This is a genomic window from Nocardioides marmoraquaticus (assembly GCF_054777915.1).
Genome location: NZ_BAAHAA010000023.1, coordinates 1 through 56,430, shown reverse-complemented (window position 1 = coordinate 56,430; position 56,430 = coordinate 1). Strand labels below are relative to the sequence as shown.

The 56,430-nt window shown below is 73.1% G+C and carries 51 protein-coding genes (1 of these 51 only partly in view); 37 read left to right on the top strand and 14 right to left on the bottom strand.

All coding sequences use genetic code 11. The annotated features are described in order from the left end of the window. Window positions 1–442, top strand: partial view of a cupin domain-containing protein gene (locus ACYU8I_RS15525; protein WP_460842499.1) — the 3' portion only. The gene continues 722 nt to the left of window position 1, outside the view; 442 of the gene's 1,164 nt are visible here — the last part of the coding sequence; its start codon lies beyond the left edge, outside the window; the stop codon is at window positions 440–442. Here the strand turns inward: ACYU8I_RS15525 and ACYU8I_RS15520 are convergent. From ACYU8I_RS15520 to ACYU8I_RS15510, 3 genes are read right to left on the bottom strand one after another with little or no spacing between them, the layout of a single operon-like run. Next, on the bottom strand, window positions 439–3,081 hold the full coding sequence (locus ACYU8I_RS15520; RefSeq protein WP_460842497.1) for an FtsX-like permease family protein: 2,643 nt from the start codon (window positions 3,079–3,081) through the stop codon (window positions 439–441). The genes ACYU8I_RS15525 and ACYU8I_RS15520 overlap by 4 nt on opposite strands. Next, a complete protein-coding gene (locus ACYU8I_RS15515) occupies window positions 3,081–3,848 on the bottom strand; it encodes an ABC transporter ATP-binding protein (protein ID WP_460842495.1) in 768 nt (255 codons plus the stop codon). Before ACYU8I_RS15515 ends, ACYU8I_RS15520 begins: the two co-directional genes overlap by 1 nt. Continuing rightward, window positions 3,845–4,465, bottom strand: coding sequence for a PadR family transcriptional regulator (locus ACYU8I_RS15510; RefSeq protein ID WP_460842494.1), 621 nt, complete (start codon window positions 4,463–4,465; stop codon window positions 3,845–3,847). Before ACYU8I_RS15510 ends, ACYU8I_RS15515 begins: the two co-directional genes overlap by 4 nt. Window positions 4,466–4,606: 141 nt before the next feature. On the opposite strand from ACYU8I_RS15510, the gene ACYU8I_RS15505 reads away from it, so the two are divergent. Both ACYU8I_RS15505 and ACYU8I_RS15500 read left to right on the top strand, forming a co-directional pair. Next, complete coding sequence (locus ACYU8I_RS15505) at window positions 4,607–6,004, top strand: L-lactate MFS transporter (RefSeq protein ID WP_460842492.1); 1,398 nt, start codon at window positions 4,607–4,609, stop codon at window positions 6,002–6,004. Further along, the gene (locus tag ACYU8I_RS15500) at window positions 6,001–6,150 is read left to right on the top strand and encodes an MFS transporter small subunit (protein WP_460842491.1); all 150 of its coding nucleotides are present in this window, start codon (window positions 6,001–6,003) and stop codon (window positions 6,148–6,150) included. Before ACYU8I_RS15505 ends, ACYU8I_RS15500 begins: the two co-directional genes overlap by 4 nt. Before the next feature lie 24 nt (window positions 6,151–6,174). Here ACYU8I_RS15500 and ACYU8I_RS15495 read toward each other — a convergent pair whose 3' ends face one another. Then, window positions 6,175–8,301, bottom strand: a complete 2,127-nt coding sequence (locus ACYU8I_RS15495; RefSeq protein WP_460842489.1) for an ATP-binding protein — start codon at window positions 8,299–8,301, stop codon at window positions 6,175–6,177. A gap of 106 nt (window positions 8,302–8,407) precedes the next feature. On the opposite strand from ACYU8I_RS15495, the gene ACYU8I_RS15490 reads away from it, so the two are divergent. The 6 genes from ACYU8I_RS15490 to ACYU8I_RS15465 all read left to right on the top strand — a co-directional run bounded on the left by ACYU8I_RS15490 (window position 8,408) and on the right by ACYU8I_RS15465 (window position 15,025). After that, window positions 8,408–8,626 (top strand): SCO4848 family membrane protein, encoded by a 219-nt coding sequence (locus tag ACYU8I_RS15490; RefSeq protein WP_460842487.1) that lies wholly within the window; start codon window positions 8,408–8,410, stop codon window positions 8,624–8,626. Between the two features lie 302 nt (window positions 8,627–8,928). Continuing rightward, window positions 8,929–9,912, top strand: a complete 984-nt coding sequence (locus ACYU8I_RS15485) for an ABC transporter permease (RefSeq protein ID WP_460842485.1) — start codon at window positions 8,929–8,931, stop codon at window positions 9,910–9,912. 95 nt (window positions 9,913–10,007) lie between these two features. Further along, window positions 10,008–11,774, top strand: coding sequence for an ABC transporter substrate-binding protein (locus ACYU8I_RS15480; protein ID WP_460842484.1), 1,767 nt, complete (start codon window positions 10,008–10,010; stop codon window positions 11,772–11,774). A gap of 136 nt (window positions 11,775–11,910) precedes the next feature. Beyond that, window positions 11,911–12,924, top strand: coding sequence for an ABC transporter permease (locus ACYU8I_RS15475; RefSeq protein WP_460842482.1), 1,014 nt, complete (start codon window positions 11,911–11,913; stop codon window positions 12,922–12,924). Between the two features lie 5 nt (window positions 12,925–12,929). Then, complete coding sequence (locus ACYU8I_RS15470) at window positions 12,930–14,003, top strand: ABC transporter ATP-binding protein (protein ID WP_460842519.1); 1,074 nt, start codon at window positions 12,930–12,932, stop codon at window positions 14,001–14,003. Continuing rightward, window positions 14,000–15,025, top strand: coding sequence for an ABC transporter ATP-binding protein (locus ACYU8I_RS15465; RefSeq protein ID WP_460842480.1), 1,026 nt, complete (start codon window positions 14,000–14,002; stop codon window positions 15,023–15,025). The genes ACYU8I_RS15470 and ACYU8I_RS15465 overlap by 4 nt, the downstream gene beginning before the upstream one ends. An 88-nt stretch (window positions 15,026–15,113) precedes the next feature. Here ACYU8I_RS15465 and ACYU8I_RS15460 read toward each other — a convergent pair whose 3' ends face one another. Continuing rightward, window positions 15,114–16,070, bottom strand: coding sequence for a type IV toxin-antitoxin system AbiEi family antitoxin domain-containing protein (locus ACYU8I_RS15460; RefSeq protein ID WP_460842478.1), 957 nt, complete (start codon window positions 16,068–16,070; stop codon window positions 15,114–15,116). 235 nt (window positions 16,071–16,305) lie between these two features. Here ACYU8I_RS15460 and ACYU8I_RS15455 point away from each other — a divergent pair, with 235 nt between their 5' ends. Continuing rightward, on the top strand, window positions 16,306–16,833 hold the full coding sequence (locus ACYU8I_RS15455) for a hypothetical protein (protein ID WP_460842476.1): 528 nt from the start codon (window positions 16,306–16,308) through the stop codon (window positions 16,831–16,833). A 76-nt stretch (window positions 16,834–16,909) separates the two neighbouring features. Here the strand turns inward: ACYU8I_RS15455 and ACYU8I_RS15450 are convergent, their stop codons facing one another. Next, the gene (locus ACYU8I_RS15450; protein ID WP_460842474.1) at window positions 16,910–17,758 is read right to left on the bottom strand and encodes an aldo/keto reductase; all 849 of its coding nucleotides are present in this window, start codon (window positions 17,756–17,758) and stop codon (window positions 16,910–16,912) included. Window positions 17,759–17,794: 36 nt separating this feature from the next. Beyond that, window positions 17,795–19,237, bottom strand: coding sequence for a glucose-6-phosphate dehydrogenase (gene zwf / locus ACYU8I_RS15445; RefSeq protein ID WP_460842472.1), 1,443 nt, complete (start codon window positions 19,235–19,237; stop codon window positions 17,795–17,797). 263 nt (window positions 19,238–19,500) lie between these two features. Here zwf and dnaK point away from each other — a divergent pair, with 263 nt between their 5' ends. The 6 genes from dnaK to ACYU8I_RS15415 all read left to right on the top strand — a co-directional run bounded on the left by dnaK (window position 19,501) and on the right by ACYU8I_RS15415 (window position 26,284). Continuing rightward, window positions 19,501–21,378, top strand: coding sequence for a molecular chaperone DnaK (gene dnaK, locus ACYU8I_RS15440; RefSeq protein WP_460842470.1), 1,878 nt, complete (start codon window positions 19,501–19,503; stop codon window positions 21,376–21,378). After that, on the top strand, window positions 21,375–22,046 hold the full coding sequence (gene grpE / locus ACYU8I_RS15435) for a nucleotide exchange factor GrpE (protein WP_460842468.1): 672 nt from the start codon (window positions 21,375–21,377) through the stop codon (window positions 22,044–22,046). The genes dnaK and grpE overlap by 4 nt, the downstream gene beginning before the upstream one ends. 97 nt (window positions 22,047–22,143) lie before the next feature. Beyond that, on the top strand, window positions 22,144–23,301 hold the full coding sequence (gene dnaJ / locus ACYU8I_RS15430; RefSeq protein WP_460842466.1) for a molecular chaperone DnaJ: 1,158 nt from the start codon (window positions 22,144–22,146) through the stop codon (window positions 23,299–23,301). After that, the gene (locus tag ACYU8I_RS15425; RefSeq protein ID WP_460842463.1) at window positions 23,301–23,723 is read left to right on the top strand and encodes a heat shock protein transcriptional repressor HspR; all 423 of its coding nucleotides are present in this window, start codon (window positions 23,301–23,303) and stop codon (window positions 23,721–23,723) included. Before dnaJ ends, ACYU8I_RS15425 begins: the two co-directional genes overlap by 1 nt. Window positions 23,724–24,062: 339 nt before the next feature. Then, entirely contained in the window at window positions 24,063–25,376 is a 1,314-nt protein-coding gene (locus tag ACYU8I_RS15420) for a hypothetical protein (protein ID WP_460842461.1), read from the top strand. Continuing rightward, on the top strand, window positions 25,373–26,284 hold the full coding sequence (locus ACYU8I_RS15415; protein WP_460842459.1) for an Abi-alpha family protein: 912 nt from the start codon (window positions 25,373–25,375) through the stop codon (window positions 26,282–26,284). The genes ACYU8I_RS15420 and ACYU8I_RS15415 overlap by 4 nt, the downstream gene beginning before the upstream one ends. Before the next feature lie 15 nt (window positions 26,285–26,299). Here the strand turns inward: ACYU8I_RS15415 and ACYU8I_RS15410 are convergent, their stop codons facing one another. Next, window positions 26,300–27,070 carry a response regulator transcription factor gene (locus ACYU8I_RS15410; protein WP_460842458.1) on the bottom strand — a complete coding sequence of 257 codons (771 nt, stop codon included), beginning with the start codon at window positions 27,068–27,070 and terminating at the stop codon, window positions 26,300–26,302. Between the two features lie 266 nt (window positions 27,071–27,336). Here ACYU8I_RS15410 and clpB point away from each other — a divergent pair, with 266 nt between their 5' ends. Continuing rightward, window positions 27,337–29,934, top strand: coding sequence for an ATP-dependent chaperone ClpB (gene clpB, locus ACYU8I_RS15405; protein WP_460842455.1), 2,598 nt, complete (start codon window positions 27,337–27,339; stop codon window positions 29,932–29,934). Between the two features lie 138 nt (window positions 29,935–30,072). Here the strand turns inward: clpB and ACYU8I_RS15400 are convergent, their stop codons facing one another. Together ACYU8I_RS15400 and ACYU8I_RS15395 are read right to left on the bottom strand one after the other, a co-directional pair. Next, window positions 30,073–30,891 (bottom strand): YidC/Oxa1 family membrane protein insertase, encoded by an 819-nt coding sequence (locus ACYU8I_RS15400; protein ID WP_460842454.1) that lies wholly within the window; start codon window positions 30,889–30,891, stop codon window positions 30,073–30,075. 42 nt (window positions 30,892–30,933) lie between these two features. Then, window positions 30,934–31,233 carry a hypothetical protein gene (locus tag ACYU8I_RS15395; protein WP_460842452.1) on the bottom strand — a complete coding sequence of 100 codons (300 nt, stop codon included), beginning with the start codon at window positions 31,231–31,233 and terminating at the stop codon, window positions 30,934–30,936. Window positions 31,234–31,289: 56 nt separating this feature from the next. On the opposite strand from ACYU8I_RS15395, the gene ACYU8I_RS15390 reads away from it, so the two are divergent. Then, window positions 31,290–32,414, top strand: coding sequence for a hypothetical protein (locus ACYU8I_RS15390; protein ID WP_460842450.1), 1,125 nt, complete (start codon window positions 31,290–31,292; stop codon window positions 32,412–32,414). A 121-nt stretch (window positions 32,415–32,535) separates the two neighbouring features. On the opposite strand, the gene ACYU8I_RS15385 is transcribed toward ACYU8I_RS15390, so the two are convergent. Beyond that, a complete protein-coding gene (locus ACYU8I_RS15385) occupies window positions 32,536–33,720 on the bottom strand; it encodes a pyridoxal phosphate-dependent aminotransferase (protein ID WP_460842447.1) in 1,185 nt (394 codons plus the stop codon). Window positions 33,721–33,836: 116 nt separating this feature from the next. Here ACYU8I_RS15385 and ACYU8I_RS15380 point away from each other — a divergent pair, with 116 nt between their 5' ends. The 5 genes from ACYU8I_RS15380 (at window position 33,837) to ACYU8I_RS15360 (ending at window position 37,686) form a co-directional block, all read left to right on the top strand. Beyond that, window positions 33,837–34,547 (top strand): class E sortase, encoded by a 711-nt coding sequence (locus tag ACYU8I_RS15380; protein ID WP_460842444.1) that lies wholly within the window; start codon window positions 33,837–33,839, stop codon window positions 34,545–34,547. Window positions 34,548–34,599: 52 nt separating this feature from the next. Next, window positions 34,600–35,160, top strand: coding sequence for an orotate phosphoribosyltransferase (pyrE, locus tag ACYU8I_RS15375; protein WP_460842442.1), 561 nt, complete (start codon window positions 34,600–34,602; stop codon window positions 35,158–35,160). Beyond that, complete coding sequence (locus ACYU8I_RS15370; protein WP_460842439.1) at window positions 35,157–35,822, top strand: DedA family protein; 666 nt, start codon at window positions 35,157–35,159, stop codon at window positions 35,820–35,822. Before pyrE ends, ACYU8I_RS15370 begins: the two co-directional genes overlap by 4 nt. Before the next feature lie 275 nt (window positions 35,823–36,097). Then, window positions 36,098–36,736 carry a TrmH family RNA methyltransferase gene (locus ACYU8I_RS15365; RefSeq protein WP_460842517.1) on the top strand — a complete coding sequence of 213 codons (639 nt, stop codon included), beginning with the start codon at window positions 36,098–36,100 and terminating at the stop codon, window positions 36,734–36,736. 2 nt (window positions 36,737–36,738) lie between these two features. Next, a complete protein-coding gene (locus tag ACYU8I_RS15360; RefSeq protein WP_460842436.1) occupies window positions 36,739–37,686 on the top strand; it encodes a hypothetical protein in 948 nt (315 codons plus the stop codon). On the opposite strand, the gene ACYU8I_RS15355 is transcribed toward ACYU8I_RS15360, so the two are convergent. After that, window positions 37,683–38,033: a hypothetical protein gene (locus ACYU8I_RS15355; RefSeq protein ID WP_460842433.1), complete on the bottom strand. Its 351-nt coding sequence runs from the start codon at window positions 38,031–38,033 to the stop codon at window positions 37,683–37,685. The two genes, ACYU8I_RS15360 and ACYU8I_RS15355, sit on opposite strands and share 4 nt — an antisense overlap. Before the next feature lie 66 nt (window positions 38,034–38,099). Between ACYU8I_RS15355 and fbaA the strand changes: the two genes are divergently transcribed. From fbaA to ACYU8I_RS15330, 5 genes are all read left to right on the top strand, one after another. Further along, window positions 38,100–39,131: a class II fructose-bisphosphate aldolase gene (fbaA, locus tag ACYU8I_RS15350; protein ID WP_460842431.1), complete on the top strand. Its 1,032-nt coding sequence runs from the start codon at window positions 38,100–38,102 to the stop codon at window positions 39,129–39,131. Window positions 39,132–39,201: 70 nt separating this feature from the next. Continuing rightward, a complete protein-coding gene (locus ACYU8I_RS15345; RefSeq protein WP_460842429.1) occupies window positions 39,202–39,879 on the top strand; it encodes a response regulator transcription factor in 678 nt (225 codons plus the stop codon). Then, window positions 39,872–41,173: a sensor histidine kinase gene (locus tag ACYU8I_RS15340; RefSeq protein ID WP_460842427.1), complete on the top strand. Its 1,302-nt coding sequence runs from the start codon at window positions 39,872–39,874 to the stop codon at window positions 41,171–41,173. The genes ACYU8I_RS15345 and ACYU8I_RS15340 overlap by 8 nt, the downstream gene beginning before the upstream one ends. 103 nt (window positions 41,174–41,276) lie before the next feature. Further along, complete coding sequence (locus tag ACYU8I_RS15335) at window positions 41,277–41,825, top strand: PepSY domain-containing protein (RefSeq protein ID WP_460842424.1); 549 nt, start codon at window positions 41,277–41,279, stop codon at window positions 41,823–41,825. A gap of 130 nt (window positions 41,826–41,955) precedes the next feature. Then, window positions 41,956–42,378, top strand: coding sequence for a DUF3151 domain-containing protein (locus ACYU8I_RS15330; protein ID WP_460842422.1), 423 nt, complete (start codon window positions 41,956–41,958; stop codon window positions 42,376–42,378). Here the strand turns inward: ACYU8I_RS15330 and ACYU8I_RS15325 are convergent. Further along, window positions 42,367–43,278, bottom strand: a complete 912-nt coding sequence (locus ACYU8I_RS15325) for a diacylglycerol/lipid kinase family protein (RefSeq protein ID WP_460842420.1) — start codon at window positions 43,276–43,278, stop codon at window positions 42,367–42,369. The genes ACYU8I_RS15330 and ACYU8I_RS15325 overlap by 12 nt on opposite strands. Before the next feature lie 205 nt (window positions 43,279–43,483). Between ACYU8I_RS15325 and ACYU8I_RS15320 the strand changes: the two genes are divergently transcribed. From ACYU8I_RS15320 to ACYU8I_RS15285, 8 genes are all read left to right on the top strand, one after another. Beyond that, entirely contained in the window at window positions 43,484–44,764 is a 1,281-nt protein-coding gene (locus tag ACYU8I_RS15320) for an adenylosuccinate synthase (protein WP_460842417.1), read from the top strand. Window positions 44,765–45,241: 477 nt separating this feature from the next. Further along, complete coding sequence (purD, locus tag ACYU8I_RS15315) at window positions 45,242–46,468, top strand: phosphoribosylamine--glycine ligase (RefSeq protein ID WP_460842415.1); 1,227 nt, start codon at window positions 45,242–45,244, stop codon at window positions 46,466–46,468. A gap of 85 nt (window positions 46,469–46,553) precedes the next feature. Next, window positions 46,554–47,972, top strand: a complete 1,419-nt coding sequence (gene purB / locus ACYU8I_RS15310) for an adenylosuccinate lyase (protein WP_460842514.1) — start codon at window positions 46,554–46,556, stop codon at window positions 47,970–47,972. A 152-nt stretch (window positions 47,973–48,124) separates the two neighbouring features. After that, the gene (locus tag ACYU8I_RS15305; RefSeq protein ID WP_460842413.1) at window positions 48,125–49,699 is read left to right on the top strand and encodes a M28 family metallopeptidase; all 1,575 of its coding nucleotides are present in this window, start codon (window positions 48,125–48,127) and stop codon (window positions 49,697–49,699) included. 155 nt (window positions 49,700–49,854) lie between these two features. Next, entirely contained in the window at window positions 49,855–49,995 is a 141-nt protein-coding gene (locus ACYU8I_RS15300) for a hypothetical protein (RefSeq protein WP_460842411.1), read from the top strand. A 124-nt stretch (window positions 49,996–50,119) separates the two neighbouring features. Beyond that, complete coding sequence (locus tag ACYU8I_RS15295; protein ID WP_460842409.1) at window positions 50,120–51,028, top strand: phosphoribosylaminoimidazolesuccinocarboxamide synthase; 909 nt, start codon at window positions 50,120–50,122, stop codon at window positions 51,026–51,028. Continuing rightward, on the top strand, window positions 51,028–51,459 hold the full coding sequence (locus tag ACYU8I_RS15290) for an SRPBCC family protein (RefSeq protein ID WP_460842408.1): 432 nt from the start codon (window positions 51,028–51,030) through the stop codon (window positions 51,457–51,459). Before ACYU8I_RS15295 ends, ACYU8I_RS15290 begins: the two co-directional genes overlap by 1 nt. After that, window positions 51,459–51,650: a hypothetical protein gene (locus ACYU8I_RS15285; protein ID WP_460842406.1), complete on the top strand. Its 192-nt coding sequence runs from the start codon at window positions 51,459–51,461 to the stop codon at window positions 51,648–51,650. Before ACYU8I_RS15290 ends, ACYU8I_RS15285 begins: the two co-directional genes overlap by 1 nt. A gap of 50 nt (window positions 51,651–51,700) precedes the next feature. On the opposite strand, the gene eccCa is transcribed toward ACYU8I_RS15285, so the two are convergent. Then, complete coding sequence (gene eccCa, locus ACYU8I_RS15280) at window positions 51,701–55,696, bottom strand: type VII secretion protein EccCa (RefSeq protein WP_460842512.1); 3,996 nt, start codon at window positions 55,694–55,696, stop codon at window positions 51,701–51,703. A gap of 222 nt (window positions 55,697–55,918) precedes the next feature. Here eccCa and ACYU8I_RS15275 point away from each other — a divergent pair. Next, window positions 55,919–56,430, top strand: a 512-nt coding sequence (locus ACYU8I_RS15275) for a hypothetical protein (protein ID WP_460842404.1), incomplete at its 3' end; no start/stop codon positions are given.

Genomic DNA, 56,430 nt, shown 5'->3' with positions numbered 1-56,430 from the left:
CCTCGACCGGCCCGAGCTGCTCCGTGACGGCCTCGCCCAGCGGCTCGAGGAGCTCGCCGCCGCGCTGCGCTCCACCGACGCCGACGACGTGGTCGCCGCCCACCAGGCCGACTTCGTCACCGGACGGCAGGCCCCGCTGCGCGGCGCGCTGGTCGACCGCATGTCGCTCGACGAGATCACGGTCGCGACGTCGCTGCGCCGCCGTCCCGGCAAGCCCTGCGTCGTGCGCCGCGGCACCGGCGACGAGTCCGACCGGCTCCACCTCCACCTCGGTGACCGCCGCGTCTCGGTGCCCGCCCGCATCGAGCCCGCGGTCACGACGCTGCGGGCGCTGCTGGCCGAGGGCGACCTGACCCCGTCGCAGCTCGGTCTCGACGACGCCTCCGCCGTCGTGCTCGCCCGCCGGCTCGTGCGGGAGGGCCTGCTGGAGGTCGTGCGCTAGGCGGCTCGGGCCACGAGCGGCAACCGGGCCCGCGAGGTCACGAGCACGACCGCCGCGGTCAGCAGCGGCAGCACGACGACGAGCCCGCCGAGCAGCAGCCACGGCACGTCGAGGTAGGGACCGGTCGGCGCCGGGCCGTAGTCGGTCGAGGTCAGTGGCACCGCGATCGCGAAGCCCGGGATCGCGCCGACCACCGCACCGAGCACCGCCCCCACGAGCCCCACCACGAGCGCGTACGACGCCGCGATGCTGCGGCGGGTGCGGGGCGAGGCCCCGACCGCGGCCAGCGTCGCGAGGTCGGGCCGGGCGTCGGAGAGCGCGAGCGAGGTCGCGGTGAGGGTGCCGCCGAGGACCAGCACCGCACCGAGCGCGAAGAGCACGGCGAGCAGCACCACGACCTCGTCGTCGTCCTGGTAGCCACGCTCGACGAACACCCCGCCGTACTCCGAGGCGGCCGACATCGCCTCCGCCAGTGTCTCCTCCTGAGCCGGGCTGATGTCGGTGCCGGTCATCAGCACCCCGACCGTGCGCGCCGGCTGGCCGAGCTCGGCGGCGACCTCGGGGGTCAGCACGGCCTGGGCACCCGCGGGGCCGGCCGTGCCGAGGTAGGTGGCCGGGAAGGTCGCCTCCGCGACCGGTCGGGCCTCACCGGTCGCGTCGTCGATGCGGTCGAGGCGCAGGGTGGCCTCGTCGCCGCCGGGTGCGTCGCGGCGCGGCACCTCGTCGGCGAAGACGATCGAGCGTCCGGCGGCGAGGCTGCGCCGGATCTCGTCGCGCTGGGCGTCGTCGAGGCCAGGGACGGCGTCGATCGCGGCGGCCCCGACGAGGACGTCGCTGCCGAGCCCCGAGCCGTAGGAGGAGAGCAGCGGTGCGGTCCCGTCCGGGCCGGTCACCTCCGCGTAGCCGTTGGGGTCGGTGAAGCCGCGCACGTCGGTGAGGGTGGCCCCGGGGACGACGCGTCCCGCCAGGGCACGCACGGCGTCCCAGTCGGTGCGCTGCAGGTCGCGGACGTCGAACGCCCCGACGGTCAGCACGCCCGCGCCGGCCGCCAGCGAGGGCAGGTAGGTCGCCTCGTTCTCCCGGGCGTCGCTCGAGGCGCCGATGCCGAGGGCGACGACGGCGGCGACCGTCGCCGCGACCGCGGCCACGGCGGGAGCCGTGCGGGTGCGCTGGCGTGCTGCGTCGCGCACCGCGTAGCGCAGGACCAGCGGCAGCCGGCCCGCCAGGCGACCGAGCCACGAGAGCACCAGCGGCACGAGCAGCACCATGCCGACGACCGAGACGGCGCCGGCCACCGCGATGACCGCCTCGCGGCCGGGCTCGAGCGCGCCCACCAGGGCGGCGGCGACACCGAGACCGAGCAGGACGGCGCCGATGACCGGCGAACGACGCGAGGGTCTCGGCTCGCCGCGCCGGCCGGCGAGCACGGCGACGACGTCCTGGCGCGACGCGAGCACGGCCGGGGCCAGCGCCACGAGCAGCGCGGCCACGAGGCCGAGGGCGGCGACGCCGCCGAGCAGCAGCCACGGCACGTCGAACGGCCCGAACCAGGTGCCGCTGAAGCGCTGCAGCACCGGCAGCAGCGCGACCGCGGTCACGAGCCCGGCGACCGCGCCGGCTGCGGCGGCCACCCCGCCGAGCACCACGGCGGTCGCGAGCACGACACGACGAGCCTGGCGCGGGGTGCCGCCGGAGGCGACCAGCAGGGCCAGCGTGCGGGACTGCCGTCGGGCGCCGACGGCGAAGGCCGGCCCGGCCAGGAGGGTCACCTCGAGCACGACCATGGCGACGACGAGAGCCAGCACGGCCATGGTCGTCGGGTCGCTCTCGCCGGTGGACCGCGCCTCCGGCGGCAGCTCGGCCTGGGACGGCGGGTCGAGCAGGACGGCCCGCGAGGTCACCACGGCGCCGGCGTCGTTGAGGCGGCGTACGTCGGACCACGTGACGGGGTCGCCCCCGACCAACCAGGTGCGGCTCGGGCTCGGCTCGAGGCCGGTCGAGCCGAGGGGACCGGCGACGACCGGCGCGCTCCGCAGGGTGGTGGACTCCGCCACCCCCACGACGACGGGGGTGGGGCGGCCCTCGTCCGGGACCCGGAGCCGGTCGCCGACGGCGTACCCCTCGTCGAGGACGGCCTGGTTGACGACTATCTCGTCGGCGCTGGTCGGCCAGCGGCCGGAGACCAGGCGGAACAGGCCCTGCGTGAGGGGGTCCTCGAGATCGGTCTCGGTGGCCTCGGCCGAGGTGACGCCGTCGTCGGTGACCAGGCGCACGGCACCGGACTCGACGCGTGTCGTCGGACGGTCGCCGCCCAGCAGCCGCTCGACCTGCGACGCGCGCAGGGCGGGGCTCGACCCGTCGCCCTCGCTGCCCCAGCCCGCCTGGCTGGTGTCGGCGCCCTGCCAGACCTGGGTGACGCCGGGCTCAGAGACGACCTCGGCCTGGGCTGCACCGATGCGGCGGTCGACGTCCTCCGCGCCGCGCACGTCGGAGGTGCTGAGCACGACGGCGGCCGCGGTGACGGCCAGCACGGGCAGGCCGATCATGACGAGCACCAGCAGGCTGCGGCCCCGGGCCCGCAGTGCGTCGCGGCGCGCGAGGCGCAGGGGCAGCGACCAACCGACCAGCCGGCCGCGCATCACACGCCCTGCTCGAGCAGCTGCGCGGCCGCCATGGGCTGCGACTCGTCGACCACGACCCCGTCACGCAGGAACACGACGCGGTCGGCCCAGGCGGCGTGCCGGGCCTCGTGGGTCACCATCACGCCGGCGGCGCCGGCGTCGCAGCGGGCGCGCAGCATGCGCAGCACCTCCTCGCCGGTCTCGGTGTCGAGCGCGCCGGTCGGCTCGTCGGCCAGCACCAGCCGACGCTCGCCCACGACGGCGCGGGCGATGGCGACCCGCTGCTGCTGCCCACCCGACATCTGGTCGGGGTAGCGGTCGGCCAGCTGCTCGATGCCGACCTCGCCGAGCGCGCGCAGGGCCGCCCCCCGCGCCGCCCTGGCGCGCACGCCGTCGAGCTCGAGGGGCAGGGCGACGTTCTCCGCCGCCGTCAGGGCGGGCACGAGGTTGAAGTCCTGGAAGACGTAGCCCACCGACGTGCGGCGCAGCCGCGCCCGGCCGGCGGGGCCGATCTCGCCCAGGTCGTGGCCCTCCACGAGCACGCGTCCCGACGTCGGGGTGTCGAGGCCGCCGGCCAGGGTCAGCAGCGTCGACTTGCCGGACCCCGAGGGGCCCATGACGGCGACGAGCTCGCCCGGGAAGACGGCCAGCGAGACCCCGCTCAGGGCGTGCACCTCGGTCTCGTCGTGGCCGTGGACCCGCGAGACCTCGTCGATCGCGAGCACGGCGGTCGGGGCGGCGCCGAGCAGACCGCCGGGCAGCCCGCCGCTGGAGTCGGCGCTCATCGGGTGCCGCCCCTCGCGGCGCTCGCGGCCGGTCCGGGCTCGGCGACGGCGGCGGGGACGGCGACGGGGTCGGTCGCCGCGGTCCGCTGCGTCGCGGCGCGGCGCACCCGTGTCTCGCAGTGGTCGAGCCAGCGGATCTCGGCCTCGGCGTCGAAGACCAGCGCGTCGAGGACGAGCGTCCAGGCGAGGTCGACGGTGGGTGCGGCCGTGCCCGGGGCGTCGCGCTTGAGCCGGGTGTACTGCTGCAGCGCGGTCATGGTGGCCGTGCGCTGGCGCTGGATGATGGCGCCCACGTCGACGCCCGGCACCGTGACGGCGAGCGCCAGCTTGATGGCGAGCTCGTCGCGCGGCGGCTGCGTGCGGGCGACGGGGGTGGCGAACCAGCCGGCCAGCTCGTCGTGCCCTGCCGGGGTGAGCGCGTAGACGAGGTGGCCCTCGTCGTCCTCGCCCCGACCGGCGACGAGCCCGTCGCGCTCGAGTCGGGTGAGGGTGCTGTAGACCTGCCCGACGTTGAGCGGCCAGGTGCCGCCCGTGCGCCGCTCGAACTCGGTGCGGAGCTGGTAGCCGTACTTCGGCCCCTCCTCCAGCAGCGCCAGCAGCGAGTGCCTCACCGACATGGGGTCCTCCTCGGTCGGGTGGATACCGGGTATGCATATCACGTATGCATACCCGGTATCCACCCGACGTCCGCGGACCGGTGTGTTAACAGTCACTCACCGCCGGGTACCAGGGGACAGCCCACACGAGAGGTCCGGCCCATGGCACTCGCATTCCTCGACAAGAGCCGCAGCGTCGCGCCCGCCGGCTACAGCCGGTGGCTCATCCCGCCGGCCGCGCTGTGCGTGCACCTGTCGATCGGACAGGTCTACGCGTTCTCGGTCTTCAAGACTCCGCTGCAGGGTCGCTTCGACACCTCGGCCACCGCGATCGCGATCATCTTCTCGATCGCCATCGTCATGCTCGGACTCTCCGCGGCGGTGCTGGGCACCTGGGTCGAGCGCAGCGGCCCGCGCAAGGCCATGTTCGCCGCCGCGTTGTGCTGGGGCACCGGCTTCCTCGTCGGGGCCCTCGGCATCGCCGTCGGCAGCCTGTGGCTGCTCTACCTCGGCTACGGGGTCATCGGCGGCATCGGCCTCGGCATCGGCTACATCTCGCCGGTCTCGACCCTGATCAAGTGGTTCCCCGACCGCCCGGGCCTCGCCACCGGCATGGCCATCATGGGCTTCGGAGGTGGCGCGCTGATCGCCTCGCCCGCCTCCACCGCGCTGCTCGGGCTGTACGGCGGCTCGGCCGACACCACCGACGCGGCGCCGCTCGCCAGCACCTTCCTCACCCTCGGGCTGGTCTACCTCGTCTTCATGCTGGTCGGCTCCGCGCTGATCCGGGTGGCGCCCGGCCACGAGGACGACGAGACCGCCGAGCACCAGCCGGGACGCAACGGCGCCCTGGTCCGAGCCAGCGAGGCCATCAAGACCCGGCAGTTCTGGGCGCTGTGGGTGATCTTGTTCTGCAACGTCACCGCCGGCATCGGCATCCTCGAGCAGGCCGCGCCGATGATCCAGGACTTCTTCCGCGGCGAGGGCGGCGAGTCGTCCGTCAGCCCGGGCGCCGCCGCCGGCTTCGTCGGCATGCTGAGCCTGGCCAACATGGCGGGCCGGTTCGTGTGGTCGAGCACGTCCGACAAGATCGGCCGCAAGCCGACGTACATGATGTACCTCGGGGTCGGTGCCGTCCTCTACCTGCTGATGGCCACCCTGGGCCAGTCCTCGGTCGCGCTCTTCGTGCTGCTGGCCATGGTCATCCTCAGCTACTACGGCGGCGGCTTCGCGACCATCCCGGCCTACCTCAAGGACATGTTCGGCACCCTCGAGGTCGGCGCCATCCACGGCCGGCTGCTCACCGCGTGGGCGGCCGCCGGCGTTGCCGGGCCGCTCATCGTCAACGGCTTCCTCGACGCCGCCGGCGAGCCCGGCCAGCTCGTGGCCAGCGACTACTACCCGGCGCTGCTGACGATGGTCGGGCTGCTCGTCGTCGGCTTCGTCGCCAACCTGACCGTCACCCCCGTCGCCAGCGAGCACGTCGACCACGACGCCGCCCGACGCTCCGGCATCGAGGAGCCGACCCGCGACGCCGCGACCTCCGGAGGAGCCCGATGAGCGAGCACACCGACACCACGCCCGACACCCTGACCCACTCCACGACCAGCCCGCTCCTCATCGTGCTGGCGTGGGTGCTCGTGGGCGTGCCGCTCGCCTACGGCCTGTGGCAGACCCTCGTGAAGGCGGCACAGCTCTTCGGCTGAGCGCCGACGCGGACGCCGGAGGGGTCAGACGGGTTCGGGGGTGGCGGCGACGTCACCTGCGACGTCACCTGCGACGTCACCTGCGAGGGACCGGGCGAGCTCCGCCGGTCCGGGCCCGACAGCGACGGGGACCGGGACCTGCGACGGGGCGACCGTGGTGGTCGGCCGGGGGAGGGTGAAGGTGATCAGGGTGCCGCCCTCGGGACCGGCGTCGCGGGCCCCGATGACGCCGCCGTGGCGCTGCACGGCGCGGGCGCAGATCGCCAGGCCGAGCCCGGTGCCGGGGTAGCCGCCGGTGCGCGACGAGCGCACGAAGCCCTCGAAGACCTTCGCCTGCTCCTCGCGGGGGATGCCGATGCCGTTGTCGGCGACCTCGACCTGCAGCCGGTCACCGACCACGCGGCTGGAGATGCGCACCCGCGGCACCACGCCGGGGGCGACGTACTTCAGCGCGTTGCCGACGAGGTTGACCAGCAGCTGCCGCACGAGCACGACGTCGACCTCGACGGCGTCGTCGCCGTGGGCGTACCGGATCTCGCAGCCCTCCCCGGTGATGGTGGGCAGCTGGGCGCGGGCCTGGTCCCAGAGGTCGGCGAGCGTGGTGGGCTGCACGTCGAGGGCGCCGGTGCCGGCCTGGGCGTAGGCGAGCAGGTCGTCGACGAGGTCCTGCGCGCGCTCGGCCGAGCCCTGCATCCGCATCAGGGTCGCGCGGGCGGGGGCGACGTCGCCGCCGAGGTGGTCGAGCTGGTCGTCGAGGATCTCGGCCCAGCCCCGGATGCCGGCGACGGGGCCCTTGAGGTCGTGGGCCATGACCCCGGCGAAGCCCTTGAGCTCGCCGAGGCGGGCGCGCTCCTCGGTGACGTCGGAGAGCACCAGCACGGCGAGGCGCTCGCCGGACGCGGTGTCCATGGGGGCGGCGCTGACCGAGAGCACGGCGGTGGCGCCCGTCTCGTCGTCGACCCGGACGAGGTCGGTCTGCTCCACGGTCTCGCCCCGCAGCGCGCGGAGCGCCGGGCGGTCCTCGGGTGCGATGGGGGTGCCGTCGAGGCTGCGGCTACCGTCCTGCTCGGAGCTCGCGTCGAGCTGCAGCCGCTCCGCCTGCACGCCGAGCTGGCGGTGGGCGGCCGGGTTGGAGAGGACGGCTCGACCGGTGCCGTCGACGACGAGCAGGCCGTCGTGCATGGTGCGGGTCACGGTGGCGAGGAGGTCGGCACGCTCCTGGGCGGCGGCCTCGGAGGCCATGGCCCGGGCCAGCAGGGCCCGCCGGTCCGAGGCGGACGTCGCCAGCAGCATCGCCAGCACGCAGCACAGCAGCAGGAAGACCTGCACGGTCGTCGCGCGCACCGCGAGGTCGGCCTCGAACGAGAACGGGCCGCGGCCGTCGAGGGTGAGCCCGACCACGACGAACCCCTGGACCGCCGCCGCACCCAGGGCGGTCGTGGGGGCGAAGCGCAGCCCCAGCCACACCACGCACGGCATCACCACGAAAGCGACCGGGACGTGTGCCTGAGGGGCGAAGACGGCGAGCGTGACGCCGAGGGTGACCGTCAGGGCCGCCGCGAGCTCGAGACGGCCGCCGGGCGCCCGGTCGTCAGCGGAGGCGGGTGACCTGCGCGTCGAGGCCATGCTGGCCAGCAGGGCCACGACGAGGAAGACGCCCGTGCCGTTGCGGATGGTCCAGCTAAGCGGGATCCACCACGACCAGGGGCTGCCGGCGTCGAGGACGCCGAGCGAGCCCACCGCGGCTCCGAGCACCCCCGCGACGACCGCGGCCACGCTCAGGCCCACGAGGTCGCGCGGGGCCCGAGGGGCGTAGCGGGCGATGCCCTCGACCTCGCGGTGCCGCGTCGTACGACGCAGGAGCTCGGCCGCCACGGTGGTCTGGCCGAGCTGCGCCGCGCTCCACCACGCGGCCTCGGGCAGGCCGATCTCCACCACGATGAGGAAGTAGAGGCTCGCCGCGACCAGGACACCTGCTGCGACACGTTCGCGCAGGGTGGGACTGAGGGCCATCCAGAGCGCGCCGACCCCGGCTGCGGGCCACACCAGCGCCAGCCCGGTCTCCGGCAGCACGAGCTGTCGACCCGCCCAGGCGGTGACGACGTACGCCGCCCACCAGAGACCCATCCGCAGCCACCGCCACTCGCTCATGCGGCGAGTCTGGCAGTCAGTGTCCGATTTGTTGGGTCAATGCCCGTTCACTGTGGACCAGTGTGGCCCAGTCGGTTCCGCATCCGCCCGTGCCTACCCTGGGCGGGTGAAGCTCGAGCGCAAGCACGCCGTGGCCCTCCTCGCCGTCGCCGTCTGGAACGTCGTGACCTACGCCCAGTTCACGCGCGCGCTGGTCACCACCGAGGAGGACCGTCCGACCGGCTACTACGTCGCCCACTCGGTGCTCATCGTGGTCAACCTCGTCATCGCCGGCGTGCTCGGCCGGTGGGGCTGGAAGGCGCTGCAGGCCTCGCGTCGCCGCTGAGGCCCCACCGGGCCGACTGGTCGGCCTCGTTCTGACTGGATCGGCCTTGATCAAGGCCGATCCAGTCAGAAGTCCCCGGTTGACCGGGGACTTCGGATGCCCGGTTCGTCCCCGCCGGCCGGGCCGCGACCCCCGCCGACCGCGCCCCGTCACGGGCCAGTCACGGGCCGGTCACGATTGGGCAACGCGGCTGATCGGTTGCTTGACCACGACCACCTGGGCGGCGCACCGTGCCTTGACCACGCGGCGAGATGTGGTCGAGCCCACATCGATCACCGACGCCGGAGGCCGCCCTGAGCACGATGGAGGACCCGACCGGGTCGATGTCGGCAGACCCCGAGGCGGTCGTCGCGGGGGAGCGGCACATCGAGGGCCGCTCGCTGTCGCAGATCGCCTGGGCCAGGCTGCGGCGCGACAAGGTCGCCCTCGCCGGCGCCGTCTTCATCGTCCTGCTCGTGGTGGTCGCGATCGCCGCCCCGCTCGTCACCCGCATCACCGGCGGCCCGCCCGACGAGTACCACCAGGACCTGCTCAACCCCGCCCTCGGCGGCATCCCCTACGGCTTCTTCGGCGGCATGAGCCTGGAGCACCCGATGGGGCTCGAGACCGTCAACGGCCGCGACATCTTCAGCCGCGTCGTCTACGGCGCCCGCATCTCGCTGCTCATCGCGATCCTCGCGACGTTCCTGTCCGTGGTCATCGGCACCACGGTCGGCATCGTCGCGGGGTTCTTCGGCGGCTGGGTCGACGCCGTGCTGTCACGGGTGATGGACGTCTTCCTCGCCTTCCCGCTGCTGGTCTTCGCCATCGCGCTCTCCGGCGTCTTCCCCGACAGTGCGTTCGGGCTCTCCGGCCTGCCGCTGCGCCTGACCCTGCTGATCTTCGTGATCGGCTTCTTCAACTGGCCCTACATCGGGCGCATCGTCCGCGGCCAGACGATCTCCCTGCGGGAGCGGGAGTACGTCGAGGCGGCGCGCAGTCTCGGGGCGCGCCGCCCCTACATCCTGTTCACCGAGCTGCTGCCCAACCTGATCGCGCCGATCCTCGTCTACGCGACGCTGATCATCCCGACCAACATCCTCTTCGAGGCGGCGCTGTCGTTCCTGGGCGTCGGCGTCCCGCCGCCGACGCCGAGCTGGGGCGGCATGCTCGCCGACGCGGTGAACTTCTACACCGTCCCGCACTTCATGTTCTGGCCCGGTCTGGCGATCTTCCTGACCGTGCTGGCGTTCAACCTGCTCGGCGACGGCCTGCGCGACGCCTTCGACCCCAAGAGCAGCCGGTGAGCCACGTGCGCTCCCACCCCACCCCCAGTCCCGGCTCCGGCTCAGGGCCGTCGCCGACCGGCTCGCTGGAGCCGGACCAGAGAAAGAGGTCAAGGATGCGCATCACGCGTAAGCGGGCAGTGGTCGCGGCGGTCGCCGTGGCTGCGCTCGGGCTCAGTGCCTGTGGCTCCGGCGGCGGCGCCGGCGGCGGCGAGGAGGGCGAGCCGCAGCTCGACAACGGCGCGCTCGGCGGGATCGTCGACGAGTCCGACGAGAAGGGCGGCACGCTGAAGTTCGGCCTCGCCGGCGAGTGGGGCGACACCGTCGACCCGGGCGAGACCTACTACGGCTACTCCTGGGACATGCTGCGCAACTACGCGCGCACCCTGGTGATGTTCAAGACCGAGCCCGGCGAGGCCGGCGTCGAGCTGACCCCCGACCTCGCCGAGGACCTCGGCGAGCCGAGCAACGGCGGCAAGACCTGGACGTACACCCTCAAGGAGGGCCTGAAGTTCGAGGACGGCTCGCCGATCACCTCCGAGGACGTCAAGTACGCCGTCCTGCGCTCGACCGACAAGAAGACCTTCCCCAACGGTCCGGCCTACTTCGAGGGGCTGCTCGACCTGCCGGAGAACTACGACGGCCCGTACCGGACGCCCGACGTCGACACCGACCAGGCCATCGAGACGCCCGACGAGCGCACCATCGTCTTCAACCTCAAGCAGCCGTTCGCCGGCTTCGACTACCTCGCGCAGCTGCCGCAGACGGCTCCGGTGCCCGAGGACAAGGACACCGGCACCCGCTACAAGGACCACGTCATCTCCTCGGGTCCCTACATGTTCGACGGCAACTTCGACCCGACCAACGGGTTCACGCTCAAGCGCAACCCCAACTGGGACGCCGCCAGCGACCCGAACCGCAAGGCGCTGCCCGACGAGATGACCGTCCAGCTCAACATGGACGCCGACGACGTCGACAACCAGATCATCGCGGGCACGCTCGACGTCGACATCGCGGGCACCGGCGTGCAGCCGGCCGCACTGCCGAAGGTGCTGCAGCAGGCCGACCTGCGTGAGCGGGCCGACAACCCCACGCTGGCGCGGCTCTGGTACTCCTCGATCAACCCGACCGTCGCGCCGCTCGACAACATCGACTGCCGCAAGGCCGTCATGTACGCGATGAGCCCCACGGCGTACCAGAACGCCTACGGCGGTGAGTACGCCGGCGGCGACATCGCCACCACGCTGCTGCCCCCGATGATCCCGGGCTACCAGGACTTCGACCTCTACGGCTTCAAGGACAACCCGAACGGCCAGGAGGACAAGGCGAAGGAGGCCCTCGAGGCCTGCGGCCAGCCCGACGGCTTCGAGTTCAACGTCGCCTACCGGGCCGAGCGTCCCAAGGAGAAGGCCACCGCCGAGGCGTTCCAGCAGTCGCTGGCCAAGGTCGGCATCACCGCCACGCCGCGTCCGCTCGCCGAGGGTGACTACTTCTCCGCGACCTGCGGCCTGCCGAAGTACGTCGTCGACAACAACCTCGGCATCTGCGTCAACGGCTGGGGTGCCGACTGGCCCGACGGCTACGGCTTCCTCTCGCAGATCACCGACAGCCGCGTCATCCGTGACACCGGCGGCTCGTCGAACACCTCGGTCCGCATCCCCGAGGTCGACGACATGATCGACGAGGCCCTCACCGAGCAGGACGACGACGCCCGCAACCAGCTCTGGGGCGAGATCGACAAGCGCGTGATGGAGGAGGCGGTCATCTTCCCGGGCGTCTACGCCAAGGCGGTGCTGCTGCGCTCGCAGAACGCGACGAACGTCTTCGTCAACGAGTCGTTCGGCTACTACGACTACACCGCGATGGGCGTGAACCCCCAGTGACGGTGTCGTCCTCGCACGACTAGCACCACCCGCTCCGACCCAGCCCACCACCTAGGAAGCAGGTGACGGCGCAGGTGGGCGCCCCGGCCCCCGGTCCTCGTGACCGGGCGGTCGGGGTGCCCGCCGAGCCAGGCTCGTGATCCTCTACGTCCTCCGCCGGCTGTTCGCCACCGTCGGCCTCGTCGTGGTCATCTCGATGATCACGTTCGCGATCTTCTACCTGATGCCGCGCCTGGCCGGCGCGACGCCCGAGACGCTGGCCACCCGGTACGTCGGCCGGTCCGCGACCGGCTCGACCGTCGAGGAGACGGCCGAGCGACTCGGCTTCTACGACCCCGTGCCGGTGCAGTACTGGAACTGGCTCAAGGGCGTGCTCTTCGGCACCGACGTCAGCACCGGTGCCGAGACCGTGCGGTGCCCCGCGCCGTGCCTCGGCTACTCCTTCCGCACCCAGGACCCGGTGCTGCCCGAGATCCTCGACCGGCTCCCGGTCTCGTTCTCGCTGGCGATCGGCGCCGCGGTGCTGTGGGTCATCGTCGGCGTGAGCATCGGCGTGGTCTCCGCGCTCAAGCGCGGCAGCCTGATCGACCGGGCCGCCATGGGCCTGGCGCTGGCCGGCGTCTCGATGCCGATCTTCTGGACCGGGCTGCTGGCGCTGTCGATCTTCAGCTACCAGCTCGGCATCACGCCGCCGGGGGCGACGTACACGCCGTTCGCGGAGAACCCCGCGCAGTGGGCCTTCGGCCTGCTGCTGCCGTGGATCACCCTGGCGCTGCTCTTCTCCGCGCAGTACGCGCGGCTCACCCGCGCCGGCATGCTCGAGACGATGGGCGAGGACTACATCCGCACCGCCCGCGCCAAGGGGCTGCCCGAGCGCCGGGTCGTGGTCAAGCACGGCCTGCGCGGCGCGCTGACCCCCATCGTCACGATCTTCGGCCTCGACTTCGGCCTGCTCATCGGCAGCGCCGTGCTCACCGAGACCGTCTTCGGCCTCCCCGGGCTCGGCCAGCTGGCCATCAACTCCACCCGGGTCAACGACCTGCCCATGGTGCTCGGCGTGGTGCTCCTCGTCGCGATCTTCGTGGCCGTGGCCAACCTCGTCGTCGACCTGCTCTACGCCGTCATCGACCCCAGGGTGCGTGCGAAGTGACCTCTCTGACCGAGTCCCTCCAGCCCGCCGACCCGCCCGCCGGTCGTGGGGCGCCGTACCTCCAGGTCGACGACCTGCGGGTGCACTTCTCCACCGACGACGGCGTCGTGAAGTCGGTCGACGGCGTGAGCTTCGCCGTCGAGAAGGGCAAGACCCTCGGCATCGTTGGCGAGTCCGGCTCCGGCAAGTCGGTCACCTCGATGGCCGTGATGGGCCTGCACACCTCCAAGAACGCCGTGATCTCCGGGTCGATCACGGTCGACGGCCAGGAGCTGGTCGGCGCCCCGCGCGACGAGGTGCGCAAGCTCCGCGGGCAGAAGATGGCGATGATCTTCCAGGACCCGCTGTCGGCGATGCACCCGTACTACACGGTCGGCAACCAGATCGTCGAGGCCTACCGGATCCACCACGACGTCTCCAAGAAGGCGGCGCGGGCCCACGCCGTCGACATGCTCGACCGCGTCGGCATCCCGTCGCCCAAGGAGCGGGTCGACGCCTACCCGCACCAGTTCTCCGGCGGCATGCGCCAGCGCGCCATGATCGCGATGGCGCTCTCGTGCGACCCCAGCCTGCTCATCGCCGACGAGCCCACCACCGCGCTCGACGTGACGGTGCAGGCGCAGATCCTCGACCTGATCCGCGACCTGCAGCGCGAGTTCCACTCCGCGGTCGTGATCATCACCCACGACCTCGGTGTCGTCGCCGAGCTCGCCGACGACATCGTCGTGATGTACGCCGGCCGGGTCGCCGAGGCGGGTACGGCGGAGGAGCTCTTCCGCGCCCCCGAGCACCCCTACACCTGGGGCCTGCTCGGCTCCATGCCCCGCTTCGACCGGCCCCCGACCGAGCGGCTGCTGCCGATCAAGGGCACCCCGCCGTCGCTGATCTCGGTGCCGCCCGGCTGCCCCTTCCACCCGCGCTGCGACTTCTCCTCGCGGGTGCCCGGCTCGGCGTGCACCACCGAGCGGCCCGAGCCGCTGGGGACCGCCGGTGCCCCGGGCCACCGGGTCGCCTGCCACCTGACCCCCGACCAGCGTCGCTCCGTCTGGTCCGACGAGATCGCCCCGAGGCTCGCATGACGTCCGCCGCCCCCCAGTCCACCGCCGCCGGTGCCGACACCGCCCCGCTGCTCGAGGTCACCGACCTCGTCAAGCACTTCCCCGTCAAGGGCAAGGGGCTGCTGCGGCGTGCGACCCAGGCCGTGCAGGCCGTCGACGGCGTCAGCTTCGCCGTACGCCGCGGCGAGACGTTCTCGCTGGTCGGTGAGTCGGGCTGCGGCAAGTCGACCACCGCGCGGCTGGTCACTCGCCTGCTGACCCCGACCTCGGGCTCGATCGTGCTCGACGGCCAGGACGTCAGCTCGCTGTCGGAGTCGAAGCTGCGCCCGCTGCGCCGCGACGTGCAGATGATCTTCCAGGACCCCTACTCGTCGCTGAACCCTCGCCACACCGTCGGCAAGATCGTCGGCGCCCCGTTCAGGCTGCAGGGCGTGGAGCCCGAGGGCGGGGTCAAGAAGGCGGTGCAGGAGCTGCTGCAGCTCGTCGGGCTCAACCCCGAGCACTACAACCGCTACCCGCACGAGTTCTCCGGCGGCCAGCGCCAGCGCATCGGCATCGCCCGCACCCTCGCGCTCAAGCCGCGACTGATCGTCGCCGACGAGCCCGTCTCCGCCCTCGACGTCTCCATCCAGGCCCAGGTCGTCAACCTGCTCGAGGACCTCCAGGAGGAGCTCGGCCTCACCTACGTGATGATCGCCCACGACCTCTCGGTCGTGCGCCACGTCTCCGACCGCGTCGCCGTGATGTACCTCGGCAAGATCGTCGAGGTCGCCGACCGCGACGACCTCTACGACCACCCCCGCCACCCCTACACGGCCGCGATGCTGAGCGCCGTACCCGTCCCCGACACCCGCCGCCGTACCGAGCGCGAGCGGATCCGGCTGCGCGGCGACGTCCCGAGCCCCATCGACCCCCCTCCCGGCTGCCGCTTCCACACCCGCTGCTTCAAGGCCCAGGACAAGTGCCGCACCGAGGAGCCCCCCCTGCTCCAGATCGGCCCCACCCCCTCCCACCTCGCCGCCTGCCACTTTCCGGTGGAGTGAGGTGCGAACTCCCCGGTCAGCCGGGGAATTCATCAGTTGTGCACCGAGATCGCGGTGCACAACTGATGAAAGTGGACGACCAGTCGGTTCAAGCAGCGATGCCCAAGACCTCGCGGCGGAGGCGCCGTACGAGCCGCTCGGGGTTCTCGAGGTCGGCCCAGGTCACGCGGACACACCGCCAACCGGTGGCCTTCGCGATGGCCTGCTCCCGGTCCCGTTCCGCCCGCTTGGCCCGGAGGATGGCGGAGTCACGACTCTCTCCGGGTCGGCGGTCCATCAGATACTTCTCCTTGCCGTCGAACTCCAGCCACACCCCGAGCTGGGGCCAGGCGAAATCCAGCCGGGCCCAGGCCCGCCCGTGCTCGTCGACCAGCTCCAGCTGAGGGACGTGGGGCGGCAGGCTGGCCTTCCAGCAGGCGTACGCCGTCCGACTCTCGCCCACCGACTCGCGGCGAGCGTCGCACAACCCGATGATCAGGTCAGTCCTCAAGGAACCGGGCACTTGCTTGCTGACCGCGGCGCGTTCGTACAGTGCGTTCTCGGTGACGAGCCCGCGCCGCAACAGGTCGTCGATCGCCACGACGACCGACTCGATGTCGATGCCTCGGGTCCATGTCAGCTCCACGCAGGCACGGGCCGCGCTCACCCAGTGCTCCTGCCCGACGGCGAGGACGTCGCCGGGCTCGACCCTGCCACGGTGCTGCACGACCCCGGCTTCTCTTCGTCCAGCGCGGGCGTCGGTGCGCAGCAAGTGCACGTCGTCGAGCGGCAGGTTCCACGCCGGGCTGTCCATGGCGACGAGGACGGTGACGGAGGTCAGGGCGACGTCGGCACCTGCCGTGCGTAGAACGGCCCGCGCTCGCCACAGGTGCTGTTGTCGTGAGCTGGCCGCATGCCACTCGTCGTACATCGCGTAGGTGCCCTGCCGCACACGGTGGAGCACTTTCTCGCGCAGGCCGCGGTACAGGTCTCGGTCCTTGAGCCCGAGTGCCACGAACTCTGCTCGCTGGAAGGTATGGCGCTCGGACGCCAGGGTGGTGAACACGTCTCGCATGCCGCGCAGCCCATCGCGCGATCGCCGCTCGCGGTGCGAGGTCTACTGCATCTGTGGACAGCCGGGTGACAAAGCGGACCTGTGGACGACGAACGCCTAAGCCGGTTGCGGACTGGTGCACCTGACTCGGCAGTTGTGCCCCGAGATCTCGCCCGACAAGTGACGAATTCCCCGGCTGACCGGGGAGTTCGCGCCGGCCCCCACCCCCACCGCTAACCTCGACGACATGAGCGAGGACCGGGACGACCAGGTGCGGGGGGCGCTGGTCAAGGGGCTGGTGGCGCTGGTGGCGATCGCGGTGGCGATCGGGCTGGGAACGCTCGTGACGGTCCGGGCGCTGGGGCTCGACGACGGGGGCGGGACGGCGGTGGGGGCGCCGAGCTCCTCCGACCCGCTGCCGACGAGGGCGCTCCCAGGCGCGAGCGACGAGCCGTCGCCGACGTCGGGGCCGGCCAGCGAGTCGCCGAGCGAGTCAGCGTCCGACACGGCCCTGTCGCTCGACGTCAGCCCGGCTCGGGTCGGCGTGAGCCAGCGGATCAACCTCACCGGCTCCTACCGCGGCGGCGACAACGTCACGCTGCAGATCCAGCGGCTCGAGGCCGGCACGTGGATCGATTTCCCGGTGACGGTCGACGTCACCGCCGGCACGTTCCAGACCTGGATCCAGACCAGCCGTACGGGCCAGCAGACGTTCCGGGTGCTCGACCCGCAGGGCGACGTCGCCAGCAACGAGGTCGACGTCACCGTCGGCTGAGGCCGACCAGAGCCCCCACGCAGCAGTACGCCGCCCCGCCGCGTGGTGGGCGGCGGGGCGGCGTTACGGGGGCGACTCAGTCGGGGATCATGTCGAACTCGTCGGGGTTGGGGCCGGTGCGGCCGTCCTCGCCCTGGTCGAGCTCGTTGATGCGGCCCATCTGGTCGTCGGTGAGCTCGAAGTCGAAGATGGCGAAGTTCTCGGCCATCCGCTCCGGCGACGACGACTTGGGGAAGATGATGTCGCCGCGCTGCACGTGCCAGCGGAGGGTCACCTGGGCGGTGGTGCGCTCGACGTCAGAGGCGATCGCGGAGATGACCTCGTCCTTCAGCACGCCGCCCTGGGCGATGGGCGACCAGGCCTCGACGAGGGTGTCCTGGCCGAGCGAGGCGGACCGGGCGTCCTCGTTGGCGAAGTAGGGGTGCACCTCGATCTGGTTGACGGCCGGGGTCACGCTGGTCTCCTGCCCGATCCTCGCGAGGTGCGCGGGCTGGAAGTTGGAGACGCCGATCGACTTCGTCAGGCCCTCGGCCTGCAGGTCGATGAGCGCCTGCCAGGTCGAGACGTAGTCGCCGTCGTAGCGGGTCGGCAGCGGCCAGTGGATGAGGAAGAGGTCGACGAAGTCGAGGCCGAGCTTCTCGAGGCTCTCGTGCAGCGACTTCTTGGCGACGTCGGGCTCGTGGAAGCCGTTGTTGAGCTTGGTGGTGATCCACAGGTCGTCGCGGCCGAGGCCGGAGGCGGCGACGGCGTCGCCGACGCCCTTCTCGTTGCCGTACATCTGGGCGGTGTCGATGTGCCGGTAGCCGGCCTCGAACGCCTGGCCGGTGAGCTTCGCGGTCTCGTCCGGCGGGATCTGGAAGACGCCGAAGCCGAGCTGCGGGATCGAGCGACCATCGTTCAGGGTGAGGTTCGGGACTGTTGCCATGCCTAGTGGATGCCCCGGAGGGGCCGGCGTATTCCGTCAGACCCCGTGCGAGTTCGGGTCGCGCCAGGTGCGCTCGAAGGGCAGCCGCCACGCGTTGGGCGCGATCAGCTGGTGGATCCGGTTGGGACCCCACGACCCCTGGGCGTAGGGCTTCACGACCGGCGGGTGGTCGAGCAGCGGCTGCGAGACCTCCCACAGCCGCTCGATGCCCTCGGCGGTGGTGAACAGGGTGCGGTCGCCACGGGCCGCGTCGTAGATGAGCCGCTCGTAGGCCTCGAGGATCGCGCCCGCCCACGCGGTGTCGTGCATCGCGAACTGCATGGACAGCTTGTCGAGCTTGAACCCCGGCCCGGGCCGCTTGCCGTAGAACGACAGCGACATCTTCGACTGGTCGGCGAGGTCGAAGGTGAGGTGGTCGGGACCGTTGTCGCCGACGCCGGAGCCGGTGGGGAACATCGACCGCGGCGGCTCGCGGAAGGCGATGGAGATGATGCGCGCGCCCTCGGCCAGCCGCTTGCCGGTGCGGAGGTAGAACGGCACGCCGGCCCAGCGCCAGTTGTCGATGTAGCACTTGAGCGCGATGAACGTCTCGGTCTCCGAGTCGTGCGCCACGCCGGGCACGTCGCGGTAGCCGACGTACTGGCCGCGGACGACGTCGGCGGGGTCGATCGGCAGCATCGAGCGGAAGACCTTGTTCTTCTCCTCGCCGATGGCGTGCGGCTCGAGCGAGGTCGGCGGCTCCATCGCCATGAAGGCCATCACCTGGAACAGGTGCGTGACGACCATGTCGCGGTAGGCGCCGGTGTTCTCGTAGAAGTCGCCGCGCTGCGCGAGGCCGAGCTCCTCGGGCACGTCGATCTGCACGTGGTCGATGTGGTTGCGGTGCCAGATCGGCTCGAACAGGCCGTTGGCGAAGCGGAAGGCGAGGATGTTCTGCGCCGCCTCCTTGCCCAGGAAGTGGTCGATGCGGAAGATCTGGTCCTCGTCGAAGACCTCGTGCAGCTCGGCGTTGAGGGCCTTCGCCGAGGCGAGGTCGGTGCCGAACGGCTTCTCCATGACGATCCGACTGCGCTCGACCAGCCCGGCGGTCTCGAGCTCGTGCACCACGGTGAGCGCGGCCTTCGGCGGCACGCTCAGGTAGTGCAGGCGGCGTACGTCCTCGCCGGGCGGGAACAGCGCCTCGGCCTGCTCGACGGTCTCGCGCAGCGCCTGCGGCCCGCCCTTGCCGGGCGCCCAGTGCAGCCGCTTGGCGAACTCGTCCCACCCGGGCGGCTCGGGGCCCTCGCCGCCGTGGTCGACGACCGCCTGGTGCGCCAGCCGCACGAAGGAGTCGCGGTCGTGCTCGTCGAGCGAGGTGCCGACGACCTGCACCTCGCTGAGCAGCCCGGTCTCGAACAGGTGCAGCAGGCCCGGCAGCAGCTTGCGCTGCGACAGGTCGCCGGTCGCTCCGAAGAGCACGACGGTGGTGGGGGTCGGCATGGCTCCCAGACTGCCACCACCGGCAGGTACGGCGCTGCCCCTCGCGCCCGGCGCAGTGGTGACAGGACTCTCGGGCACGGGGAACAAACGCCCGGGGCGGGCCGTTGTCCCCACGTCAGCACTTGAGTCCCGTCGACTCAACTTGTTTGACATCCGGTTGGCACCACCTGGCACCATGGAGGCAGTGCCGCCGGCTCCCATGGGAGCCGGTCCGGACCCCATGACATCCCCAGCACCGCACGCACGACGAAAGGAAGCGCGACATGGCCAAGGCCGTCGGCATCGACCTCGGTACCACCAACTCGGTGGTCGCCGTCCTCGAGGGTGGAGAGCCCACCGTCATCGCCAACGCGGAGGGCGCCCGCACGACGCCGTCCGTCGTGGCGTTCTCCAAGTCCGGCGAGGTCCTCGTCGGTGAGGTCGCCAAGCGGCAGGCCGTCACCAACGTCGACCGCACCATCCGCTCCGTCAAGCGCCACATGGGCACCGACTGGAAGCAGAAGCTGGACGACAAGGACTTCACCCCGCAGCAGATCAGCGCGTTCGTGCTGCAGAAGCTCAAGCGCGACGCCGAGGCCTACCTCGGCGAGTCCGTGACCGACGCGGTCATCACCGTGCCGGCCTACTTCTCCGACGCCCAGCGCCAGGCCACCAAGGAGGCCGGCGAGATCGCGGGCCTCAACGTCAGCCGCATCGTCAACGAGCCGACCGCGGCGGCGCTCGCCTACGGCCTCGACAAGGGCGAGTCCGACCAGACGATCCTCGTCTTCGACCTCGGTGGCGGCACCTTCGACGTGTCCCTGCTCGAGATCGGCGAGGGCGTCGTCGAGGTGAAGGCCACCAGCGGTGACAACCTGCTCGGTGGCGACGACTGGGACGCCAAGGTCGTCGACTGGATGGTCGCCAAGTTCAAGAACGCCCACGGCACCGACCTGTCGAAGGACAAGATCGCGCTGCAGCGGCTCCAGGAGGCCGCCGAGAAGGCGAAGATCGAGCTGTCGTCGTCCAGCACCACCAGCATCCACCTGCCCTACATCACCCACGGCGAGGCGGGCCCGCTGCACTTCGAGGAGACGCTGTCGCGCTCGGAGTTCCAGAAGATCACCGCCGACCTGCTCGAGCGCACCAAGGCGCCGTTCCGCCAGGTCATCAAGGACGCCGGCATGGACGTCTCCGCGATCGACCACGTGGTCATGGTCGGCGGCTCGACCCGCATGCCGGCCGTGACCGAGGTCGTCAAGGAGCTCACCGGCGGCAAGGAGCCCAACAAGGGCGTCAACCCCGACGAGGTCGTCGCGATCGGTGCGGCGCTGCAGGCGGGCGTGCTCAAGGGCGAGGTCAAGGACGTCCTGCTCCTCGACGTCACCCCGCTGTCGCTCGGCATCGAGACCAAGGGCGGCGTCATGACCACCCTGATCGAGCGCAACACCACCATCCCGACCAAGCGCTCCGAGGTCTTCACCACCGCCGACGACAACCAGCCGTCGGTCGAGATCAAGGTCGCGCAGGGCGAGCGCCAGATGTGGGCGCAGAACCAGCCGCTCGGCAACTTCGAGCTCACCGGCCTGCCCCCGGCCCCGCGCGGGCTGCCCAAGATCGAGGTCACCTTCGACATCGACGCCAACGGCATCGTGCACGTCTCGGCCAAGGACCAGGGCACCGGCAAGGAGCAGTCGATGACGATCTCCGGCGGCAGCGCGCTGTCGAAGGACGACATCGAGAAGATGGTCCGTGACGCCGAGCAGTACGCCGAGGAGGACGCCCGCCGCCGCGAGACTGTCGAGGCGCGCAACCAGGCCGACTCCCTCGTCTACTCGACCGAGAAGTTCCTCTCCGAGAACGACGAGAAGCTGCCCGACGACGTCAAGACCGAGGTCCGCACCGACGTCGACGCGCTCAAGGCGCTGCTCGAGGACGACGCGACCGACAAGGACGCCTTCACCGCCGCCATCTCCAAGCTGGGCGAGTCCAGCCAGAAGATGGGCGCCGCGATGTACGCCGCCGCGGGTGACGAGACCGTCGCCGGCGACGAGCAGGCGCAGCCGGGCGACGCCACCGGCTCGGGCGACGACGACGTCGTCGACGCCGAGATCGTCGACGAGCCCGCCGCCGACGGCGACCCGAAGGACGACACCAAGTGACCGCCGGCCACGAGCCAGGTCAGCAGGGTGGGGAGCCGCTGGCTCCCCACCCGGGTGACACGCCCGGGCCCGGTCTCGACGACGGTCCCGCCGCCGGCACCGACTCCCTCACCGACGACGCCGCGGCCGACGAGGTCGACCACCACCCGGCCGACCAGCCCGCCGGTGACGAGCCGGTGCCGGGCGCCACCGCCGACTCGGGCCTGCCGCCCGAGGAGCGCGAGCGCCAGGAGGAGCCGGCCGACGCCACCCAGGTCGCGCTGGCCGAGCGCACGGCCGACCTGCAGCGGGCGCAGGCCGAGTTCGTCAACTACAAGCGGCGCGTCGAGCGCGACCGCGAGCTGGTGAGGCAGAACGCCACCTTCACCGTGCTGACGAGCCTGCTCCCGGTGCTCGACGACATCGACCGTGCCCGCGAGCACGGCGAGGTCGAGGGCGGTTTCAAGGCGGTCGCCGACAGCCTCGACCGTGCGGTCGCCGGCCTCGGGCTGGTGAAGTTCGGCGCGCCCGAGGAGGAGTTCGACCCCAACCTGCACGAGGCCCTGATGCACGGGCAGAGCGCCGAGGTCACCACCACGGTGGTCGACAAGGTCGTGCAGGCCGGCTACCGCATCGGCGACCGCGTCGTGCGCGCCGCGCGCGTCACCGTGGTCGGGCCGGAGGCCTGACACCCTGGGTCCCGACAGGCTCGACCGACGAGCGTCTCGCTGGTCGGGCCCGTCGGGACCACACCATCACTGACGACACCTCGGGAGGAGGAGCACCGTGGCCGGCAACGCCGACTGGGTCAACAAGGACTACTACGCCACGCTCGGCGTGGCCAAGGACGCCGACCAGGCCGCCATCAAGAAGGCCTACCGCACGCTCGCCCGGGAGAACCACCCCGACTCGAAGCCGGGTGACAAGGCCGCCGAGGACCGCTTCAAGTCGGTCGCCGAGGCCTACGACGTCGTCGGTGACCCCGGCAAGCGCAAGGAGTACGACGAGCTGCGCTCGGTCGCGGCCAGCGGCGGCTTCCCCGGGGGCTTCCCGGGCGGGTTCGGCGGTGGGGGCGGTGGGTTCCCCGGTTCCGGCGGGCCCGGTGGCTTCGACATCGGCGACCTCTTCGGCGACCTGTTCAACCGCGGCGGGGGCACCACGACCCGCACCCGTACGACGCGGCCCCAGCGCGGCGCCGACGTCGAGACCGAGACGTCGATCGACTTCACCGACGCCGTCGACGGCACGACGCTGCGGCTGCGGCTCTCCTCCGACGCGCCCTGCCCGACCTGCTCGGGCACCGGGGGCAAGCCCGGTACCCGCCCCCACGTGTGCGGCACCTGCGAGGGCGCCGGCTTCGTGACCGGCACCGCCGGCGGCGGCTTCTCGCTCAACGAGACCTGCCCGGAGTGCCACGGTCGCCAGCTCGTCTACGACGAGGCGTGCGCGACCTGCCAGGGCTCCGGGCGCGGCGTCTCCAACCGCACCGTCTCAGCCCGGATCCCTGCCGGGGTCAAGGACGGCCAGCGCATCCGGCTCAAGGGCAAGGGCGCGACGGGCGGCCAGGGCGGTCAGCCCGGCGACCTGCTCGTCACCGTGCACGTGCGTCCGCACCCGTTGTTCGGCCGCAGCGGCGACAACCTCACCCTCGACCTGCCCGTCGCCTTCGACGAGGCGGTGCTCGGGGCGGAGGTCAAGGTGCCCACGCTCGGTGGCGCCCCGGTCACCGTCAAGGTCGCCCCCGGCACCCAGAACGGCCGCAAGCTGCGCGTGCGCGGCCGCGGCGTCGCCAAGCGCGACGGCTCCAAGGGCGACCTGCTCGTCACCGTCGTCGTCGACGTGCCGACCGCGCCCACCGAGGCGGTGCGCGAGGCCGTGGCGGCGTACCGCGAGGCCCGCGGCGGCGACGACCCCCGCGCCGAGCTCTTCCGCGGCGGTGCGTGATGGCGACGCGTCGACCCGGTCGTGACCGCGTCCCGGGCCCCACGGTCCCGGTCTACGTCATCAGCGTGGCCGCCGAGCTGACGGGCCTGCACCCGCAGACGCTGCGGCAGTACGACCGCGCGGGCCTGGTCTCGCCCGGCCGCACCGGCGGCGGCGGTCGCCGCTACTCGCTGCGCGACATCGAGCTGCTGCGCGAGGTCGCCGACCTCACCGCGGCCGGCATCGGCCTCGAGGGCGTACGTCGCATCCTCGAGCTCGAGAACCAGGTCGGCGCCCTGCGCGCCCGCAACGCCGAGCTGCGCCAGCAGGTCGCCGACCTCTCCGCCACGCTCGAGCTCACGCTCGGCACGCTGCGCGAGAAGCGCCCCAACCTCCCGGCGCTCCGCCCCCGCGGCACCCTCACCCCCTTCGACCCCCGCTGACCCCACTGACCGGGGACCTCTGCTGTCCCCCTCCCTGAGGTGCGAGCGAAGCTGGGCCTCCGCTCCCTGAGGTGCGAGCAGCGCTGCTTCTCCGCTCCCTGAGGTGCGAGCGGGGTTGCTTCTCCCCTCCGTGAGGTGCGAGCGCAGCTGCTCCTCCGCTCCCTGAGGTGCGAGCGGAGCGAGCCACGAAGGGGCGCCCCTCGTGACACCCAGCTCGGCGCTCCTCGGGGAGCGGGTGCGGGCCGGTCGGGGCTGTGTCCGCCATCTCGGTGACCGGGAGGGCTACTGGTCGTTAACCTCAGCGCAACGCACGCCGTGCGAGGGGAGGGGAGGGCCGGGATGCTGCCGCTGGAGGTCGACTGGCTCTTCCAGCGCGCCGACTGGCTCCACGTGCTGACGGTCCCGGTGTTCACCGGCGTCGTGGGCTTCCTCATCAACTGGTCGGGCCTGTGGATGCTCTTCAGCCCGGTGCGCTTCCACGGGGTGCGTCTCCCGGGCATGCTCCAGCTCGCGCGGGTGCTGCCGCGCAAGGTGCAGGAGGTGCCGGGCATCCTGCAGGGGGGCCTGGGCTGGCAGGGGATCGTGCCGGCGCGGGCGGCCAAGATGGGCTCGATCGCCGTCGACAAGGCGATCGCCAAGCTGGGCACGCCCAAGGAGTTCTACCAGCAGCTCGAGCCCGAGAAGATCGCCGAGCACATCGTGACCGTCTTCGAGCCCGAGCTGCCGACGATGATCAACCAGGTCATGCGGCGCGAGCACCCCGCGCTGTGGCGCGACCTGCCCCCGCGGGCGCGGCAGGCCGTCGTACGCCGCGTGCAGTCGCAGCTGCCCGGCATCGTGCGCAACGTGACCGACGAGATCGGCGAGCACATCGACCAGCTGCTCGACCCCAAGATCATGGTCATCAACCACTTCCAGCAGAACCCCGGGCTGGTGGTGCGCATCTTCCGCGACTTCGGGCAGCGCGAGCTCAACCTGATGGTGGCGTTCGGCTTCGTGTTCGGCTTCGCCCTCGGCGTCCCGCTGGCGGTGGCCGACCACTGGATCGCGCAGTGGTGGGTGCTGCCGGTCTTCGGCGTGGTCGTCGGGTGGATCACCAACGCCCTCGGCATGTGGTTGATCTTCGAGCCGCCGGAGCCGCGCCGCATCCTCGGGATCAAGGTGCAGGGGTTGTTCCTGCGTCGGCAGAGCCAGGCCGCCGAGGTCTACGCGCGGATCATCGCCGACGACGTCATCACCCTCGAGAACATCGGCGACTTCCTGCTCGACGGTCCCCGCGGCGACCGCACTCGGCAGATGCTGGCCGACGCGATGCGCCCCGCGATCGACAACGCCGCCGGGCCCGTGCGGGGCGCCGTGCGGGTCGCGGTCGGGCCGCGCCAGTTCGACAACATCCGCGAGGCCGTGGCCACCGAGGCGGTGCAGCGCACCGGCGGCGCCTTCAAGGACCCTGAGTTCAGCAAGCAGCAGGCCGAGAAGATCAACGCCCTCGTGGCCCGGCGCACCAAGGAGCTCCCGCCGCGGGACTTCGTGGAGATGATGCGCTCGGCCATCAAGGAGGACGAGTGGATGCTGTACGCCCACGGCGCGATCATGGGCTTCGGCGGCGGCCTCCTGCACCTGGCGCTGCTGGGTACGGGAGGACCGTCATGAGCGTCGAGGGTCCCGGCCCCCGCGAGGTCACGAGCCGCGACGGTCACCGCCGCGACGCCCAGCCGGCACTGCGCGAGACCGCCGAGGCCCTGCCCGGCGTGGCGCGCATCGCCGCCACCGCTGCCGCCCGCTCCGCCGCCTGGTCGATCGGCTCGGGGGTGCGCTCGGGCCGGTTGCTGGCGCGTGCCCTCACCGACCGCGACGCCGCGGGCGAGCTGGTGCAGGGCGTCGCCCACGACGTGGCCGAGGCGTCGCGCACCGTCAGCGAGGTGGCCCGCGCGGTCGCCGCCGGCGTGCCCGTGCCGAGGGCGCTGCTCGAGGCCACCGAGCAGCTCAGCAACGTCGTCATCTCCGCCGCCGACCCGACGCCGGTCGAGCGCGAGCGCGACCGCACGCTGCGCGAGCGCGGCGAGGACCTCCTGCAGCGCTCGCGCGACGTGTGGAGCGACCCGGAGGTGCACCCGGCGTACGGCCGCATCCTCGACGACCTCGCCCCCGACGAGGCCCGCATCCTGCTGCTCCTGCTGCGCGGCGGTCCACAGCCGTCGGTCGACGTGCGCACCGGTGGCCCGGTCGGGCTGGTGAGCTCGGCGCTGGTCGCGCCGGGCATGTCGATGATCGGCGGTCGGGCAGGCCTGCGCTACCCCGACGAGGTGCCGGCGTACCTCAACAACCTGTTCCGCCTCGGGCTGATCTGGTTCTCCCGCGAGCAGCTCGACGACCCGATGCAGTACCAGGTGGTCGAGGCGCAGCCCGACGTGCTCGACGCGATGCACCGGGTGCGCTTTCCCAAGGTGGTGCGGCGCAGCATCCACCTCACGCCGTTCGGCACCGGCTTCTGCCGGGCCTGCCTCGTCGACGAGGCCGAGGTCGCCGGCCTGCCGGCGCACCAGGTGCCCGAGGACTGACGGGGCCGTCGCCCCTCAGGGCTCCGTCGACGGCGCCACGACGAGCACGAGCGCGTCGGGCGTGCGGGTCAGCGTGATGCCCAGCGGCCGACCGTCGCGGCGCACCTGCTGGGTGCCCTCGACGAGCGCCAGCTCGGGCAGGGGCTCGTGCAGCCCGCTGCCGACCGGTACGGCGCCCAGCAGGCGCTCGGCGGCGGGGTTGGCGTGACGCACGGTCAGGGTGTCGGCGTCGACCTCGACGACCCCGAAGGGCACCGCGGCGAGCCAGGCGGGGGAGACACCGACCGCCTCGGTGCGGGCGCTCGGCACCACGCTGAGGTCGGGCGCGGCACCGCAGGAGGGGGTGGCGTCGTCGGGCACCGCGCCGTCGACCACGCTGAGGTGAGGGGCCGCGGGCTGCGCCTGGGCGACCGCTTCGCGCACCTGGGCGATGGTGGCGCGCAGCGACGAGCCCTTCTCGAGGTAGCCGTGCGCCCCGAGGGCACACGCCCGGGCGCCGGTCGCAGCGGCGTCGAAGCCGGAGAGCACCAGCACCACGGCGTCGGGACAGGCGCCGAGCACCAGCGGCAGCGCCTCGAAGCCGTCCATCACCGGCATGGCCAGGTCGAGCAGGACGAGGTCGGGCTGCGTCTCGCGGACCACCTCGAGGCCGGTGCGGCCGTCGCCGGCCTCGCCGACCACGCGGAACTCGTGCTGCTCGAGGGCGAAGCGCAGCAGCTCGCGCAGGTCGGTGGTGTCGTCGACGAGGACGACGCGCACGACCTCCGGCTGGGGCACAGCGCTCACGGACACGACCTCCTCTGCTCGACGGGACGCGTCCGAGGCTAGGCGGACCACCGCCATCGCGTGGGCAAACCGATCAAGAGGTCAACCAGGACCGACGCTCACACCAGGCGAAACGCGGCAAGCCGGGCTTCGCGCCACGCTGGGCCCGAGGTCGTCGCAGTGCCGGACGTGTGTCAAAGTTGAGGGGAACAGACTCAACTCTGTGGGAGTTGCACACGTCGTGGGGCCCGGCGGTCGAGCCCCGCCTGAGCCCGGAGGGGAAGAGAGTGGACGCGAGCAAGCTGACCTCGCGCAGCGTCGAGGTCGTCAACGCCGCCAGCACGCTGGCGGTCAACACCGGCAACCCGCAGGTCGAGCCGGCACACCTGGCCGACGCGCTGCTGCAGCAGGAGGGCGGCATCACGCGCTCGCTGCTGTCGAAGGCCGACGTCGACACCGCGGCCGTCGAGCTGGCCGTCGCACGCGCCGTCGCCGGACTGCCCCAGGTCAGCGGCAGCAGCGTGCAGGCGCCGGGGGCGAGCGGTGGCCTGACCCGGGTGCTGGCGAAGTCGCTCGAGCTCGCCGACGGGCTCGGCGACGACTACGTCGCGACCGAGGTGCTGCTGCTCGCGCTCACCGTCGTCGAGAGCCCGGTCCGGTCGCTGCTCGCGCAGCACGGCGTCACCGAGGGCGCGGTCCGCGCCGCGATCACCGCGGTGCGGGGCAGCCGCACCGTCACCAGCCAGGACGCCGAGGCGTCGTACGAGTCGCTGGAGAAGTACGCCGTCGACCTCACCGCCCGTGCCGAGGAGGGTCGGCTCGACCCGGTCATCGGACGCGACTCAGAGATCCGCCGGGTGGTGCAGGTGCTCTCGCGCCGCACGAAGAACAACCCGGTGCTCATCGGCGAGCCCGGCGTCGGCAAGACCGCCGTCGTCGAGGGGCTCGCCCAGCGCATCGTCGACGGTGACGTGCCCGACTCGCTCAAGGGTCGTCGGCTGCTGTCGCTGGACCTCGCGGCGATGGTCGCGGGGGCGAAGTACCGCGGCGAGTTCGAGGAGCGGCTCAAGGCCGTGCTCGAGGAGATCACCGCGGCCCAGGGGCAGGTCATCACCTTCATCGACGAGATCCACACCGTCGTCGGTGCGGGCGCGGGCGGCGACTCCGCGATGGACGCCGGCAACATGCTCAAGCCGATGCTGGCGCGCGGCGAGCTGCGGCTGGTCGGCGCGACGACGCTCGACGAGTACCGCGAGCGCATCGAGAAGGACCCCGCCCTCGAGCGGCGCTTCCAGCAGGTCTTCGTCGGCGAGCCGAGCGTCGAGGACACCGTGGCGATCCTGCGCGGGCTGCAGGAGCGCTACCAGGCGCACCACAAGGTCGAGATCACCGACGCCGCGCTGGTGGCCGCCGCGATGCTCTCCGACCGCTACATCTCCGGGCGGCAGCTGCCCGACAAGGCCATCGACCTCGTCGACGAGGCGGCGTCGCGACTGCGCATGGAGATCGAGAGCAGCCCGGTCGAGATCGACCAGCTGCGTCGCGCCGTCGACCGGATGCGGATGGAGGAGCTCGCGCTCGACCGCGAGACCGACGCCGCGTCCGCCGACCGGCTGCAGCGGCTCCGCGCCGACCTCGCCGACCGCGAGGAGGAGCTGCGCGGGCTCGAGGCCCGCTGGGAGCGCGAGAAGGCCGCCCTCGAGGGTTCTGGCGAGCTGCGCGCCCAGATCGACGACCTGCGCGTCGAGGCCGACCGGCTGCAGCGGCAGGGCGACCTCGCCGCCGCCTCCGAGATCCTCTACGGCCGCATCCCCACCCTCGAGCAGCAGATCGAGACCGCCGAGAGCGTCGGGACCGTCGAGGACCCGATGGTCAACGAGAAGGTCGGCCCGGCCGAGATCGCCGAGGTGGTCGAGGCCTGGACCGGCATCCCCACCGGTCGGCTGCTGGAGGGCGAGACCTCCAAGCTGCTGCGGATGGAGGACATCATCGGCGAGCGGCTGATCGGCCAGCGCCGCGCGGTCGCGGCGGTCAGCGACGCCGTACGCCGCTCGCGCGCGGGCATCAGCGACCCCGACCGGCCCACCGGGTCCTTCCTCTTCCTCGGCCCCACGGGCGTCGGCAAGACCGAGCTGGCCAAGTCGCTGGCCGACTTCCTCTTCGACGACGAGCGGGCGATCGTGCGCATCGACATGAGCGAGTACGCCGAGAAGCACTCGGTGGCCCGCCTCGTCGGCGCCCCGCCCGGCTACGTCGGCTACGACGAGGGCGGCCAGCTGACCGAGGCGGTGCGCCGTCGGCCCTACTCGGTGGTGCTGCTCGACGAGGTCGAGAAGGCCCACCCCGAGGTCTTCGACGTGCTGCTCCAGGTGCTCGACGACGGCCGGCTGACCGACGGCCAGGGCCGCACCGTCGACTTCCGCAACACGCTGCTGATCCTCACCAGCAACCTGGGGTCGGCCTACCTCGTCGACGCCGCCCTCGGCGACCCGCTGCTCGACACCGAGAAGCGGCACGACGCGGTGATGGCGGTGGTGCGCGGCTCCTTCAAGCCGGAGTTCCTCAACCGGCTCGACGAGATCGTCATGTTCGACGCCCTCGGCCGCGACGAGCTCGCCCACATCGTCGACCTGCAGCTGGCCGCCTTCGACGCCCGGCTCGCCCCGCGCCGCATCACCGTGCAGGTGACCGACGCCGCCCGGGCCTGGCTCACCGAGGAGGGCTACGACCCGGCGTACGGCGCCCGCCCGCTGCGCCGCCTCGTCCAGACCGCCATCGGCGACCCCCTCGCCCGCCTGCTCATCAGCGGCGAGGTCACCGACGGCCATACCGTCACCGTCGACCGCCCCGAGGGGGCGGACGACCTGGTGCTGGCGGTGGGGTGACGCGGACCGCAGTCGCCTGGCGAAGTCCGCGAAGTCCCCGGTGAACCGGGGACTTCTGACTGGATCGGCCTTGATCAGGGCCGATCCAGTCAGAACGAGGTGCTCCAGTGGTGCGCCTGTGACTCCTGGTACGACGCCTCAGCGCGCCCGCCGCGCGGCAGCCGGCGAGCCGGGGGTGGGGGCGAACCGCCAGACCGCGGCCGACCAGCCGAGGGTCCAGGTCTGGTGGGCCACCCACAGCACGAGCAGGGCGACGGGCACGACGGCGCCGGCGAGCAGCAGGCCGGCGGCGGAGGCCAGCGGCAGCAGCTGCTGGGTGCTGGTCATCGCCTCGGCCAGCGCGGGCCGGGCGCCGTCGGGCACGGCGAGCGGCAGCGTGTTCTGCGCGACGAAGACCCGCTGGGTGACGTACGACAGCAGGGCGGCCGTGGCGGCCAGCGCCGCCACCACCGCCAAGCGCGTCGGTCCGCCGCCGAGGTAGCCCGACGACGCGAGCGGTACGCCGGCCAGGGTCGCCGCCCCGAACGAGGCCACCAGTGCAGCGTCCAGCAGCCCGGTCGGGAGGCCGGCGGCGGCGTGCGAGACCAGCTGGAACAGCCCGACCCACACCGGCAGCTGGGCCAGCGCGGGCAGGCAGCCGAGCCGCGAGACGCCGTGCTCACGGGCGACCCGGCGGCGCTCGGCCAGGTGCTCGCGCAGCGCGTCGGGGTCACGGCGGCCGCGGTAGCGCCGGGCCAGCGCCTCCTGGTCGGGCCGGGCCCGCGCCGCGGCGTGGGCGGAGCGCACCGCGAGCACGACGAGCGGCAGCACGCACAGCCGAGCCACCACGACGACGGCGGCGAGCGCGAGGCCCCAGGTCAGGCCGGAGGCGGGATCGAGACCGGCGGAGGAGAGTGCGGAGTGGGCGGTCGCGAGGACCGCGGCGAGGGCGTGCGTGACGGGATCGAGGACGGACACGGTGGTGCTCCTGGGGGGTGGGGGTCGGCTGGCGCGGAGGCGTCAGCGGACCCCGGGAGCACGCGGTCGGCGCGGGTGGTGCTCGACGTCGAGCACCAGGGCGCGGCGCGTGGGCCAGGCGGCGTACGCCGTCGGCGGCAGCGCCCCGCCGACCCGCAGCGCCACCAGCGGCAGGCGCAGCGCGAGCGACGCCGCGACAGCCAGGGCGAGCACGCCGAGGACGACGGGAACGGCCGTCGGCTGCGGCGACAGCGGCGCGAGGAGGAGCGCGAGGCCCGCCACGAGGCCGCCGGCCACGACGAGCGCGTAGGGGAGCGGCAGCCGGGGCGGGCGCGCGTCCATGCCGCTGATGGTACGGCGCCGCGCCGCGCCACCCGGCGGTTGAGAGGATGAGCGGCATGAGCGAGAAGACGTCGGCCCGTCCCCGCCAGGTCACCTGGGGCGCCGCGTTCGCGGTGAGCGGCTCGCTCTTCCTCGTCGTCATGGTCTTCGAGGGGCTCGGCAGCCTGTCCTCGGTGCAGCTGCGCGAGCAGCTCGAGGAGGCGATGAGCAGCTCCGGCTTCCGGGTCGACGTCGACCTGCTGCTGCAGGTGATGCGCTGGAGCCTGTACGTCACCGCGGTCGCCGCGGCCGTCGCCTTCGTCAGCGGCATCTTCGCCTGGCAGCGCCACCGCGGCGCCCGGGTCGCGCTGTCGGTCGCGGCGGTGCCGATCCTGCTGACGACGCCGATCACGGGCGTGTTCCTCGGCCTGCTCGTCGCCATGGGCACGACGTCGCTGTGGTCGGGCCCGGCGCGCGACTGGTTCGCCGGCCGGCCGGTCCGCGAGGTCGCGCCGCGCGGACGCACCGCGCCGCCGCCGACCGACCGGGCCCCCGAGACCCCGCCCGCGCCGCCCGCCGGCGTCTCCTCGGGCACCTCCTCCGTCCCGCCCCCGCACCAGGGGTACGGCGACGCCCGTCCCGCGCCGCTGCCGGTGGCACCACACCATCCGCCGGCCCCCTACGGCCAGCACCCGGCGCCGTACCCCGACCCCACCCAGCCGGGCGGTCCCTGGTCGAGCACCCCGGGCGACCGCGCCCCCGCCCAGGTGCGGGTCGCCGTCGCCCTGACCTGGGTCGGCGGCGCCGTCGTCGCGCTCGCCATGGCGGCCACGCTGGCCGTGTGGCTGCTCGCCCCCGACACGCTGCGCGGCGAGCTCGAGCGCACCGCCCAGGCCGACGGGATCCAGGTGCCGGTCGGGATGCTCGACGCCGTCGTGTGGACGATGGTGCTGATGTTCGGCGGCTGGGCCGTCGCCGCCTGCGTGCTCGCCGAGCTGGCCCGCCGCCGCCACGACTGGGCCCGCTGGCTGCTCGTCGTCTCGGCCGTCGTGGCCGGGGTGCTGGCGCTGGTGAGCATGCCGTTCGGCATCCCCGTCGTGATCCTCTGCGCCGCCACCGTCGGCCTGCTGTTCCACCCCCGCTCGCGGGCGTGGTTCGCCGCCCGCGACCACGGGCTGTCGCCCCCGCCCCCGCAGCGCTAGGAGGCGCGAATTCCCCGGTCAGCCGGGGAATTCGTCAGTTGAGGCCCGAGATCCCGGGGCACAACTGACGAAACAGGTGCACTAGTCGCCCGCGCGGCGTGCCGGTCGGACGAGCGCGGGCCTAGCGGGCGAGGTGGCCGGCGGCGAGGCGGGCGAGGCCGTCGTCGATGACGGAGCGCTCCTTGCAGAAGGCCCAGCGCACGAGGTGGCGGCCCTCCTCGGACCCCTCGTCGTAGAACACCTGCGAGGGGATCGCGACGACCCCCGCGCGCTCGGGCAGGGCGAGGCAGAAGGCCATGCTGTCGTCCCAGCCGAGCGAGGAGACGTCGGTGGTGGCGAAGTAGGTGCCCTGCGGCACGAACACCTCGAGGCCCAGCCCGGCCAGGCCGTCGCAGAGCACGTCGCGCTTGACCGCGAGGTCGGCGCGCAGCGCGGCGTGGAACTCCTCCTCGTGGGTCAGCGCGTGCGCGATGGCCGGCTGGAACGGGGCGCCGGAGGAGTAGGAGAGCCAGTTCTTCGCGCCCTCGACCGCGGCGACGAGGTCGTCGGGACCGGTCGCCCAGCCGATCTTCCAGCCCGTGAGCGAGAAGGTCTTGCCCGAGCTCGAGATCGTCAGCGTGCGCTCGGCCATGCCGGGCAGCGTGCAGATCGGCACGTGCTCGTGGTCGTCGAAGACGAGGTGCTCGTAGACCTCGTCGGTCACCACCACCAGGTCGTGGCGGCGCGCGACGTCGGCGACCGCCTCGAGCTCGGCGCGCGTCATCACGTGGCCGGTCGGGTTGTGGGGGGTGTTGAGCAGCACCACGCGGGTGCGGTCGGTGACCGCCGCCTCGAGCTCGGCCGCGTCGAGGCGGAAGTCGGGCGCCCGCAGCGTGACGGGGCGTCGTACGGCGCCGGCGAGCTGCAGCATGGCGCGGTAGCTGTCGTAGTAGGGCTCGCACACCACCACCTCGTCGCCCGGGTCGGTCAGGCCCAGCACGGCGGCGGCGACCGCCTCGGTCGCACCGGTGGTGACGACGACCTGCTCACGACCGAGGCTGATGCCGTAGTGGCGCTCCTGGTGGGCGACGACCGCGTCGAGCAGCTCGGGGGTGCCGTGGCCGGGCGGGTACTGGTTGCGGCCCGCGCGCATCGCGTCGTACGCCGCCTCGAGCACGCGGTCGGGGCCCGAGACGTCGGGGAAGCCCTGGCCGAGGTTGACCGATCCGGTGCGCACGGCGAGCGCCGACATCTCGGCGAAGATGGTCGAGCCGACCCCGTCGAGGCGGCGGGCGGCGCGACTCGGTCGGGACGGGGTGGCGGTCATGGCCCGAACCTACCCACGGCCTCCGACAGCGCGACGCCCCCGCCGGACCCGGCGTGGGTCGACGAGCACGGGCGAAGCCCCGTCGCGGCGACCGGCCTTCGGTCACAATGGCTCCCATGTCGACCGCCGTCACCCCCGGGACCCCCCGGCGCCGCGGTCGGCCCAGCCCCGCACGCCGGGCCGTGACCTGGCTCGGGGTGACGATGATGCTCGCCGGCGTCGTGATGATCGGCTACGTGGGCTGGCAGTTCTACGGCACCAACTGGACCTCCCAGCGCGCGCACACCCAGGTCACCGACGAGCTGCAGCAGCAGTGGGAGCGTGGCGGGCAGCGCCTCGAGCCGGCGTACGTCCCGCAGGGCCAGGCCTCGGCGCTGATCCGGATCCCGGCCTTCGGCGACGACTACGTCGTGCCCGTCCTCGAGGGCACCAGCGACGAGGTGCTCTCCCGGGGCTACGGCCACTTCGAGGGCACCGCCAACCCGGGCGAGAAGGGCAACTACGCCCTCGCCGCCCACCGCGTCACCCACGGCGAGCCGCTGCGGCGCATGCCCGAGCTGCGGCCCGGCGACGAGGTGGTCGTCGAGACCGCCGAGGCGACGTACACCTACGAGCTGACGACCGACCCCAACCGGCTCGTCATCCCGTTCACCGGCATCTGGGTGACCGACCCGCTGCCCAAGAACCCCGACGGCGGCGTGCAGCCCGAGCAGGAGCCGGGGCAGCGCCTGATCACGCTGACGACGTGCTCCGAGCTGTTCCACACCGACAACCGCATGATCTCCTTCGGCATCCTCGTCGACACCGAGCCGAAGACGCAGGCCTGAGCGCCGTACGCCGCTCAGGCAGCGCCCAGGAACGCTCGCTAGCGTGACGCTCATGCCTGACGAGACCCCGGACACCGCCGCGGACCGTGGCCTGGCGGCCGACGTCGACGCCGCCTGCCGCCTGACCGGGGAGTTCACGCTCCGCTCGGGGCAGGTGGCCTCGGAGTACTTCGACAAGTACCTCTTCGAGTCCGACCCGGCGCTGCTCGCCCGTGTCGTCGACGCCATGGCTCCGCTGGTGCCCGAGAACACCGAGCTGCTCGGCGGTCTCGAGCTCGGCGGGGTGCCGATCGCGACCGTGCTGGCCACCCGCACCGGCCTCCCGGCCCTGTTCGTGCGCAAGCAGGCCAAGACCTACGGCACCTGCAAGCTGGCCGAGGGCCCCGACGTGGCCGGTCGCCGGGTGACCCTCGTCGAGGACGTCATCACCACGGGCGGCGCCGTGCGCGACGCGACCCGGGCGCTCCGCGAGGCGGGCGCCGTCGTCGAGACCGTCGTGTGCGCGATCGACCGCAGCCCGGAGGGTGAGGAGCCGCTGGCCGACGTCGGTCTCGAGGTGCGCCCGGTGCTGACCAAGGCGCAGCTCGACGCCGCGCGCGAGGCCCGCACGTGATCGCGGTCCCGCTCTCGGCCGCCGACGGCCAGGACCTCACCGGCATCTCCGGCTGGGCCGTCGACGTGATGGAGAAGCTGGGCGGGCCCGGCGCGGGGCTCATCGTCGCCGTCGAGAACGTCTTCCCGCCGATCCCCAGCGAGATCATCCTGCCCCTCGCCGGGTTCACCGCCAGCCGCGGCGACTTCACGCTGTGGGCGGCGATCTTCTGGACCACGCTCGGCTCGATGGTCGGGGCCGTGGCGATGTACTACATCGGCTTGGCGTTCGGCCGCGACCGGATGTACTGGGTCTGGGAGCGGATCCCGCTGGTCAAGACCGAGGACCTCGAGCGCACCGAGGCGTGGTTCGCCAAGCACGGCACCAAGGCGGTGTTCTTCGGCCGGATGGTGCCGATCTTCCGCAGCCTGATCTCCGTGCCGGCGGGTCTGGAGCGGATGTCGATGCCGCTCTTCCTCGTGCTGACGCTGGCCGGCAGCCTGATCTGGAACACCCTGTTCGTGCTGCTGGGCTTCTTCCTCGGCGAGCAGTGGCCCCGCATCGAGCCCTACACCGGCGCCTTCCAGAAGGTCGTCGTCGGCCTCGTGGTCCTCGGCGTCGCGTGGTTCCTCGTCAACCGGGTGCGCTCGGTCAACCGCGAGCGGCGCGCCCGACCCCGATGACCGAGCCCTTCGTGACGCCCGCTCGTCCCTCGCGGGCTCCTCAGGGACCGGGGGTCGCCGAGGTGCGGGCGGAGGGTGGCGCCGCCGAGCCCTTCGTGACGCCCGCTCGTCCCTCGCGGGCTCCTCAGGGACCGGGGGTCGCCGACGTGCGGGCGAAGGGCGGCGCCGCCGGGCCCTTCGTGACGCCCGCTCGTCCCTCGCGGGCTCCTCAGGGACCGGGGGTCGCCGAGGTGCGGGCGGAGGGTGGCGCGGGCGAGCGGGCGCCGTACGACCCGATGCCGCACGGGCCGGCCGAGGTGGGGGTGGGGCCGTGGCAGGGGGAGTGGCCGACCGGCGAGCAGTGGGACCCCGAGCTGCTGCGTGACGGCGACCGGCGCAACGTCGTCGACCGCTACCGCTACTGGCGGCTCGAGGCGATCGTGGCCGACCTCGACACCCGCCGCCACGACTTCCACGTCGCGATCGAGAACTGGCAGCACGACTTCAACATCGGCACCGTCGTGCGCACCGCCAACGCCTTCCTCGCCGCCGAGGTGCACATCGTCGGCAACCGGCGCTGGAACCGCCGCGGCGCCATGGTCACCGACCGATACCAGCACCTGCGTCACCACGCCGACCCGGCCGCGCTGCGCGAGCACCTCGACGCGCAGGGCGTCGCGCTGTACGGCGTCGACAACCTCCCCGGCTCGCACCACCTCGAGACGTGGGAGGTGCCGCGGCGGGTGTGCTTCCTGCTCGGCCAGGAGGGCCCGGGCCTGTCGCAGGCGGCGCGCGAGGCGTGCGCGGGCACGTTCTCCATCGCGCAGTTCGGCTCGACCCGCTCCATCAACGCCTCCGCAGCCGCGGCGATCGCGATGCACTCCTGGGTGGTGCGTCATGCCGAGCTCGACGCCACCGAGACCTGGCGGGGCTGACGGTGCCCGCGCCCTGGACCTGGCTGCCGCGACGGCTCGCCGAGCTCGACCCCGTCGAGGACGCAGACGGGGTGATGCGGCTGCTCGCCGAGCACCAGCTCAACGACACCATCATCGCGATGACCCTGCTGGTCACCACGGCCCAGACCGCGCTGCCGCCCGCCGCCTCGGCGACCTTCCTCGGCACCGGCAAGCTGCTGCACCGCGGCGAGCAGCGCCACACCGACGGGCGCGACTACCTGGTCACGTGGTTCCGTCATGGCGCCCGCTCGCCCGAGACGGCCGCGTCGGTGCAGCGGCTCAACCGCTACCACCTGGCGCTGGCGAAGCGCTTCCCCGGCGCCTTCGACTCAGAGGACGACTTCGTCTACACCCTGTGCGCCATCGGCTGCTTCGTGCCGCGGATGCGCGAGGTGCTCGGCCTGCCGCCGCAGCCGGCCCACCTCGACCTCGCCTGGCACCGCTTCCTCGCCGACCTCGCTGGGCTCTTCGTCGGCGAGCACGGGCCGGTCACGGGCTTCCCGGCCGACATGGCCGGCATGCGGGCCTTCGCCGAGGAGTACGAGGCCCGGCCCTGGCCGGCGACCGACGACGGCCACGTGCTGGTCGAGGCGATGGTGCAGCAGTACTGCGACCGCTACTTCCCGCCGCCGATGCACTGGTTCGGACGCGCCCAGGTGCTGCTGCTGATGCCGGCGCGGGTGCGCGAGGTGCACCGGCTCGGCTCGCCCTCACCGGCGGCCGCGGCCGCCGTGCGGGGGCTGATGCGGGCGGTGGTCCGGGCACAGGAGAGCTGGTGGCCGACGCGTCGTACGCCGCTCTCGGCGACGCTCGGGTCGCCCCGCACCCGTCGCGCCCACGCCCGGCGGGCGCAGCGGATGGAGAAGGTGCACGCGCGCAGGCTGGCGCGCGGCGAGCTGCCGCCGCCACCCGTCGCACCGCACGGCTAGAAGCCCGACCCCGACGGCCAGCGGCTCAGCATCGCGCCGACGAGAGCCGCCGCCGACATCACGACCAGCACCAACGACAGCCACGACGCGGTGACGGCGACGTGGTGCCACGCGTCGCGCACGCCCTCGCGGGCGGCGCCGCGGGCCGTGAGGAGCAGCCAGACGGCCAGGGCGAGCAGCGGCAGCGCCAGCAGCACCGCGAAGAACGGCGGGGGGAGCAGCTCCTCGAGCAGCGGTGACAGCGCGCTCGCCACGACGAAGACGAGGTTGTAGAGCCCGCCCGCGATCAGCACGGCGGACAGCACGAGCGGGAGCAGGGCCCGTGCCTCCCGGGTCAGCGTCGGCATGGTCGGACGGTAGTCGGCCCACTAGGGTCTGGGGTGGACCCGCCACCCGTGTCGAGGAGTGACCAGATGCCCATCGTCAGCCCCGAGAAGTACGCCGAGATGCTCGACGCCGCGAAGTCGCGCGCCTACGCCTTCCCGGCCATCAACGTCTCGTCCTCGCAGACCCTCAACGCCGCGCTCGCGGGCTTCGCCGAGGCCGGCAGCGACGGCATCATCCAGGTCTCGACCGGTGGCGCCGACTACCTCTCCGGGCCGACCGTCAAGGACATGGTCGCCGGCTCCGCGGCGTTCGCGGCGTACGCCCGCGAGGTGGCGAAGAACTACCCCGTCAACATCGCGCTGCACACCGACCACTGCCCCAAGGACAAGCTCGACGGGTTCGTCCGGCCGCTGCTCGAGATCAGCAAGGAGCGCGTCGCCCGCGGCGAGGACCCGCTGTTCCAGAGCCACATGTGGGACGGCTCGGCGGTGCCGCTCGAGGAGAACCTCCAGATCGCCGAGGAGCTCCACCAGGCCTGCCAGGACGCCCGCATCATCCTCGAGATCGAGGTCGGCGTGGTCGGCGGCGAGGAGGACGGCGTCGAGGCCGAGATCAACGACAAGCTCTACTCCACCCCCGAGGACGCCATCGCCACCGCCAAGGCGCTCGGCCACGGCGACCGCGGCTACTACATGACCGCGCTGACCTTCGGCAACGTGCACGGCGTCTACAAGCCCGGCAACGTCAAGCTGCGCCCCTCGGTGCTGCGCGACGCCCAGGCCGCCGTCGTCTCCGAGTTCGGGCTCGAGGAGGGCGCCAAGCCCTTCCACCTCGTCTTCCACGGCGGCTCCGGCTCCACGCCCGAGGAGATCGCCGAGGCGCTCGACTACGGCGTGGTGAAGATGAACGTCGACACCGACACCCAGTACGCCTTCACCCGCCCCGTGGCCGCCCACATGTTCAGCAACTACGACGGCGTGCTCAAGATCGACGGCGAGGTCGGCAACAAGAAGACCTACGACCCCCGCGCCTGGGGCAAGGCCGCCGAGGCCGGCATGTCCGCCCGCGTCGTCGAGGCCTGCGAGAACCTCCGCTCCGCCGGCCAGTCGATCGGCTGAGCCTCGGCCGGCTCGCGCCGGTCACGCGCGTTCAGCGCCCCTTCAGCGACCGGCTGGGAGCATGTCGGGCATGCGGGTGCTGGTGGTGGACGACGAGGTGCGGCTGGCGCGGTCGCTCAGGGTCGGGCTGGAGGCGGAGGGGTTCGCGGTCGACGTGGCCCACGACGGCACCGACGGGCTGTGGCTGGCGCGCGAGCACACCTACGACGCGATCCTGCTCGACCTGATGCTGCCCGGCATCAACGGCTACAAGGTCTGCGAGACGCTGCGCGCCGAGGAGGACTGGACCCCCGTGCTGATGCTCACCGCCAAGGACGGCGAGTGGGACCAGGTCGAGGGGCTCGACACCGGGGCCGACGACTACCTGACCAAGCCGTTCTCCTTCCCCGTGCTGGTCGCGCGGCTGCGGGCCGTCGTACGACGCGGCGCGCGCGAGCGGCCGACCGTGCTCGAGGCGGGCGACCTGCGGCTCGACCCGGCCGCCCGGGAGGTACGCCGCGGCGACGAGCGGCTGGAGCTGACGGCGCGGGAGTTCTCGCTGCTGGCGTTCCTGATGCGGCACCCGGGCGACGTGGTCTCGAAGCGCCAGATCCTCGAGGCCGTCTGGGACGTCGACTTCGAGGGCGACCCCAACATCGTCGAGGTCTACGTGCGCCACCTGCGCAACAAGGTCGACCGGCCGTTCGGGCGGCAGGCCATCGAGACGCTGCGCGGGGCGGGCTACCGGCTGCGGAGCGACGGTGGCTAGGGCGACGTCGGTCCGGCTGCGCACCACCCTCGCCGCCGTCGGCGTGGTCGCGATCGCCCTGCTCGTCGGCGCGGTCGCGCTCGTGCTGCTGAGCCGCGGCGCCCTGGTCGGCGGGCTCGAGCAGGCCGCTGAGCAGCGGGCGTCGGCCCTCGTCGCGCAGGCCGAGACGGGCACGCTGCCGACCGCGCAGGAGCAGGACGACGAGCCCGAGGACGAGGTGTGGCAGGTCCGCGACGACACCGGCGCGGTGGTCGCCGCGTCGCAGCCGTTGGGTCGTGACCTGCCCACCGACGACGCCGACGCGTTCGCGCTGCCGGGCGGCGAGGCGTCCTACGTCGTGGCGGTCGAGGAGGGCGAGGGGTACGCCGCCTCGGTCGGCGTCTCGCGCGAGGAGGTCGGCGACTCGACGGCGGCGCTGGTGCCGCTGCTGGGTGTCGGGGCGCCGCTGCTGCTGCTCGTGGTCGGCCTGACCACCTGGGCCGTCGTCGGCCGCGCGCTGCGGCCGGTCGAGCGGATCCGCGCCGAGGTCGAGCAGATCACGGGCGACCGGCTCGAGCGCCGCGTGCCCGAGCCCGCGACCCGCGACGAGGTGGGCCGGCTGGCCCGCACCATGAACGGCATGCTCGGTCGGCTGCAGACCGCGCGCGACCAGCAGCGGCAGTTCGTCGGCGACGCCTCGCACGAGCTGCGCTCGCCGTTGGCGAGCCTGCGGCAGACCGCCGAGGTCGCGCGCGCCCACCCCGGCGCGCTGCCCGAGGGTGAGCTGGTCGACGCCGTGCTCGAGGAGTCGGCGCGGATGCAGCGGCTCGTCGAGCAGCTGCTGCTGCTGACCCGGGCCGACGAGGGGGGGCTGCGGGTCGACGCCGACGTCGACCTCGACGACCTCGTGCTCGCCGAGGCGGCGCGGCTGCGGAGCAAGGGCCTCGACGTCGACGCCTCCCGGGTCGCGCCCGGGCGGGTGCGCGGCGACGGGCTCGCGCTCGCCCAGGTGCTGCGCAACCTCGCCGACAACGCCGCCCGGCACGCCACCGGCGCCGTCCGGCTGTCGTGCCGCGCCGACGGGTCCGTCGTCGAGGTGCGCGTGGAGGACGACGGCTCCGGGGTGCCCGAGGCCGACCGCGAGCGCGTCTTCGACCGGTTCGTGCGGCTCGACGAGGCCCGGGCGCGCGACGCCGGCGGCAGCGGCCTCGGCCTGGCGATCGTGCGCGACGCCGTGCGGGCGCACGACGGCACCGTGGTCGTCGATCGCTCCGACCTCGGCGGCGCCGCGTTCGTCGTGCGCCTGCCTTCCTGAACCGGCCTTCCTGAACGGGCCTTCAGGCGGCTTCAGGAAGGGTTCAGCGACCCTGGCGCACGGTGGTCCCACCACGTCATCGAGACCAGGAGGAACCACCGTCATGAACCGCTCGACCCTCACCCGCAAGCGCGTCCTCGTCCCCGCCGTCGCCGTCCTCGCGCTCGGCGTCGGCGGCACCGCCTGGGCCACCACCGCCGCGGCCGACCAGGTCGGCGGCACCGAGCGCGACCGGGTCGCGCAGGCCGCCACCGAGCTCGCCGGCGGCGGCGACGTGACCAGCGTCGAGACCAGCGACGACCGCGGCGAGGCCTACGAGGTCGAGGTCCGCCAGGCCGACGGCACCGAGGTCGACCTCGCCCTCGACTCCGACCTCGGCCTGGTCGAGCGTGACACCGACCGGCCCGACGGTGCCGAGGAGGAGCGGGACGACCGGGACGCCGACGACCGCGTCCTCTCCGCCGACGAGCGCGACCGGGCCGAGCGGGCCGCGCTCGGCGCCGTCGAGGGCGGTCGGGTGCTCGACGTCGAGGCCAGCGACGACCGGGGGGTGGCGTACGACGTCGAGGTGCTCGGCGCCGACGGCACCACCGAGTGGGACGTCGACCTCGCCGACGACTTCACCGTCGTCGACAGCCGCCAGGACCGCTGAGCGGCGTACCCCCACGACCGAGGCCCCCGGGAGACGCCCCGGGGGCCTCGTCGCCTTCGGGTGTGCGGACGACGGCCGGGCTCGCGGGGTCGGCGGCCCTGCTCGTGGGCCGCCTGGCACGATCAGCCCCATGAGCGACCTCGCCGGACGTGACCTGCTGGGCGGTCCGCCGCCCACCCTGCTGCCCGTCGACCCCGCCGCGGCGCTGCTCGACGAGGGCCACGACGTGCGCGCGGTCGTGCGTCGGCACCCCGACTCCCCGCTCGCCTGGGCCGAGCTGGCCGAGCAGGCGCTCGACGGTGCGGAGGACGACGTGACCGCCTACGCCTACGCCCGCGTCGGCTACCACCGCAGCCTCGACCTGCTGCGGCGCAACGGCTGGAAGGGCTTCGGCCCGGTGCCGTGGGAGCACGAGCCCAACCGCGGCTTCCTGCGCGCCCTGGCCGCGCTGACCAAGGCCGCCGGCCTCATCGGCGAGGCGCCCGAGCAGGAGCGGTGCGCGGCGTTCCTGCGCGACTCGAGCCCCGAGGCCGCCGAGGCCCTAGGAGTCTGACGACGGGGGCACGACCATGCGGTAGGCCGCCGGCTCGAGCCGCCAGGTGCGGCGGCGCTCCGGGCCGTCGACCTCGCCGTCGGCGGAGAGGTAGAACTCCTCGCCGCTGACCGTGACGGTGCGTCCGCTGCGGGCGACGACGTCGTCGCGCTGCTCGTGCTTGCCGACGACCATCGAGGCGACGTAGGCGAACTTCTCCACCGGCCCCGTGGCCCGCGACACCATCACGTCGAGCCTCCGGTCGGAGGGGTCGGCCCCGGGGGTGACCGGCGTGCCGCCGCCCACCGTCGCGCCGTTGCCGATGGCGACCATCAGCACGGGCTCGTCGACGTCGGCGACGACCTCGCCGTCGACCTCCACGCGCAGCCGTACGTACGGCGGCTTCACGGCGGCCAGCGCGGCCCCGATGGGGTAGCCCAGGATGCCGAGACCGACCTTGCCGAGGCGCTTCTTCCAGCGGGTGGCGCGGCGGCTGGCCTGGGCGCTGGCGCCGAGGTGCACGTTGTTGACGACCACCTGGCCGACCTCGTCGACGACGAGGTCCATCGGCTGCTCGTGACCGTGGAGCACGGCGCGGGCCGCCGGCTCGGGCTCGAGCGGGATGCCGAGGGTGCGGGCGAAGTCGTTGCCGGTGCCGAAGGGCAGCAGGGCGAGCGTGCGCTCGCCGAGCTCCTGGCGGCGGTGCAGCGCGGCCACCACGGCGTGCAGGCTGCCGTCGCCGCCCGCGACGACGATGGTGCGCGACCCCGCGCGGTGCAGCACGCCGTCGAGCTCACCCGGGTTGCTCGTGCGGGCGACCTCCACGTCGGCGTGCTCGCGCAGCACCGTGAGGGCCACCTCGAGGTCGTCGCGCTCCTCCCCACCGGCCTCGGCGTTCGCGATCACCAGGAGGGGGTCCACGCCCGTCACGGTAGCCAACCGCGGCAGGTCTCGGCGCAGAACCCCGCGGCCCGCTCCCAGCACGCGGTCGGACACCCTGAGCAGGGCCGACGGCTGGTAGCGTGGCCCGCCGTCGAGCCCGGTCGGGGGAGCCGGGCTCGTGGCCTGGCCGGGCGACGACGCCCGTGGGCCCCGATCACCGGACACCCGCCATGGAGGGGTGCACATGCCCGCGATCGTCGTGCTCGGAGCCCAGTGGGGTGACGAGGGCAAGGGCAAGGCCACCGACCTGCTCACCACCCAGCAGTCCATCGACTACTGCGTGCGCACCTCGGGCGGTCACAACGCCGGCCACACCATCGTCGTCGACGGACAGAAGTTCGCGACGCACCTGCTGCCCAGCGGCATCCTGACGCCCGGCTGCACCAACGTCATCGCCAACGGCGTCGTGGTCAGCCCCGAGGCGCTGTTCCGCGAGTACGACGCCCTGCTCGCGCGCGACGTCGAGCTCGGCCAGCTGGTCGTCAGCAGCAACGCGCACGTCATCGCGTCGTACCACTCGACCATCGACAAGGTCACCGAGCGCTTCCTCGGCAAGAACAAGATCGGCACCACCGGCCGTGGCATCGGCCCGGCGTACGCCGACAAGATCAACCGCGTCGGCATCCGGGTCGCCGACCTGTTCGACGAGAAGATCCTCGTCGAGAAGGTCGAGGCGGCGCTCGAGGTGCGCAACCACCTGCTCACCAAGGTCTACAACCGCCGCGCCATCAGCGTCGACGAGGTCGTCGAGGACCTGCGCTCGTACGCCGAGCGGCTGCAGCCGATGGTGCGCGACACCTCGCTGCTGCTCAACACCGCGCTCGACCGCGGCGAGACGGTGCTCTTCGAGGGCGCGCAGGCGACGATGCTCGACGTCGACCACGGCACCTACCCGTTCGTCACGAGCAGCAGCCCCGTCGCCGGCGGCGTCTCGACCGGCGCGGGCGTCGGGCCCACCCGCATCGACCGCGTCATCGGCGTCATCAAGGCCTACACCACCCGCGTCGGCTCCGGTCCGTTCCCGACCGAGCTCTTCGACGAGGACGGCGAGAAGCTCTGGGACCGCGGCGGCGAGGTCGGCGTCTCCACCGGGCGCAACCGTCGCTGCGGCTGGTACGACGCCGTGGTCGCCCGCTACGCCTCGCGCGTCAACGGCCTCACCGAGCTGTTCATGACCAAGCTCGACGTGCTGTCGAGCTGGGAGACCGTGCCGGTCTGCGTCGCCTACGACGTCGACGGCGTGCGTCACGACGAGATGCCGATGACCCAGACCGACTTCCACCACGCGAAGCCCGTCTACGAGCACCTCGACGGCTGGTCCGAGGACATCTCCGGCTGCCGGCAGTTCTCCGACCTGCCCAAGAACGCCCAGCGCTACGTCAAGGCGCTCGAGGAGATGTCGGGCGCCCCGTTCTGGGCCGTCGGCGTCGGCCCGGGCCGCGACCAGACCATCGTCGTCGACTGAGGCCTCCGGCCGGTGCTTTTCGTTCGAAAAGCCCCCGACACGCCGGGGCGCAGGGAGCGGATCGGTCGGAAACCGGAGCCGGAGGAGCTTCTCGTTCGAAAAGTTGAGTCGCGGCCAGCCGACCGCTCGCCACGGCTCCGGGCCGGTGAGCGGCAGGAGCAGGTCGGCGACGGGGCCCGGGTTCCCCCCGGAGAGCACGAGTCGCCGACGGGCACCACCTGGCGACGCCCGAGGGGGCGCACGACCTCCTGCGCGTGCACCAGCACGCTGGAGCGTCGGTCCCACGTCGAGCGCGACCCCGCCGACCGGCGGGGACGCGTCGTACGCCTGACCGGCCGTGGCTGGGAGGTCTGCCGCCCAGGTGGAGCCCGACGCGACCTGGGAGGCGCACCTCGGGGCACGTCGTACCCGCGCTGCGCGAGTCGGGCGACCCGTGGGCGTGAGGCGCCGGGTCGTGCGTCGGTAGGGTCACCGCCCGTGAAGGTCCTCGTCATCGGCCCCGGCGGGCGTGAGCACGCGCTGGCGCTGGCGCTGTCCCGTGACCCCTCGGTGAGCGAGGTGCACGCGGCGCCCGGCAACCCCGGCATCGCGGCGCTCGCCACCCTGCACGACGTCGACGCCCTCGACGGCGACGCCGTCGCGACGCTCGCCGACGACCTCGGGGTCGGGCTGGTCGTGGTCGGGCCCGAGGCGCCGCTGGTCGCCGGGGTCGCCGACGCGGTGCGCGAGCGCGGCATCTCGTGCTTCGGGCCGTCGGCCGAGGCCGCCCGGCTCGAGGGCTCCAAGGCCTTCGCCAAGGAGGTCATGGCCACGGCCGACGTGCCGACCGCTATGGCCCACGTGTGCACCACGCCGGAGCAGGTGGCCGACGCGCTCGACGCCTTCGGCCCGCCGTACGTCGTCAAGGACGACGGGCTCGCGGCGGGCAAGGGGGTCGTCGTGACCGACGACCGCGACGAGGCGGTCGCCCACGCGGCCGGCTGCCAGCAGGTCGTGGTCGAGGAGTTCCTCGACGGGCCCGAGGTGTCGCTGTTCGCCGTCACCGACGGGGCGACCGTCTACCCCTTGCAGCCGGCGCAGGACTTCAAGCGGATCGGCGACGGCGACTCCGGCCCGAACACCGGCGGCATGGGCGCCTACACCCCGCTGCCCTGGGCGCCCGCCGACCTCGTCGCCGAGGTCCACGACCGCGTGCTGCAGCCGACCGTCGACGAGATGGCACGGCGCGGCACCCCCTTCGCGGGGCTGCTGTACGCCGGGCTCGCCCTCACCTCCCGGGGCGTGCGGGTGGTGGAGTTCAACGCCCGCTTCGGCGACCCCGAGACCCAGGCCCTGATGGCGCTGCTCGACTCGCCGCTCGCGACGCTGCTCAAGGCGGCCGCCGACGGCACGCTGCACGAGGTCGACCCGCCCCGCTGGCGCCCGGGCGCCGCCGTCGCCGTCGTGATGGCGAGCGCGGGCTACCCCGAGTCGTCGTCGACGGGCGACCCCATCACGGTCGACCGGTTGCCCGACGGGGTCGACGTCGTGCACGCCGGCACCGCCGTCGTCGACGGCACGCTCGTGACCGCCGGTGGTCGCGTGCTCGCCGTGACGGCCACCGGCACCGACGTGGCCGCCGCGCGCGAGGCGGCGTACGCCGGCGTGGCCGCGGTCTCCTTCCCCGGCGCGCAGTCCCGCACCGACATCGCCGCCGGGGTCTGAGCCGACGCCTGGGCCGACGCCTGAGCCGACGCCTGAGCCGACGCCGGCCGCACCCGGGCCGGGTGGGAGACTGAGGCACGTGAGCGTGAGCGTCCCCAACGTCCTGGCCACCCGCTACGCCGGGAGCGACCTGGCGCAGGTGTGGAGCCCCGAGCACAAGATCGTGCTCGAGCGCCGGCTCTGGATCGCGGTGCTGCGAGCGCAGCGCGACCTCGGCGTCGACGTGCCCGACGGCGTGGTCGAGGACTACGAGGCGGTCGTCGAGCAGGTCGACCTGGCCAGCATCGCCGCCCGCGAGCGGGTGACCCGCCACGACGTGAAGGCGCGCATCGAGGAGTTCTGCGCGCTCGCGGGTCACGAGCACGTGCACAAGGGCATGACCAGCCGCGACCTGACCGAGAACGTCGAGCAGCTCCAGGTGCGGCAGAGCCTGCAGCTGCTGCGCACCCGCGCCCTCGCCACGCTCGCCCGGCTCGCGCGTCTCGCGGCCGAGCACGACGCGCTCGTCATGGCCGGCCGCTCGCACAACGTCGCGGCGCAGGCGACGACCCTGGGCAAGCGCTTCGCGACCGTCGCCGAGGAGCTGCTGGTCGCCGTCGAGCGCCTCGACGACCTGCTCGCCCGCTACCCGCTGCGCGGCGTCAAGGGGCCGATGGGCACCTCGCAGGACATGCTCGACCTGCTCGGCGGCGACACCGACAAGCTCGCCGACCTCGAGCGTCGCGTCGCGACCCACCTCGGCTTCGAGCGCGTTCTCAGCAGCGTCGGCCAGGTCTACCCCCGCTCCCTCGACTTCGACGTCGTCTCGTCGCTGGTGCAGCTCGCGGCCGGGCCGTCCAACCTCGCCACCACGATCCGGCTCATGGCGGGCCACGAGCTCGTGACCGAGGGCTTCAAGGAGGGCCAGGTCGGCTCCTCGGCGATGCCGCACAAGATGAACACCCGCTCCTGCGAGCGCGTCAACGGCCTGGCCGTCGTGCTCCGCGGTCACCTGAGCATGCTCGGCGAGCTCGCCGGCGACCAGTGGAACGAGGGCGACGTCAGCTGCAGCGTCGTACGCCGCGTGGCGCTGCCCGACGCGTTCTTCGCCGCCGACGGCCTGTTCCAGACGTTCCTGACCGTGCTCGACGAGTTCGGGGTGTTCCCGGCGGTGGTCGAGCGCGAGCTGATGCGCTACCTGCCGTTCCTCACCACCACGAAGGTGCTGATGGCCGCGGTGCGCGGCGGGGCGGGTCGCGAGCAGGCCCACGAGGCGATCAAGGAGCACGCCGTCGCGGTGGCCCTCGGCATGCGCCAGGGCCAGGCCGACAACGACCTCGCCGACCGCCTCGCGGCCGACGCCCGGCTCGGGCTCGACCGCGCCGCGCTCGACGCGGCGGTCGCCGACCCGCTGACCTTCACCGGCGCGGCCCGCTCGCAGGTCGCCGAGGTGGTCGCCCACGTCGAGCGGGTGCTGGCGACCGAGCCCGCCGCGGCGTCGTACACTCCGGGCGCCATCCTCTAGGCCGCGTTGCACACACCTGCGACTGCAGGATCTTGCAACGTGTCGGGCGTTGCCGGGCCCGGGTCACGGACCTAGGTTCACGTGATCCGTCCCACACCGCCGACCGCGGTGCCCAGCCCGGGGCCGGGACGGGTCTCGTCTCGAGGAGAAGCATGCGCCTGTCCAGAAGCTCCCGCGTCGTCGCAGCGCTCAGCGCGCTCGCCTGCGCGTCGGCCGTGACCGTCGGCACCACCGCCGCCGACGCCGCCCCCAAGAAGAAGCAGGACCCCGACGTCGCAGCGTCGTACCCCTTCCGCAAGACCGTCGCGGTCAAGGGCATCCAGGACCACCTGCGCGCCTTCCAGCGCATCGCCGACGCCAACGACGACAACCGCGCCTCCGGCCTGCCCGGCTACAAGGCCTCTCGTGACTACGTCGTGCGCCAGCTCCGCAACGCCGGCTACCGCCCGCAGGTGCAGACCTTCGACTTCACCTTCTTCCAGGAGACGACGCCCACCGAGCTCGAGCGGCTCACCCCCACGCCCAAGGCCTACGTCGACGGCGAGGACTTCCGGGTGATGACCTACTCCGGCAGCGGTGAGGTCGAGGCCCCGGTGGTGCCGGTCGACACCGACCTCCAGCCCGACACCGCGAGCACCAGCGGCTGCGAGCCGGAGGACTTCACCGGTTTCCCGGAGGGGGCGATCGCGCTCGTCCAGCGGGGCAGCTGCGACTTCGCCGTCAAGGTGCAGAACGCCGCCGACGCCGGTGCCGGCGCGGCGATCGTCTTCAACCGCGGGGTCGACCTCCCCGACAACCCGGGCACCGACGTGCTCAACGGCACGCTCGGCGCCCCGGCCGACATCCCGGCGCTCGGCACCGACTTCGAGACGGGCGCAGAGCTCGGCGCCGACGGCACCACCGCGCGCGTCAAGGCCGACGTCATCACCGAGGACCGGCCGACGTGGAACGTGACGGCCGAGACCCCGCGTGGCAACCCCTCCAACGTGATCATGGTCGGGGCCCACCTCGACAGCGTCCCCGAGGGCCCTGGCATCAACGACAACGGCTCCGGCTCGGCCGCGATCCTCGAGGTCGCCGAGCAGCTGGCCAAGAAGCAGTCGTCGGTGCGCAACAAGGTGCGCTTCGCCTGGTGGGGCGCCGAGGAGCTCGGCCTGCTCGGCGCGGAGAACTACGTCGCCGACCTCGCGGAGAACAACCCCGACGCGCTCGAGGACATCCGGGCCTACCTGAACTTCGACATGGTTGGCTCGCCGAACTTCGCGCGCTTCGTCTACGACGGCGACAACTCGCTCGGGACCGGGATCGACGGGCCTGACGGGTCCGCCCAGCTCGAGGACCTCTTCACCAACTACTTCGGGGTCAAGAAGCTCGCCAACGAGCCGACCGCCTTCGACGGTCGCAGCGACTACGGTCCGTTCCTCGACGCCGGCGTCGCCTCGGGCGGCCTGTTCACCGGTGCCGAGGAGATCAAGAGCCAGACGCAGGTCGGGCTGTATGGCGGCACCGCGGGCGAGGCCTTCGACCCGTGCTACCACCAGGCGTGCGACGACATCGACAACATCGACGTCACCGCCCTCGACCAGATGAGCGACGCGATCGCGCACTCGGTGTGGACGCTCGCGCGCAGCACCCGCTCGCTCGACGGCCTGCAGCGCCAGGCCCCGGGCGCCCGTGCCGCGGGTGCCGACGAGGACCACCTGGTCGGGCACGACGCCCGACGCTGACGCGGTCTCCCGTCGCGGCCGGTGCTCCCTCGTGGGGGGCACCGGCCGTGACTTTCTCGGGATTCTCCCGTTACCGGCCCAAAACGGATAAATAGACTATCGTGGTGCCTGTCCGCGAGCCACTGGGGCTCGCGAAGTCCGGGGAGGGAACCCAGATGAACACGAAGAGCCGCACCGTCCGAGGTCTGCTGCTGGCCGCCACCGTCGCCATCGCCGTGAGCGCCGTCCCCGCCACGAGCGCGTCGGCCGACTCCGAGGCCAAGCCCAGCAAGGCGATCCTCAAGGCGATCCTCTGACGCTCCGCGTCACCAGCTCCAGCGGGGGCGTGCCGGTCACGGCACGCCCCCGTCGGCGCGTCCGGTGCCGGCGCTCGGTCCGGGCGCGCGTCCGCCGCCCAGGCACGACGCCTAGGCTGACGAGGTGATCGACCTCCCCGCGGCACCGGCGGTCCCCGGAGCGACCCACCTGCACTCCGGCAAGGTGCGCGACCTCTACCGCCTCGACGACGGCCCCCACCAGGGTCGGCTGCTGATGGTGGCCAGCGACCGGATCTCGGCCTACGACCACGTCCTCGCCACCCCGATCCCCGACAAGGGCGAGATCCTCACCCGGATGTCGCTGTGGTGGTTCGACCGCCTCGGCGACCTCGTCCCCCACCACGTGGTGTCCACCGACGTGCCCGAGGCGGTCCGCGGCCGGGCCGTCGTGTGCGAGGAGCTCGCGATGTTCCCCGTGGAGTGCGTCGCGCGCGGCTACCTCACCGGGTCGGGCCTCAGCGACTACCAGGCCAGCGGCGAGGTGTGCGGCGTACCGCTGCCGCCCGGGCTGGTCGAGGCGAGCCGGCTCGACACCCCCGTCTTCACCCCCGCCACCAAGGCGGCCCTGGGCGACCACGACGAGAACGTCAGCTTCGAGCGGGTCGTCGCCGACGTCGGTCGCGAGAGCGCCGAGGAGCTGCGCTCGCTCACGCTTGCGGTCTACGCCCGCGCCGAGGCGATCGCCCGTGAGGCCGGTGTGCTGCTGGCCGACACCAAGCTCGAGCTCGGCACCCGCACCGACGAGACGCGCGGCCAGCGCGGCGAGGTCGTGCTGGGTGACGAGGTCCTGACGCCCGACTCGAGCCGCTTCTGGCCGGCCGAGGACTGGCAGCCCGGGCGGGTGCAGGCGTCGTTCGACAAGCAGGTGCTGCGCAACTGGCTGACCTCGCCCGAGAGCGGCTGGGACCGCCACGGCACCACCCCGCCGCCCGCGCTCCCCGAGGCCGTGGTCGAGCGCACCCGGGCACGCTACGTCGAGGCCTTCGAGCGGCTCACGGGGGAGCACTTCTGATGCGGGCTCGCGGCACCCTGACGTACGACGTGGCTCCCGACGTCGCCTGCGCCTACCTCAGCGACCCGGTCCACCGACCGGAGTGGCAGTCGTCGCTGCGACGCGTCGAGCTGCGCGACACCGGCGAGCCGCACGTCGGTCAGCGGTGGGAGGACCACACCGCGGTCGGCCTGGTGGCGCAGATGACCACCACCGACCTCGAGCCCGGCGTGCGGTGGTCCGAGAGCGGCACCTGGCGCAACGTCACCGCCGACCTCACCCTGACCTTCTCGCCCCACGGCACCGGGTGCCGGGTCGACGTCGAGCTCGGCATCCGGGTCTCGGGCGTGCTCGCCGTCGTCGGGCCGGTCGCGACCCTGGGCGGCCTCCCGGCCGTCAAGGCCGACCTCGCCAAGGCCGGCCGCATCCTCTCCGAGCGCGAGCACCGCTGATGGGTCGCGTCGTCGCCCTCGCCGCCGCCGCGCTGCTCGTCGTGGTCGGCGGGCTCTGGACCTTCCAGGGCCTCGGCTACGTCGGCGGCTCCGCCATGACCGGCGAGAGCTTCTGGGCCGTCGTCGGTCCGGTGGTCGCCGGCTTCGGCGTCGCCCTCGGCTTCGTCGCCCTCCGCGGCCCACGCTCCTAGCCGGCCGGCTGGGTCCTCCCGCGGGGAGACCCTGCAGCAGCGACCCACCCCTAGAGGCTCGGCTCCTTCCACGCCAGGTGGACGACCTCGGTGCCGCGGTCGCGGGTGACGAGCTGGCCGCGGCCGGGGCCGGCCTTGCGGGGCTTGGTGTTGCCGAGCAGGGCTCCCTCCTGCGGGTCGCCGGAGAGCAGGATGCCGGGCATCGCGAGCTCGCGCAGCGACTGCAGGACCGACTCGTAGCCCGCCCGCCCGGCACCACCGGCACGGCGGGCCACGACGAGGTGGAGGCCGACGTCGCGGGCCTGGCCGAGCAGGGGCACGAGCGGGGCGACGGGCGAGCTGCTGCCGGTGGCGACGAGGTCGTAGTCGTCGACCACGACGAAGACGTCGGCGCCGGTCCACCACGAGCGGTCGCGCAGCTGCTGCGGCGTGACGTCGTTGCCGGGCATCCGCTTCTGCAGCCACTGGGCCAGGCCGGACATCTCCTCCTGCACCTGGGCGGCGGAGGTGAGGTAGCTGATCTGGTAGTCGTCGGGCACCTCGCCCAGCAGCGAGCGGCGGTAGTCGATCGTCAGCACCTGCGCCTGCTTCGGCGTGCGGGTGCGCATCACCTCGTGCAGGTAGGTGCGCAGCAGGCCGCTCTTGCCCGAGCGGGAGTCGCCGAAGACGACCAGGTGCGGCTCGGCGTCGACGTCGAGCCCGACCGGGGCGAGGTCGCGCTCGTCGATGGCGACGTACAGCTTCTGGTCGGCGAGCCCGAAGATCCGCTCGGCCTGGGTGAGCACGTCGCCGAGGTCGATCCGCGAGGGCAGCAGGCGCAGCTTCGGGCCCTGGGGGCCCTGCCAGGCCTTGCGGGAGCGCTCGACGAGGTCCTCGACGCCGCGGCCCACGGTGCGCGGGTCGGCGTTGCCGTCGACGCGGGGCAGCGCCCCGAGGAAGTGCAGCTTCGAGCCCCACCGGGCGACGAGGCCGCGCCCGGAGCGCCCCTCGGGCACCAGCTGGGCGATCTTGCGGTCGATCTCGGAGTCCATCGGGTCACCGAGGCGCAGCTCGAAGCGGTTGCCGAACAGGTCGCGGATCGCGGGGCGGAAGTCGGCCCAGCGGCCAGCGGCGGTGACGACGTGCAGGCCGAAGGTGAGGCCGCGCTGGGCGAGGGTCTGGATGCCGAGCTCGAGGTCGTCGAAGTCGCTGCGCAGCGTGCTCCAGCCGTCGACGACGAGGAAGACGTCGCCGTAGCCGTCGTCGGCCGTGCCCTCGGCCCGGCGCTGGCGGTAGGTCTCGATCGAGTCGATGCCCTGCGAGCGGAAGTAGCGCTCGCGCTTGTCGACGATACCGACGATCTCGGCATAGGTACGGCGCACGGTGTCGGGCTCGGAGCGGGTGGCGACGCCGGCCACGTGGGGCAGCTCGGCCATCGAGGCGAAGGTGCCGCCGCCGAAGTCGAGGACGTAGAACTGCGACTCGGTCGGGGTGCTGCCGAGCGCCACCCCCGCCACGAGGGTGCGCAGCAGGGTGCTCTTGCCGCTGCGCGGACCGCCGACGACGGCCACGTGACCGCCGGCGCCCTGCAGGTCGGCCTCGAGGACGTCGCGACGCTGCTCGCGCGGACGGTCGACCGTGCCGAGCGGCACCCGGAGGCCGCCGTGGGCGCGACGCGCGGGCGAGTGCAGGCCGAGCTCGGGCGTCTCGACGAGGTCGGGGAGCAGCTCGTCGAGCGTGTCGGGCACGTCGAGCGGCGGCAGCCAGACCTGGTGCGCCTCGGGGCCGCGGCCCTCGAAGGTCGCGACCGCGATGTCGATGATGGAGCGGGCGTCGGTGGTCTCGGGGACGGCCTCGACGACGTCGGGCTCGGGGTCGTCGGCGAGCGACTGCGGCGGCAGCACGTGCGCGGCGGTGAAGGGCAGGATCGTGGTCTGCCCGCTGGCCGAGCGCTTGCCCTTGCGGCCGCGCTTGGGCGGCGGGCCGGAGACGTAGCTGGCCTTGAAGCGCAGCAGCGTCGACTGGTCGGGCTTGAGGTAGCCCAGGCCCGGGACCGGCGGGAGCTCGTAGGCATCGGGCACGCCGATCACGGCGCGCGACTCGGCGCCGGAGAAGGTGCGCAGGCCGACGCGGTACGACAGGTGGCTCTCGAGGCCGCGCAGGCGGCCCTCCTCCAAGCGTTGGCTCGCCAGCAGCAGGTGGATGCCGAGCGAGCGGCCCAGACGACCGATCGCGACGAAGAGCTCGATGAAGTCGGGCTTGGCCGAGAGCATCTCGGAGAACTCGTCGACGCAGATGAACAGGCTGGGCAGCGGCTGGAGGTCGGCGCCGTCGGCCCGCGCCTTCTCGTAGTCGCGCAGCGACGCGTAGTTGCCGGACGCGCGCAGCAGCTCCTGGCGGCGCACCATCTCGCCGGACAGGGCGTCCTGCATGCGGTCGACGAGCGTGAGCTCGCCCTCGAGGTTGGTGATGACCGCCGAGACGTGCGGCGCCCCGGAGAGCCCGGCGAAGGTGGCGCCACCCTTGAAGTCGACCAGCACCATGTTGAGCGTCTCGCTCGAGTGCGTGGCGAGCAGCCCGAGCACGAGCGTGCGCAGGAACTCCGACTTGCCGGAGCCGGTCGCTCCGATGACCAGGCCGTGTGGCCCCATGCCCTGCTGGGCGGACTCCTTGATGTCGAGGTGGACGGGGCTGCCGGTGTCGCCGACGCCGATCGGCACGCGCAGTCGGTCGCGCTCGGGCCGCGGCCGCCAGGCCCGCTCGAGGTCGAGGTCGTGCACGTCGCCGAGCCCGAGCAGGTCGAGCAGCTCGGGTGCGGCCTTCGTGGTGTCCTCGCGCACCGGCCCGTCGTCGGTCTCGAGCGGCGCGAGCCGCCGGGCGAACGCCTCGGCGGAGGCGAGCGACATCTGGTCGCCCGCGGCGCGGGCGGGCTGCTCGCGGAGCCGGACGGCCGTGAGCGGGACGCGGCCACCGGGGAGCAGCGCGGGCTCGAGGTGCAGGCGCAGCCGGGTGGCGTCGTCCAGCTCGCCCCAGCGGGCGGGCAGCTCCAGGACGGTGACGCCCTCGAGACCCTCCTCGGGGAGCAGCGCACCGCCGGGAGGCACCTGGGTGCCGTCGACGACGAGCAGGAGGTGGGGGGTGGTGTCGGTGCTGGCTCCGGTGAAGCGCGGTCGGTCGCGCACGTCGGCGGGGAGCAGCTCGAAGAGCTCGTCCAGCGAGTCGCCGAGCATCCGGCTGCGGCCCAGCGCGTCGTTGCGCTCCGGGCTGTGGGCGTGGGGGAGCCACTTGACCCAGTCCCACTCCTGCAGCGCCGCGGACGACCCGAGCACGGCCACCACGAGGTCGTCGGGGGTGTGCGCGGCGGCGGCCGAGCAGACCAGGGCGCGGGCGAGGGCGCGCGCGTGGGCGACGTCGCCGGTGACCTCGATGCGGCTGAAGGCACCCAGGCGCAGCGCCGCCGGCAGGTCGGGCTGCACGCGGTGCACGGCGATGAGGCGGTGCAGCGCGGACGCGGCGACGGGGTCGAGCTGGTCGATGGGGGCGGTCTGGGGCGCCACCAGCTGCAGCGCCAGCTCCTGGGGCGCGACGCCGTAGCGGACCTGCAGGAACTCCTCGTCGTCGCGCTGCCGCTCCCACAGCCGGGTGCGGTCCTCCGCGAGCGCCGGGAGCGCGTCGGGCTCGGGGAAGCGCCAGGTGAGGCTGCGGCGCTGCTGGTCGGCCGCCGCCCGGACGGTGGTGCGCACGGTGGTGAGGTAGCGGAGGTACTCGCGCCGCCCACCGCCGACCTTGTCGGCCCGCTGCTTGCGCTGGCGGTCGAGCTGCACGAAGACGAAGCCGAGCATCGCGACGAGGAACATGCCCGAGGCGATGTAGCGCGCGGGCCCGGCGCTCCCGGCCCCGCCGGCAGCGACGAAGACGATGGCACCGACGCTGCCGAGCATGGGCAGCGCCATCATGAGCACGCCGGCGGCGCCCTCGTGCGGCTCGAGCTCCGGCGGCGGCTCGAGCTCGATGGAGCCCTGCGGCAGCTGCGGCACCTCGAGGGAGCCGCGCGACGTTCCCAGCATGGCGGTCACGGCCAGCTCCTCATTCGCTCGGGATCAGCTCGGGTCGGCCGCGGTGGACCCCACCGGACCGCGAGGTCGAGCGATCTCCGGCGTACGCCGACCCCCTGCGGCATGATGATAAGCGTCCAGTCGGACGTCGTGGGGCAGAACGACCAGCCCTCGACCTGCGCCGGGACCACACGGCGCGAGCGACACAGCACGAGCGACACAGCACGAGGGGGCGTGGCAGTGACAGCCGACACCGGGGCCGCACCGCCGCTCCTGCGACCGACCCACGGCACCGACGCGGCGCTGCGCATCAGCGTCACCGGCCCCGACGGCTCGGCCGACCTGGTGGTCCCGTTCGGCAGCGAGGTCGCGCAGGTCGCCGAGGCGTACGCCGCCGCCGTGGGCGCCGCGCACGTGCCGGCCCTGGCCCTGCCCGGCCGCCTGCCGCTGGCCGCCGACACCGACGCCGACGACGTGCTCGACCAGGGCGACCTGCTGGTCGTGGTGCTCGACGGTCCGGGGGCGGGGGCTTCCCGGACGGCGCACGACGACGCGGGCCGCGGGCCGGCGACCGCGGTGTCGGGCCGCTCCGGTCCGGCGGTCCTGGTCCTCTCGGCCGTGGTGGCGCTGGTCGCGGCCGTGGCCGTCGGTCTCGCGCCCGTCGCCGCGTCCACGTCGGCCTGGGCCCGCCCCGTCTCGGCGGGGGTCCTCGCGCTCGGTGCGGCGCTGGTGGCGCCGCCCCGGCG

Excerpts from the sequence above, each read along its gene's own strand:
- ACYU8I_RS15520 (WP_460842497.1), bottom strand. The coding sequence starts at position 3,081 with ATGCGCGGCCGGCTGGTCGGTTGGTCGCTGCCCCTGCGCCTCGCGCGC.
- ACYU8I_RS15515 (WP_460842495.1), bottom strand. The coding sequence starts at position 3,848 with ATGAGCGCCGACTCCAGCGGCGGGCTGCCCGGCGGTCTGCTCGGCGCC.
- ACYU8I_RS15510 (WP_460842494.1), bottom strand. The coding sequence starts at position 4,465 with ATGTCGGTGAGGCACTCGCTGCTGGCGCTGCTGGAGGAGGGGCCGAAG.
- ACYU8I_RS15505 (WP_460842492.1), top strand. The coding sequence starts at position 4,607 with ATGGCACTCGCATTCCTCGACAAGAGCCGCAGCGTCGCGCCCGCCGGC.
- ACYU8I_RS15500 (WP_460842491.1), top strand. The coding sequence starts at position 6,001 with ATGAGCGAGCACACCGACACCACGCCCGACACCCTGACCCACTCCACG.
- ACYU8I_RS15495 (WP_460842489.1), bottom strand. The coding sequence starts at position 8,301 with ATGAGCGAGTGGCGGTGGCTGCGGATGGGTCTCTGGTGGGCGGCGTAC.
- ACYU8I_RS15485 (WP_460842485.1), top strand. The coding sequence starts at position 8,929 with ATGGAGGACCCGACCGGGTCGATGTCGGCAGACCCCGAGGCGGTCGTC.
- ACYU8I_RS15480 (WP_460842484.1), top strand. The coding sequence starts at position 10,008 with ATGCGCATCACGCGTAAGCGGGCAGTGGTCGCGGCGGTCGCCGTGGCT.
- ACYU8I_RS15465 (WP_460842480.1), top strand. The coding sequence starts at position 14,000 with ATGACGTCCGCCGCCCCCCAGTCCACCGCCGCCGGTGCCGACACCGCC.
- ACYU8I_RS15455 (WP_460842476.1), top strand. The coding sequence starts at position 16,306 with ATGAGCGAGGACCGGGACGACCAGGTGCGGGGGGCGCTGGTCAAGGGG.
- ACYU8I_RS15450 (WP_460842474.1), bottom strand. The coding sequence starts at position 17,758 with ATGGCAACAGTCCCGAACCTCACCCTGAACGATGGTCGCTCGATCCCG.
- zwf (WP_460842472.1), bottom strand. The coding sequence starts at position 19,237 with ATGCCGACCCCCACCACCGTCGTGCTCTTCGGAGCGACCGGCGACCTG.
- dnaK (WP_460842470.1), top strand. The coding sequence starts at position 19,501 with ATGGCCAAGGCCGTCGGCATCGACCTCGGTACCACCAACTCGGTGGTC.
- ACYU8I_RS15425 (WP_460842463.1), top strand. The coding sequence starts at position 23,301 with ATGGCGACGCGTCGACCCGGTCGTGACCGCGTCCCGGGCCCCACGGTC.
- ACYU8I_RS15420 (WP_460842461.1), top strand. The coding sequence starts at position 24,063 with ATGCTGCCGCTGGAGGTCGACTGGCTCTTCCAGCGCGCCGACTGGCTC.
- ACYU8I_RS15415 (WP_460842459.1), top strand. The coding sequence starts at position 25,373 with ATGAGCGTCGAGGGTCCCGGCCCCCGCGAGGTCACGAGCCGCGACGGT.
- ACYU8I_RS15395 (WP_460842452.1), bottom strand. The coding sequence starts at position 31,233 with ATGGACGCGCGCCCGCCCCGGCTGCCGCTCCCCTACGCGCTCGTCGTG.
- ACYU8I_RS15390 (WP_460842450.1), top strand. The coding sequence starts at position 31,290 with ATGAGCGAGAAGACGTCGGCCCGTCCCCGCCAGGTCACCTGGGGCGCC.
- ACYU8I_RS15385 (WP_460842447.1), bottom strand. The coding sequence starts at position 33,720 with ATGACCGCCACCCCGTCCCGACCGAGTCGCGCCGCCCGCCGCCTCGAC.
- ACYU8I_RS15380 (WP_460842444.1), top strand. The coding sequence starts at position 33,837 with ATGTCGACCGCCGTCACCCCCGGGACCCCCCGGCGCCGCGGTCGGCCC.
- pyrE (WP_460842442.1), top strand. The coding sequence starts at position 34,600 with ATGCCTGACGAGACCCCGGACACCGCCGCGGACCGTGGCCTGGCGGCC.
- ACYU8I_RS15365 (WP_460842517.1), top strand. The coding sequence starts at position 36,098 with ATGCCGCACGGGCCGGCCGAGGTGGGGGTGGGGCCGTGGCAGGGGGAG.
- ACYU8I_RS15355 (WP_460842433.1), bottom strand. The coding sequence starts at position 38,033 with ATGCCGACGCTGACCCGGGAGGCACGGGCCCTGCTCCCGCTCGTGCTG.
- fbaA (WP_460842431.1), top strand. The coding sequence starts at position 38,100 with ATGCCCATCGTCAGCCCCGAGAAGTACGCCGAGATGCTCGACGCCGCG.
- ACYU8I_RS15345 (WP_460842429.1), top strand. The coding sequence starts at position 39,202 with ATGCGGGTGCTGGTGGTGGACGACGAGGTGCGGCTGGCGCGGTCGCTC.
- ACYU8I_RS15335 (WP_460842424.1), top strand. The coding sequence starts at position 41,277 with ATGAACCGCTCGACCCTCACCCGCAAGCGCGTCCTCGTCCCCGCCGTC.
- ACYU8I_RS15330 (WP_460842422.1), top strand. The coding sequence starts at position 41,956 with ATGAGCGACCTCGCCGGACGTGACCTGCTGGGCGGTCCGCCGCCCACC.
- ACYU8I_RS15320 (WP_460842417.1), top strand. The coding sequence starts at position 43,484 with ATGCCCGCGATCGTCGTGCTCGGAGCCCAGTGGGGTGACGAGGGCAAG.
- ACYU8I_RS15305 (WP_460842413.1), top strand. The coding sequence starts at position 48,125 with ATGCGCCTGTCCAGAAGCTCCCGCGTCGTCGCAGCGCTCAGCGCGCTC.
- ACYU8I_RS15300 (WP_460842411.1), top strand. The coding sequence starts at position 49,855 with ATGAACACGAAGAGCCGCACCGTCCGAGGTCTGCTGCTGGCCGCCACC.
- ACYU8I_RS15290 (WP_460842408.1), top strand. The coding sequence starts at position 51,028 with ATGCGGGCTCGCGGCACCCTGACGTACGACGTGGCTCCCGACGTCGCC.
- ACYU8I_RS15285 (WP_460842406.1), top strand. The coding sequence starts at position 51,459 with ATGGGTCGCGTCGTCGCCCTCGCCGCCGCCGCGCTGCTCGTCGTGGTC.
- eccCa (WP_460842512.1), bottom strand. The coding sequence starts at position 55,696 with ATGCTGGGAACGTCGCGCGGCTCCCTCGAGGTGCCGCAGCTGCCGCAG.